Origin of the sequence: Sulfuritalea sp. (genome assembly GCF_031426875.1) — a bacterium.
Classification (GTDB): domain Bacteria; phylum Pseudomonadota; class Gammaproteobacteria; order Burkholderiales; family Rhodocyclaceae; genus Sulfuritalea.
In genome coordinates this window covers 1-57,028 of the sequence record NZ_JASJPC010000029.1, presented here as the reverse complement: position 1 = coordinate 57,028, position 57,028 = coordinate 1, and the positions used below count along the sequence as shown (strand labels likewise).

The following is a 57,028-nucleotide window of genomic DNA, read 5'->3' as shown; positions in this document are numbered from 1 at the left end:
TCGTCGAGCACGACGAGATTGACGGCGGGATCGCGCAGGTAAGCGGCGGCGACTTCCCAGGCGGCGCGGGCGGCGGCGGCGTCCGTCGCGGCATCCTGCGTCTCCCAGGTGAAGCCCTCGCCCATCACATGCCAGTCGATGCCAGGCAGGCGGCCGAGCACCGCCTCCTCGCCGGTGTCTTTGCGCGCCTTGACGAACTGGACGACGGCGACGCGCATGCCGTGGCCCAGCGCGCGCGCGACGACGCCGAAGGCCGCCGAGGACTTGCCTTTGCCGTTGCCGGTGTTGACCAGCAACACACCGCGCTCGGTCGCGGCGGCGGCTATCTTGCCATCCACCACGTCCTTCTTGCGCTGCATGCGTACAGCATGGCGCTCGTTGCGTGCGTTGTCGGGGACACTCATGCTTCGGCTTCTTCGACCTCGTCCGCGTCCGCTGCCGCGCGCGGCGGCTCGTCGAGCACGGACTGGATGTAGTCCTCGGGCAGCCGGTATTCGCGGGCGAGTTCGGCGGCGCTCTTGCCGCTGGCCTGTATCGTGGCGATCCAGCCGTTGAGGCCGGTGGACAGCGAGCGACCGGCCTGTTCGCCCGCCTTGGTGCTGGCGCCGCCGCCATCGACCTCGTACTTGTTGGCATAGCCGCGCGGCGTGACCATGAGGCCGTGCTTGACGAAGGTGTTGGAGTTGCCGATCAGCACCGTGGTCAGCATGCCGATATCGCATTCGCCCATTTTCTCCAGCGTGGTGAATTCGATGCGCTGCTTCTTGCGGTAGGCCGACTTGACGATGGCCACCGGCGTGTCGGGGCGGCGATGGCGCAGGAACAGGCGCTGCGCCTCGACGATCTGCCGCGTGCGGCGGCCGCTCTTGGGGTTGTAGAGGGCGACGACGAAGTCGGACGATGCGGTCGCGTCGAGGCGGCGCGCGATCACCGGCCACGGCGTCAGCAGGTCGGACAGCGAAATGGCGCAGAAGTCGTGGGTCAGCGGCGCGCCAACCAGTGCGGCGCAGGTGTTGAGCGCCGAGGCGCCGGGAATGATTTCGACCTCGATGTCCGAGTCCGGCGTCCACCCGGCCTGGAACAGCACCTCGAAGGTCGGCCCGGCCATGCCGTAGACGCCGGCGTCGCCCGACGACACCAGCGCCACCTTCTTGCCCTGGCGGGCGCGGTCGAGCGCCTCGATGGCGCGGTCGAGCTCCTCGGTCATCGATTTCTTGATGACCTCCTTGCCTTCCACCAGGTCGGCGACGAGGCGGATGTAGGTGACATAGCCGATGATGGTGTCGGCCTCGGCGATGGCGGCGCGGGCGCGGTAGGTCAGGTGCTCGTTGCTGCCCGGGCCGAGGCCGACGAGCATGATCTTGCCTTTTTTGGTTTGGGTCTCTGGGGGCGTCATTGGGGGAACCTCGCTATTGAAACGGTGGCGTTGCGTCCGTCGGGGCCGCGCAACTTGTGTTTTTCGATAATGAGCTGGGTCTTGTCGACGCCGGCGGCGAGCAGCGCGGCGGCTTCGGAAACCGAGGGCGTACCGGTGTGCTTGCGCACGGTCTCCGAAGGATTGGGCACCTCGACCGCGGCCAGTCCCACCGCCGGATAGAAGCGGATCTGCCAGCCGCGCACTTGCGCGAAGCTGAGCAGCCCGGCCTCGTCGGCCTTGAGGTCGATGCTGGCGACGGCGACGACATCGGCATGGCGCGCGCCGCAGGCGGCCAGCGCCTCGGCGACGGCCTGGGCGATGGTCTCGGCCGGCGTGCCGCGATCGCAGCCCAGACCCAAGGCAATCCTCATGCGGGTTTGCCCGGACGATAGACGATGCGTTTGCCGGCAAGCGGCGCGACCAATGCGGACGGCATTGCGCGCTCGCTGATCCACAGCACGGCGCCGAATTTTTCGAGGGCGACGTCTTCGAGACGGGAGAAGCGTTGCAGGTTCGCCGGCAGCGGACCGCTGCGGCCGTTGGCGTGATGGGTCCACCAGTCCTCGCTGCCGGCCTCCTGCACCAGGGCCACCGGTTCGTCGTTCACCACGGCGGCGCTGGCGCGCACCACTTCGTCGTGCGTGGCCTCGAAGGTCCAGCCGAGTTCGCGGCCGAGCAGGTCGACCGCCAGCGTCTGGCGCGCGTCCGATGCAGTGGTCAGCACCGGCGTCGCGCCGAGCGCGGTGGCAAGATGCCCGGCCAGTTCGTTGGCGCCGCCGAGGTGGCCGGAGAGCACGGGGATGGCGAACTTGCCGGCCTCGTCGACCACCACCACGGCGGGGTCGGTTTCCTTGCTGCGCAGATGCGGCGCGATCAGGCGCACCACGGCGCCGAGCGAAACGATGGCGACGATGCCATCGAAAGCCGCGAACAAGGCGGGCACCTGGTCGCCGACCTTGCCGACATAGGTGCGGGCGGCGCCGGGTGCGGCGATTTCGGCCTCGGCCTGGAATTTTTCGGGCGCGAAGAGCTGGGCGCCGGGCAGCGCGGCAACGACCTTGCCGGCCAGCGCGATGCCGTGGCGGGTGATGGAAACGACGGCGATTTTCATGCGGGTGTGTGCTCCTGTTCCCTGGCGTCCTTGCGTTTGCGGCAGCCGCGCCGCAACTCGCCGCGCACCCGCTTGGGGTTCTGCACCAGCATCAGCGACAGGTAGTTGACCTTCTCGCCCTTGAGACTGGCCACGTCGCGTACCACGCGCTCGCCGGGTGCGCCGACCTTTTCGATGAAGCAGCTGGTGGCCAGCAGCCCGCGCTGTTCGAGCAGTTCGATGACTTCGTCGACCAGCGGCTTAACTTTCAGCAGCACCAGGGTGTCGAACTCGTCGAGCAGCTGATCGATGATGTCCACGCCGTAGGCGGCGGGAATCACGGCCAGGGTCTCGTCCTCTTCGGCCAGGGTGGTGCCGCTCGCGGCGGCGGCGGCGGCGAAGGAGCTGACGCCCGGTATGGTTTCCACCGCCACCTCGGGCGCCAGTTCGCGCACGACGCGGGCGAGGTGGCCGAAGGTGGCGAAGGTCGAGGCATCGCCTTCGACCAGGAAGACGAGGTCGCGCCCCTCGGCCAGCAGCTCGACGGTGCGCGTCGCAGCGCGTGCCCAGGCCCTGGTCAGGATTTCGGCGTCGCGCGTCATCGGGAACACCAGCGCCTCGGCATCCGGCGGCACGGCGATGCCGCCACGCTCGACGATGGACAGCGCGTAGGAACTCTCCTCGGCCTTTTTCACCGGGTAGAGCCAGCGCGCGCCGGATTGCAGCGCCGCCCAGGCGCGGCGGGTAATGAGTTCGGGGTCGCCGGGGCCGAGCGAGGCGCCGATCAGTTTGCCGTAGCGTTTTGTCATGACGATTCCAGATGAGTGGTGACTATCCACACGGGATTTTGAGCGGCCAGCCGGTGCATGTCGAGGATGGGCTGGCTGCGGCTGGCTTGCAGTTGCACCACATCCCACGTCGCACCGGCAGCGGCGAGCGCGGCGATGGCGGTGGCGAGGTTTTCGATGGTGACGAAGTTCATCACCAGCCTACCCTGCGGCTTGAGACGGCCGAGGATCAGGCGAATCAGCTCGTCCAGCTCGCCGCCGGAGCCGCCGATGAACACCGCATCGGGGTCCGGCCAGGTATCGAGATGGGCGGGTGCCTTGCCTTCGACCAGGGTGTAATTCGTGATGCGGAAACGGGCCGCGTTGGCGCGGGCATTCGCCGCATCGCCTGCGTTCTTTTCGATGGCCCAGACATGGCCCAGCGGCGCCAGCCGCGCCGCTTCGAGGCCGACCGAGCCGGCGCCGGCGCCGATGTCCCAGACGACGGCATTCGCCGCCAGCCGCAGCTTGGCCAGCGACACGGCGCGCGCCTCCTGCTTGGTGATCAGTCCCTTCTCCGGCGTGCGCTGGATGTATTCGAGGTCTTCGAGGCCAAAGGCCGGCTGACGTGCGTCGGGCGCGCGTTCGATCAGCACCACGTTGGGATCGGGAAACTCCATTGTCGCGGCAGCGGCGGGCGTGAGGTCGGGGAACAAGGCTTCGTCGGGCAGCAGCAGGCGGCTGGCCACCGACAGCCGCACGCCATCGCCGTAGCCGGCGGTGAGGAGCGCACGCGCCAGCCGCGCCGGGTTGTTGTCGGGGCCGGTGAACAGCGCTACCTGCGGGTGCCGGGCAATGGCGCGCATCGCCTGGTACAGGCCGTGGTCGGGGGTGGCGCCGACGGCCCATTCGCCGGCATCGGCGCTATGGCAGGAAACGATTTTTACATCCTGCCAGGGCTTCCTGAAGCGGGCGAAGGCCAGTTGCAATGTCGTCGGCGCGGGCAGGATTTCGATCTTCCCGGCACCGAGCTTGCCGGCGAGAAAGCCGGCGATGCCGTGGCACAGCGGGTCGCCGGTGGCGATCATGGCGACGCGCTGGCCGGCCCCCATCGCCGCCTCGATCCACGCCGGCGTCTGCGTCAGCGCGCCCTTCATGTCCTTCAACGTGGTGCTTGCCGGTACGTGCTCTCGAATCAGTTCCAGCGTGCGACCGGCGCCGAAGATCAAGTCGGCTCTGGCGAGACGGCGGCGCGCGGCGGCGGACAGGCCATCCCAGCCGTCGTCGAGGATGCCGATCAGGGCACAAGTATTCAACTTTTCAGCGGGCTTCATCTTCTTCGACGCGGACAATGAATTGGCCTTCGAAATCGCAGACGAGGACGGCGAGGCGGTAGTCGCCGGGATAGCAGGACTTGAGGCTGCGGATGGCTTTCTTCGCCAGCGCGCGATGGTAATCGACGGTGAGGCCGAGTTCGGCCAGATGCTCGGCGGCGAAGCGCGCGGTTTCGGCGGCGCGGATTTTTTCCACCAGGTCGGGCGGGGCGCCGACTTCCCGCGCCGATTCGGCGAGGATGTCGCGGTCCACTTCGGCCTTCCAGGCGTGGGTGACGGCCAGACCCTGGCTCATCTTGGTCAGCTTGCCGACCATGGCGCCGACGGTAATCTCTTTCATGTTCGTACGGATGGCGGACAGGAAGGCGGCCTTGACGAAATCGCCCATCTGCACGAAGCAGGATTCGTCGAGTTCGGGCAACTGGCGCATGGCGAATTTTTCGGTGCGCCCGCCGGTGGTGAGCACCACGCGGGTCTGGCCCTGGTTGGCGGCGACGTCGATCGCCTGCACCACGCTGGCGCGGAAGGCCGCCGTGGAATAGGGCCGCACGATGCCGGTGGTGCCGAGAATGCTGATGCCGCCGAGGATGCCCAGCCGGGCATTGAGCGTCTTCTTCGCCATTTCCTCGCCGCCCGGCACGGAGATGACGACTTCGAGGCCGTCGTGGTCGAGCAGCTCGCCGGCTGCCGCCTGCACGTTCTCGCGGATGTTGCGGTTGGGCACGGGATTGATCGCCGGTCCGCCGACTTCGAGGCCGAGGCCGGGCTTGGTCACCGTGCCGACGCCGGCGCCGCCGAGCAGCGCGATCTCGCCGACGCGGTGCGGCAGCAGGCGCACGTCGGCGGTCATGTGCGCGCCGTGGGTGGCGTCCGGGTCGTCGCCGGCATCCTTGACGATGACGGCGTGGGCGATGCGCGCTTCGCCTTCGCCGTCGATGCGTCCGTCCTGCACGACGAAGGTGACGTCCTTGCCCATCGGCAGCCGGCACACCACGCTTTGCGGCACCTCGCCGCCAACCAGCCCCAGCGTCGCCGCGCGCGCCGCCGCCGCCGAGCAGGCGCCGGTGGTGAAACCGGTGCGGTTGCCGCGGTTGCGCCTGGCGTCGCCCTTGCGAATCTTGGGCGTGTCAGAGGAATCCTCGGATTCACTCATGTTGCCGCAGGGCCGCCCCAAGGCAACATGCGCCCCCGTGGGGGGGCAGCGAACGACGTGAGCGTGGGGGGCTAATCATGCGCGATTCTGTTCGGTCTCGGCCAGCGACAGCAAGGCATGAATCGCGGCGACGACCAGGGTCGAGCCGCCCTTGCGGCCGCGTATCGCGATCCAGGGCGTGTCGGAGAGCGTCATCAGCAACTCCTTCGACTCGGCCGCCGACACGAATCCCACCGGCATGCCGACGACCAGCGCCGGGCGCACGCCTTCCTCGCGGATCAGGCGCACCAGTTCGATCAGCGCCGTCGGCGCGTTGCCGATGCCGACGATGGCGCCGTCGAGCCTGCCTTCGCGCCTGGCCTTGCGCATCGCCTGCACGGCGCGGGTGCTGTTCTCCGCCTTGGCCTGCTCGATCACGTCGGCGTCGGAAATGTAATGGTGCGTGGTCATGCCGAAATGCCTGAGGCGCGGCTTTGACAAGCCGACGCAGATCATCTCGACATCGGCAACGACGGGCGTGCCGCCCTTCTGCACGGCGGCCAGGCCGGCGGCCATCGCCCGCGGATGAAAGGCGGTGAGGCCGTTGAACTCGAAATCGGCATTGGCGTGGATCATGCGCCGCACCAGCGGCCACTGCTCGGCGGTGTAGGCGTGCGGGCCGGCCTCGGCATCGATGATGGCAAACGAGTCGTGCTCGATGGCACGGCCGGCGGCGGTGATCTGTTCGGTGACGGTATTGGCAGTCATGGCTTCAGGCGGGAACGTGGGGGTGGATGCTATCGTGGTGGTGGTGTTCGTGCTCGTGACCATGCGCTGCCCCGGTGGCCGTATGGCTGTGATCGTGCAGGTGTTCGGCCTCGGCGGCTGCGCGGTACTTGCAGCCGTCGCATTCGAGCAGGCCGCCTTCGGGCAGTTCGTGGCCGGCGACCTTGGCGTCGAGCAAGTCGAAGATGCCCTTGTCGAAGCCGAAATGGGTGCCCAGGGCAAAGGCGATGCCCGGATACTGCACTTTCAGGCGCTCGACCTGGGACTTGATGCGCTCCATCAGCACGCCGGTGAACAGATAGACCGGCACGATGCAGACCTGCGTCATGCCCAGCCGGGACTGGCGCTGCACCACGGTTTCCAGCCGCGGCCAGGTGATGCTGGTGAAAGCGAGGTCGACCAGTTCGTGCTCGTTGTCCTCGAATATCCAGCGCGCCATTTTTGCCAGTTCGCCGTTGGCGCCGGCATCCGACGAGCCACGGCCGAGCAGGATCACGCCGGTGGTGCGCGGGTCGGGCATGTCCAGCGCCTTCATCAGGCGGTCGAGCTGGCCTTGCAGCACGGCGAGGATTTCGCGCCCCATGCCGAGGTGGCGGGTGACGAGGAATTCGACCTTGGGATGGCTCAGGCGCGCGGCGTTCAGCGCGGCCGGCAGTTCCATCTTGACGTGGCCGGCGGCGTTGAGGATGAAGGGTATGACCAGCACGCGCCTGGCGTTCTTGGCGGCGCGGTCCATGCCTTCAGTGAGCAGCACGTCGGCGTGCTCGATGAAGCAGACTTCGATGCGCCAGTCGGGATGGCGCTGGCGCCAGTCGGCGGCGAAACGCTGGATCTCCTTGTTGCCTTCCTGGTTGCGCGAGCCGTGGCCGACCAGCAGGAGCGTGGTTGAGTTATCCATGGGCGGCCTTGCGAAAGCGGTGGGTGAAGGTGGGGTCGTAAAGTTTCGAACGGGCGAGGTCGGGCCAATCGGCGGCGCCCAGCGTCGGGCTGGCGATGATCATGGCCTGGCTGCCGATCTTCTCGGCCTGGCATTTCTTCTTGATGTCGGCGAGAGTGCCGCGAATGATCTTTTCCGCGCCGGGCCAGCTCGCCTTCTGCACCACAAGGATGGGCGCATTCTCGTCCCAGCCGGCGGCGCGCAATGCTTGCTGGACTTCATGCAGCAGTGTGATGGAAAGGAAAATGCACAGAGTGGTCTTGTGGGCCGCCAGCGACTCCAGATCCTCCCCCGGCGGCATCGGCGTACGCCCGGCGACGCGGGTCAGGATCACCGTCTGCGTCACTTCGGGCAGGGTCAGCGTCTCCGCCGCCGCTGCTGCTGCCGCCATGGCCGACGACACGCCCGGCACGACTTGCCACTCGACGCCGGCGGCCGTCAGCGGCCGGGTCATTTCGATCAGCGCGCCATACAGGCCGGGGTCGCCGGTCTGCAGGCGGACGACGGTGGCATGGCGGCCGCACTGCTCGATTAGCCACGCGGTCATTTCCTCCAGCGTCATGTCCTTGGAGTCTCGAATCGCGCAGCCCGGCGGCGCGAAGCGCGTCGCCGCCCGATCGACCAGCGAGCCGGCATACAGGATGGCGCCGGCGCGGGCGAGCAGATCGCGGCCCTTGACCGTGATCAGGTCCGGATCGCCCGGTCCCGCGCCGACGAACCAGACCCGGCCAGGCACGCCGGCAAACTCAAGCTGCAACGGAGTTGTACAAGCGTTTGTCGACAGCGGCGGAACGCTTGAGGGCGTGCAGGGACTTGGCTCCCGCCAGCACGGCCAGATCGATCAGCGGTTCGGCGATGATGACGAGCAGGTAGGCGCCGCCAAAAGAAGCGACATTCGCCAGGTTCTCGGCGCCGAACCCTTGTCCATAGAACGCCCAGAACGCCACCCAGGCGATGACGCCGCCCTGATAGGCCGCCGAGAGCTTCAGCGTCTGGCCGTAGGAAAGGTCGACGTAGGCGGTGTGCGCGGGAATGATCTTTTTCGCCAGCACGCCCATGACGAAGATCGGCGCCAGCAAGGTGGTCAGGTTGATCGCGTACTGAGGCAGGTCGGCGGGGGCGAAGAACAGGCCCTGAACCAGCAGGCCGCCGGCCAGGCCGATGGCCGCCGGCGCCAGGCCGAAAAACAAAAAGAGCGTGGTGCCCAGGATCAGGTGCACTTCCGAGACGCCGACCGGGTAGTGAAAGAACACCTCGAAGAAACAGAAGACCATCAGCGCGGCCAGGACGCTGCGCGCCAGCAGGGTGCCAAGCCCGTTCTCGCGAACAAAATCGGCGGCCGCCTTGACGGTTGCCCCGGCAGCAACCGCGGCCGTGCCATAACTGAGAATCATTTTTGCGCCGTCGACGACGCCCGCTTCGATATGCATGTTTGAACTCCTTGACCATATAACAACGAATCGCTGGACCCGTGAAGCTCAAGGATTTCTGGCGGAACAATGAGGCGTTCGCCAGCCTTCGCCCGCACCCCGGGGTTCAACGCCAAATGTTTGGGCCGGTCTTCTGGCTTGCCGTCGATCTTCCCCGCGCCTTCCCGTATCGAACAATACAGTGGCAGTAGCGGAGTCGTCAGGCTTACAGCAGCGGGGGCTGCGCCGGAATGACTGGTTGCCCAGCTTCACCGGCTTCCCGTTTCACCCGCCCCAAGTCAATAGGGCAAGGCACCCAAAACGCCGCCATCTTATGCCAAAACTTTCCCGTCGTGTTGCGCCGCCGGGGAAAGGTTGGCGGCACCTTCGTGCACACAGTTGCGGTACGAATGTATCATCGGCACTTCCGCTACGCTACGGCCCGGGGATCGGACAAATGCGTACGGCATCGTGGATGGCTGCTATGGAGGAACGTCGCGCGCTCACTGTCGGCTATCGAGCGAAATCTCCAGTGTCGGGTCATGGCCGAACTGAGACAACCTCCTGAGGCAGTTCCAGGCGCGCAATGCTCACACGGATTGTCAGAATCGGAAGAACGCCTTAGCGGATGTGACTTTGCCGGCGTTGAGCTTGAGGTCGCAGGTATGGCGGGACATGTTCGGGTCCGTGGTTACACGAAGCAATCCCTCCCGCTCAACGATCTCCAACCCGCTCCTGGCGGCAAGTTCCTTTGCCTCCGACATTGACTTGCCGATCAATTCCTGACTGCAGAAATCCTTAACGGCCTGGCCGCCAAATCGCACATAGGCAATGACAGCGATATAACTTCCAAGGCAGACAAGCGTTGCAAGCAACAACACCGCCCACAAGACCTTCTTTTTGCTGCGGCTGCCACCGGTGGCGGATTGCCCAGTTTTGTTGAGTGACGGATCGGATTCCGGCAACCCAGTCATGCGCAATCCATCCAGTCTGCGGCGAGTTGCAATGCCGCTTGCAGGGATTGTTGCGCGGCCGTGCTGAGGCCTTCGCCGAGTTCGAAGCGTTCGCCGCGGATTGCCAGCAGCCAGCAGGGCGGCGGCTCGCCGCCGTCGATGTCGGCGTAGACCTTGAGCACCGCCTGCGGGCTCATGGCGTGGGTGGTGAAGCTGGCGTCGCGCGCCGCCTTGATGCGGACCAGCGAGCAGGGCGCCAGCGCATCGACGCTGGCATCGACGAACAGTACACGGCGGCGGCCTTGCAGGTCGAGCGCGTGTTCCATCTGCAACTGGAAATCGGTCAGGCATTCGACCTCGCCCCATTCCGGTTGGCGCGCCGCGAGGGCGGTGAAATGCTCGACGAACAGCGGGCCCAGCGCGTCGTCGCCGCGGCTGGGATTGCCCCAGCCGAAGATCAGCGTCGGCGCAGTCAAGGCAGTTCGCGAGTCTCGCGCGTCAGGCCGCGGTGATCGCGCGTTGCCGCGTCGATCACCGTGCCGTCAGCGCCAACTATGGCGACTTCGAGCGGCATCTGCCCCAGCGCGTGGGTGGCGCAGGATAGGCAGGGGTCGAAGGCGCGGATCGCGATCTCGATGTGGTTGAGCAGGCCTTCGGTGATCTCGACGCCGTCGAGGTATTGCTTGGCCACTTCGCGCACCGCGGTGTTCATCGCCTGGTTGTTGTGCGTGGTGGAGACGATCAGGTTGGCGCGGATCACCAGGTCGTTCTCATCGACACGGTAGTGGTGGATCAGCGTGCCGCGCGGCGCCTCGATGACGCCGACGCCGCGTTCCTGGCGGGAGCCGGTCGCCATCAAATCGTGGCCCGTGATGTCGTCGTCGTGCAGCAGGTCCTTGATGTTTTCCGCCGCGTGCAGCATTTCGATCATGCGCGCCCAGTGGTAGCCCAGCGTCGCCCCGGTGACGCTGCCGCCGTCGTAGGCCATGAATTCCTGACGCTCCATGTCGGCCAGCGGGGTCGGGATGCTGTCGCATTGCGTGACGCGGGTCAGCGGCCCGACGCGGTAGGAGCCGTCTTCCGGACCGAGCGACTTGAAGAAGGGGAACTTCATGTAGGACCAGGGCTTGACGTCCTCGGCGATGACGTCCCAGTAGCGGCCGTAGTCGAAATGGTCGAACAGGGTCTTGCCCTCGACGTCGCGCGCGCGCAAGGCCCCGTGATACAGGTCCATGGCGCCGTCGGAGCGCACCAGGCACATGCCGGCCGAGCGGAAGCGGCCGAAGGCGTTGTATTCGGCCAGGTTCTGCTCGAACAACTGGCGGATCATGCCGACTGCATCACGGCTCCAGGCCACCATCTGGTAGATGTCCTTGAGCAGCGCGGCACGTTCCTCGGGCGAGAGCGATTTGTTCACGCCGCCGGGAACCGAGCCGGTGCCATGCACGCGCTTGCCGGCCGTCATGCGGATCACTTCCTGGCCGAACTTCCTGAGCAGCACGCCCTTCCTGGCGATTTCGGGATGCGCGGCGACGACGCCGACGATGTTGCGCTGGGCCAGGTCCGAGCCGAAGCCGAACAGCAGATCGGGCGAGGCGAGATGGAAGAAGTGCAGGGCGTGCGATTGCAGGATCTGGCCGTAGTGCATCAGGCGGCGCACCTTCTCGGCGGTCGGCGTCAACTGCTTGACGCCGAGCATCATGTCCAGCGCCTTCGATGCGGCGAGGTGGTGCGAGACCGGGCAGATGCCGCACAGGCGCTGCACCATGACCGGCACTTCCCAGTAGGGGCGGCCCTGGATGAACTTCTCGAAGCCGCGGAATTCGACGATGTGCAGGCGCACCTGGTGCACCTTGTTGTCGTCGTCGAGCAGGATCGTGACCTTGCCGTGGCCCTCGACCCGCGACACGGGATCGATGGCGACGCGGCGGAGTTTTTCGGGGGATAGTGCGGTTTCGAGTTCAGACATGGAATTTACCTCTAAGACTGTAGGAGCGAGCTTGCTCGCGAAAATGGCGTATCGCGAGCAAGCTCGCTCCTACGGGGAATCCACTATCTCGTGGTCAATTAAGGCTCAGTCATAGTGCAGCAGGCCGTGGCCGAGGGTCGGCGTGCGGCCGGCGAGCAGGTCGGTCAGCAGTTTCCAGATCGCGTCGGCCGGCGGCGGGCAGCCGGGCAGGAAGTAATCCACCTTCACGACCTCGTGGATCGGATGCACCTTGTTCAGCGGCAGCGGCAGTTCCGGATCGTTGGGGATGCCGCCGTGGGACGTCAGGTATTCGGTCTGGTACACCTCTTCGAGCACGTCGCGCAGGTCGAGATGATTGCGCTGCGCCGGCAGGCCGCCGTTGATCGCGCAGGCGCCGACGGCAACCAGGATCTTGCAGTGGCTGCGGAACTCGCGCAGCACGTGCACGTTCTCGGCGTTGCACAGGCCGCCTTCGATCAGGCCCAGATCGCAGGGGCCGCAGTGCTTGATGTCGGTCAGCGGCGAGCGGTCGAATTCGACCAGTTCGAGCAGCTTGAGGATGCGCTCGTCGATGTCGAGCAGCGACATGTGACAGCCGAAGCAGCCGGCCAGGCTGGTGGTGGCGACGCGGAGCTTTTTTACCGGAGCGGTGTTCATGGGCGCATTCATGGTGCCTTCTCCTTGACCTGCGCGCTGATCGGCGACTTGTCGTAGCGGCGTTCGCCGATTGGCACGGCGAAACCCTTGCGCTTCTCCAGGATCACGCCGACCGGGCAGATGCTGGCGGCGCGGTCGGTCAGCGCGAAATCGGTGTCGGCGAGCTTGCCGGATTCGCTGTTGATGTGGATGCGGCGGCCGAGGATGCCGCGCCCGCCCATGGCGAAGACGTGCTTGCCATCGACCTCGCGCGAGGCCGTGACGCAGAGGCTGCACATGATGCAGCGGTTGAAGTCGAGCAGCACGTCGGGATGCGAGGCATCGACCGGGCGGTCGGGATAGAACATGTCGAAGTGCGGCGACATCATCTTCAGTTCGTAGGCCGTGGCCTGCAGCGCGCAGTTGCCGCTTTTCTCGCAGGAAGGGCAGAAGTGGTTGCCTTCGACGAAGAACATCTGCAGCATCGTGCGGCGCTTGTCGTCGAGTTCGACCGTGCGGTTCTCGACTTCCATGCCGGGCTGGGCTTCCAGGGTGCAGGCCGAACCGAAGCGCCCATTGACCTTGACCGTGCATAACTTGCAGGAGCCGTGCGCCGCGAAATCCGGGTGCCAGCACAGATGGGGGATGTAGACGCCATGCTGGGTGGCCGCCTGCATCACGGTTTGTCCCTGGCGGAAGGGAATTTCTTCGCCGTCGAGCTGGAAGATGTTCATGCTTCGCCCCCATTCTGCAAATGCGCGGCGGCATCGTCGCGGCCGGTCATCTGGCGCGCCTGCGACAGGGCGGCGTCGAGATCGAAGGCCGGTTCGTAGTCGAGCGACTTGAGCCGGCGCTCGTAGGCGGGGCGGAACTTGTTCAGCGTGTCGAACACCGGGTTGCAGGCGGAATTGCCCAGTCCGCAGTGGCTGGCGCCCTGCATCAGGCGGTGCAGCTTGAACAGTTCGTCGATGTCATAGGGCGAGCCGTGGCTTTTCGCGATCTTGTCCATCATGTTCTTGACCAGCGTGGTGCCGACCCGGCAGGGGGTGCAGAAGCCGCAGGATTCGTGGGCGAAGAAGTGGGCGAAGTTGCGCGCCACTTCGAACATGTCGCGCGTCTCGTCGAAGATCATGAAGGCGCCGGCGGTGGGCAGGTCCTCGAAGGCGATCCTGCGGCCGAATTCGTCTTCGGCGACGCAGATACCCGACGGCCCTGAGATCTGCACCGCTTGCGAATCGGTGGCGCCGCAGTCGTCCAGCACCTGGCGCACGCTGACGCCGTAGGGATATTCGTAGATGCCGGGCCGTTCGCAATCGCCGCTGACCGAGAGCAGTTTGGTGCCGGTGGATTTTTCGGTGCCGTGCTGCGCATACCAGGCGCCGCCATGCGCGGCGATCAGGCAGGAGGCGGCCAGGGTCTCGACGTTATTCACCGTGGTCGGCTGGTCGAGATAACCATGGGTGACGGGGAAGGGTGGGCGAATGCGCGGCCGGCCCGGCTTGCCTTCCAGCGATTCGATCAGGGCCGATTCCTCGCCGCAGATGTAGGCGCCGGCGCCGAGGTGGATCTCGATGTCGAATTCGAAGTCGCTGCCGAGGATGTTCTTGCCCAGGAGGCCGGCCGCTCGCCGTGCCGCCAGCGCCAACTCCAGCGGCTCCAGCAGGTAGCGGTACTCGCCGCGCAGATAGAGCAGACCCTTTTTTGCGCCGACCACCAGGCCGGCGATGCTCATGCCCTCGAACACCAGGTCGGCGTAGGAGGTGAGCAGCACGCGGTCCTTGAAGGTGCCGGGCTCGCCTTCGTCGGCATTGCAGACTACGTAGTGCGCCGGATAGGCGCCGTTGCCGGGCGCGTTGCGGCAGGCTTCCCATTTGAGGCCGGTCGCAAAGCCGGCGCCGCCGCGGCCGCGCAGGCGCGCATCCTTGATCTCGGCCAGGGTCTGTTCCGCGCCGCGTTCCAGCGCGGCAGACAGCGCCTGGCCGGGAACGAGATCGTGCGCCAGCAGGATGTCGCGGCGGCGAATGTTGTCCTCGACCGCGAACCAGTCGGCCGGCCATTCGGCGACGGGAACTTCGCTGCGGATCAGGCCGACCATTTCGCCCAGGCGCGTCTGGCTCATGCCGGTGACGGCGCGGTAATTCACCAGCAGCGCAGGACCCTGGTCACCCATGCCGGTGCAGGAGGTGGTGTTCACGCTGACCAGGCCGTCTTCCGAGACGCGGCCGGGTTCCAGCCAGAGCTTCTTGCACATCGCGTCGATCAGCTCGCCGTTGCCCAGCATGCGGTCGGTGATGTTGTCCGACCAGAGCACGCAGTATTTCCCGCGCGGCCGGGTGTGGAAGAAGCTGTAGAAGGAGGCGGTGCCGCTGACCTCTGCGCGCGGCCAGCCGATCGCGGCGGCGATATGGGTCAGTGTGGCGGGGGCGAGCCAGCCCAGCTGTTCCTGGGTCTCGCGCAGGATCTGCACGAGCCGCGTACCGTCGCGGCGATGGCGTTCGAGGGCAGCGTCGATGGTGTCGGTGTCGGACATGGAAGAACCTCGGAGGAGATGCTGGGCGCATTGTTACTGCGATGCAGCATAGTTCAATTGTGTTACGGCAGCTTAACCTGCGTCAACTAAGGTCACGGCCACCCGTCGGCCACCCGTCGGCCACCCGTCGGCCCTTTGCGGCGAACTGCGCGAAGTAAAGGAATAGCAGAGTTTCGTCGGCGCGGCAGCTTTTTCAATGCTGCTCTGCTAGGATTTCGCCTCAAACGCCTCGGCCCGCCAAACCCCAGCCATGACTGACGACAGCCCCTTTGCCGCACTGGGCAACACCCGAGACACCGGCGAGGTGGAGGCGCAGGTGGGCGAGATCATCCTGGCCTTTGCGCCCGGACACGACTTGCAGCGCGTTGCCGATGCCTTCGCCCTGCTCGATCGGGCTTTCGACGGCGAGTTGCCGGGCTACCAGAAACTCAAGACCCTGTATCACAACCGTACCCATACCAACGAGGTGGTGCTGTGCACCGCACGCATGCTGCATGGCCTGCATCTGGCCGGCCAGGGACTCGATGCCGACCATATCGACGCCGCGCTGATCGGTGCCCTGATGCACGATGTCGGCTATCTGATGAGCGATGACGAGGCCAGCGGCACCGGCGCCCAATTCACCGATAGCCATGTCCTGCGCGGCGTTGAATTCACACGAACGCACCTGGTCTGGCTGCCTCCCGAGTTGCTGGAAGCCACGACGCGGGTGATCCTGCTCACCGACCACCGCAAGCACCCGGGCTGGGTCAAGTTCGACAACCTGCAGCAGCAGCGCGCCGCCTACGCCACGGCCACGGCCGACCTGATCGGCCAGATGGCCAATCGCGAATACCTCGAGCGCGTGCTGCTGCTCTATTTCGAATTCGAGGAGGCGCAGATGGGCGGCTTCGCCGACATCCACGACCTGCTGGAAAAGACCACAGCCTTCTATCGCATGACCAAGGGTCGGCTCGACCAGGATCTGATGGGGCTTTCGACCCACCTGGCCCAGCATTTCGGCCGGCAGACCGGAGCCCAGCGGAACTTCTACCAGGAATCGATAGAGCGCAATCTCGCCTACCTGGAGCAGGTCGTGAAGACCGAGCGCAAGCAGCGGCTGGACCGGCTCAAGCGCGGCGGTGTCGTCGAGAAGCTGCGCGGCATGAAGGACCGGAACTGAGAGGCGCTGAGATGGAACGCATCACGATTTCGCTCGATGCCGAGCTGGCCGCCGAATTCGACCGGCTGATTGCCGAACGCGGCTATCGCAACCGCTCCGAAGCGGTGCGCGATCTGCTGCGCGCGCAGCTTGAGGAGGCGCGGCAGAAGCGTGGCGAGACGACCAATTGCGTCGCCAACCTGTCCTACGTGTACAACCATCACGAGCGCGACCTGGCCGAGCGCTTGACCAGCTTGCAGCATGGACAACACGATCTGACCCTGGCCACCCTGCATGCCCATCTCGATCACGATAACTGCCTCGAAAGCGTGCTCCTGCGCGGGCCCACGGCCGCGGTACGCAGCTTTGCCGATGCGCTGATCGCCGAGCGCGGCGTGCGTCACGGCCAGCTCAACCTGATCGACGTCGAGGTCGATGCCGGGCGTGCCCACGGCCACGGCTACCGGCCCGCAGGCAGCGGCCATGGCCATGTGCACCTGAAGCCTAAAACCTAATGCAGTGCCTGGGGAACGGCTTTCCATCGTGGGGCTGACTCATCGTGGGGCGGACAGTAGGGCGGACTTCAGTCCGCCGATCCACCGCTGGCCGGCTAAAGCCGGCCCTACACCGCCAATCCACCGCTGGCCGGCTAAAGCCGGCCCTACAGGGGGTGTCCGCTAGCATGGTCGAACCCGATCATCTGGTTTTCGCCGCGCATGACCTCGATGGCGGCGCCGCCTGGCTGGAGCAGCACCTGGGCGTGGCTCTTTCGGCCGGCGGCCGGCACGCACGCATGGGCACGCACAATCGCCTGCTGGGTCTGGGCGATAACTTCTACCTCGAACTGATCGCCATCGACCCGACCGCGCCGCCGCCGGGACGGCCGCGCTGGTTCGCGCTCGACCGCTTGCCGGCGCAGGACCGTCCGCGCCTGATCCACTGGGCGGCGCGCAGCAATGACATTTCGCGCGATGCCGCCGCCAGTAGCGAAGACCTGGGCGAGATCCTGTCCATGGAGCGCGGCGACTACCGCTGGCACATCAGCGTGCCGGCCGACGGGCACCTGCCGGGCGACGGTCTGGTGCCGACGCTGATCCAGTGGGACGTGCCGTTTCATCCGGCGCAGCGTCTGCCCGATGCCGGCTGCCGCCTGATGAAGCTGGAAGGCTTCCATCCGCAGCCGCAGCGGATCAGGACGGCGCTGGCCAGCGTCGGCCTCGGTTCACGCCTGGACGTGCATGCTTGCGCCGCCGCAGAACCGGCGCAACTGGTGGCCTACTTGCGCACTGATCGAGGTCTGGTCGAACTCGACTGAAGCCGCCTCAGTTCGCCGTGCCCGCGCTCAGCCGCGTGTCGCGCGCCAGCCAGTTGCCGACCAGGAAACTGGCGCCGAGCAGGACGATGACTGCCGCGCCCACCAGCACTTCCTTGCCTTCGTACCATTGCGAAACGTCGGCGCGCAGCCAGCGCGCCAAGCCGAAACCGGCCACGGCAAAACTGATCGCGGCAACCATCAGGCCCATGACGCGCGAGGCGATGCGCGCACGGTGATCGGCGCGGCGCAGCAGGCGGGCGATCCAGAGCCCATTGGCGCCGTCCGCCAGCAGCATGCCGGCGGTGAAGGCCAGGCCCAGCATCAGGGTATGGGCGATGCCGCCATGCTGGGTGGCGGTGACGGCAAACAGCGCGGCCTGGCTCAGGGTATCGAAGGACAGCGCGAACAGCGCACCGACCGCGGCGATCGCCAGCGGATGCGAAGTGGCCTGCAGGCGGCGCAGCAGGCCGGCCTTGATGCCTACGGTGACCACCATCGCGTCGGCCGGCGCGGTCAGCACGGCGCGCAGGTTGAGCGTGCCGAGCAAGCAGAGGAAGCCGATCGAAATCCAGGTGCCGAGGTCTTCCATCCACGCCGGTACCTGCCAGGCGCTGGATGCCAGGCCGACGCCGAGCGCGATCAGCATGACCACGGCACCATGGCCGAGGGAAAACAGCGAACCGCACCAGCGCGCGCGCGCCGGGGCAAAACGCAGGTTATGGCGCGTCAGGCCGTCGATCGCGGCGAGGTGGTCGGCGTCGAGTCCGTGCTTGGCGCCGAGGATGAAAACCAGGGCGAGCAGGGCGATCCATTCGTTGAGGCTTTCCATCGGCGCTGACCTTTCCTTGGGGCGATATGAAGTTTAGTGAAAACTTCATACAAAATCCATGCCCGCCCGGTGGCGCGCTGAAAAGTGCTTGTGATCAACTGCCTGCGGAAATCTCGCGCTCGCGCGGTGGTTAGCGGCTATGCGCCGATCGCTCCCGGCTATCCGGTTCGGCCTTCATTGGGCGACTCCGCGCAGCACCCGGATGTGCCCGATGAGAGGCGCAAACAGCGGTTCGAGGTGGCGCCGCATCAGCGGTCCGATCGCGCTGGTGCGGGTCAGGATGGGCATCGCGGCCTCATTCGAGATGCGCGACAGGGCGGCCATGGCCTCGATTTCGCGACCCAGTTCTGCGGACAGGTCGGCCGGGATTTCGAGCTCGCGCAGCGGCGCGAAATAGTTGCCGAGGATGTCGAGCAGTAGATACACAGTCTCGTGCGTCGGCGGCTTGTCGAGGACCAGTTCGGCGGCTGCGAGGAAGCTCTGACCGCTCGACGCACGGCAGCGCACCAACTGCCGTGCCCAGGGATCCCCGGCCGCCGCGCGTGCCTGCAGTTGTGCCGGAATGGAGAGTTCCGCGCCGGCCGGCAGGGCATCGGGCCGATGCTCCAGAAAGCCGATGAAATAGTGCGGCCGGCGCCTGGCCTTGGCCCACAGTTGTTCGCTGGCCGCGGCGTCGAGCAGGCCGGCACCGATCACGGCGCGGATCGAGTTCATCGCCAGGACCGGGTCTTCCTCGAAGGGCAGATGCTCGATCAGGAAGCCCGCCAGCACCGGGCCCATCGCACCCGCGCGCACGGCGGCATGGCCAAGCATGTAGCGCGCTACCTCCATGGTCGGCAAGGCCCACCAGGCGCGGCGCGCCAGTTCGTCGCTGAGCGTCGGCGCCAGCGCCACGGCGGTCACCGCCTCGGGTTCGCCGAGCTTGAGCAGGGCGGCCAGATTCTTCGGGCTGGCGTGGCCCATGCGCGTCCAGCGCCGCAGATGCACCGGGTAGCCGCCGGGCGAATCGAGCGCATGGCCGCCGAGCAGTTCGCGCACGCGCATCACGTAAAGGTCGGCGCGGCAGTTGCGATGCAGGCTGATTTTCGCCTCGCCTTTGGGTGTCAGCGCGTGCAGGGTCATCGCGCCCTCGTCGATGCGCACGGCATGGAGTTCGCCGGCCAGCAGCACGTTGAGGCGCAGCGCGTCCTCGGGGGCCAGGTCTGCGGTTTTCAATTGAGCTGGATCCTCCGACCCCAGGGCACCGGCGCCTTGCCCTTGATCAGCCACAGCACCGGGTAGTAGGGCGCCAGCTTGGGGAACTCGGCTTCGCCGTCGGTGAAATACAGCAGTGCGTCGGGATGTGCGCCCTCGCGCTCCAGCCACTCGAACACCGGGGCGAAGGCGGTGCCGCCGCCGCCCGCGAACTTGCGCGGCAGGCGCAGTTCCTGCCAGGGCTCGCAGACCCAGGGTGCGTCGGGCGCCAGCGCCGCGTCGCAGGCCAGCAGCGTGATGCGCACCGGCAGCGTGCCCTTGATCGCGTTGAGTTCGCCGACGAACTGCGCCAGGTCGGTATCGCTGATCGAGCCCGAAGTGTCGAGCGCGACGAAAATGTCGCCGGCATGGCTGCGCAGGCTCGGCCAGAGCACATCGCTGGAAGACTCCCCGCTGCGCCGCGACGGCCGCAGCCAGCTGTAGTCGTCGCGCGCGGCCTGCGACAGGTATTGCGCCAGCGCGGCGCGCCACGACACCTGCGGCGCCAGCGCGGATTCGGCGAGCCGCGCCAGGTTGCCCGAAAGCTTGCCGGCTTCACGGGCGCGCTGTGCCGCCCCGGCCAGGTGGCGCTGCCACTGCTGCTGCAACTGCTCCTTTTCCCTGGCAGTGAGCGGCGGCGGGATGTCGTGAGGCGCGTCCACCGTATCGCCAGCGGCAACTCTTGGCGGCGTCTCACCATCTCCATCGGCGGGCGTGGCGGCCGCGCTGCCGGTGCCGCTGTCTTCATCGCCGTTCTGGTCCTCGTCCAGGCCGCCCCGGCCTCCCTCGTCGCCGTCCCAGACATGGTCGTCGAGGGTTTCCTGGTCGAGGCTGTCGTCGAGGCAGGGGTAGATCTCCTCGGCGGCCATGCCGCGATACACGGAGAGCACCTGCGAGCCCAGCGGCGGCTTGAGGCCTTCGTCGATCAACAGCGGGTTGATGGCGAAATCGCAGGCCAGGTCCCAGGTGCGCTGGACGCGGTGGCCGCGCCGGGCGAAATGGCCGAGCGCGCAATGCAAGGCCTCATGGGCCAGGGCGAACTGCAGTTCGGCGCTGCTCAGCGAGCCTATCCATTGCGGGTTGAAGTACAGCTTGCGCGCGTCGGTGGCCGTGGTGCGGCACCAGGGGCCGGCCGCGACCAGCGGCAGGCGCAGCACCAGTGCGCCGAGAAAGGGTTTGTCGAGGATCAGTTTCGCTCGCGCCGACGCAAGCTTGGCCGCGGCGCCGGCGGCCGGCGTGGCCGCCACCTCACTCATAGAGCATGACGTCGGCCACCGCGTTGGCCCAGCCGGCGAACTGCGGCACCGCGAAGAGTTTCGAGCCGATGCCGCGATGCATGTCGGACACCAGCATCACACCCATTTCCCGCAGCGGCATGCGCTGCGCATAGTCGAGGATGTTGCCCCAGACCTGCGGCGCCTGCGGCGTGCCCTTGGCGCGCAGGGCGCGGCCCGCCAGCGCGGCGGCCACCGCATATTGCAGGTCGATTTCGGCCGGCACCGCGGCGTCGCGGCCCTCGACGATGGCGTCGAGGTCCGGCAGGCGGTCGAGGCTCTCGATCCAGGCCGCGCATTCGACTCCGGCGGCATGGCCGACGCAGGCCGCCAGCGCGCCGGCGAGCATTTCCGGATGGTCGCCGAACTTCTTCAGCGCGCGATGGGCGAACTCCCAGGAACGCGGACTGGGGAAGGCCATTTCGCCGGCCAGGGTGCGCGCCGGATCGAAATTGAAAATCAGCTCGGGCTTGAAGCGCAGGAAGCCGACCAGCCGCTCGTCGATGCCGTTGGCGTAGGCCCAGAGGGCCCAGTCGTCGAGGTTGACCTCGACCTCGAAGTGCGAGAAGCGGTTGGCCAACGGCGCCGGCATGGCGTAAGTGACGCCGCGGTCGCCCTGGCGGTTGCCGGCGGCGAAGATCGCCCAGCCGTCGGGAATGCGATAGTCGCCGAGGCGCCGGTCGAGGATCAACTGATAGGCGGCCGCAGCCACGGCGGGCGGCGCCGAGGTGATCTCGTCGAGGAACAGCACGCCGCGTGGGCCGTGGCGCTCGGCATTGGGCAGCAGGGCCGGCACCGCCCACTCGACCGTGTCGCCGACGCGGAAGGGGATGCCGCGCAGGTCCGAGGGCTCCATCTGCGACAGGCGGATGTCGATCACCGGGGCCGCATTGCGCGCGGCGACCTGGGCCACGATCTGCGACTTGCCGACGCCGGGCGGGCCCCAGAGCATGACCGGCGTGTGGTGGCCATCGGCGGTGCTGAGGAATTCGCGTTCGAGGACGAAAGTGAGTTGGGCGGGGCGCATGGGCATGGTCGGGTGTCGGTTGGCGGTCGGGAAGGCCGGCGCTACAGCCAGGAAGAATGCTGCCGCAGGCGATATCTAATTTGTCGGATAGCCTAAACGAAATTCCTGCCGATCCATCAAAAACATATTTTTATCAATGAGTTGAAAAAAGTAATCAGGGATTGACGGATAGCCGTAGCGACGCGGTCCGCAGGCCTTGCAACACCCGTCGTCAGATATCGCCGCTGTTATTGAAATACTTAGGACGCGCGGTATGTGCTAAGGTCGCCGCCCCTCGACCATGACTGCCTTGCATGCCCGCCAAGCCCATTTCCGCTGACTTACCGCAAGGCGAACTGCTCGACCGCTTCGACAGCGGAACCCTGCAACGCGGCGCTGCCTACGCAGCGGAAGGGCGTGTGCGCGTCAAGCGCGTCGAGCACGCAACGGACGAAATCCACGTCGAGGCCGAGGTTCAGGGCACCCGCAAGCGTCCCTACGAAGTCGACCTGTGGCTGGAAACCGATCCGGGCGGCGCGATTGTCGATGTCGACAATTCCTGCATGTGCCCCATGCAGGAGAACTGCAAGCATGTCGTGGCGGTGTTGCAGATACTGCAGCAGAGCGCGGATCTTGGCGGCCTGTTCGGCCACGGCGGCGCGGTCCAGGGGCAACAGGGCGACTACCCGGAACCCAGCGCTGCGACGCTCGACTGGCTGGGTTCCCTCGATAAGCCGGAGATGCCCAGGCCGACGCCGCTGCGCTCCCAGCCGCGGGTGGTCTATCTGCTGCAGCCGGGCACCGCGCCCAGTCTTTCCCTGGGCAAGAGCCGGCCGCTGAAGAAAGGCGGCTTCGGCAAACCGGCGATCTACCGGCCGCAGCCCTACGATCTGGGCGCTGCGCGCAGCCATCGCGATTTCATCCTCGACGAGGATATCCCGCCCTTGCGCCTGTTCCTGGCGCTGCAGGCCGGCGGCGGCTACTTCTACAACGAAGCCGTGGACCTCAGCGGCGAGACCGGTGCCCTGCTGTTGCGGCTGGCCTTGCGCACGGGACGCCTGTATCTCGATGGCCTGGTTGAACTGCCGCTTGCCACCGGCGCGCCGCGGCCCCTGGGTTTGTTGTGGACCCACAACTCGGCCGGCCTGCAGCAACTGAGCTTCGATCTGCCGCCGGAATTGCAGATGATCCCGACCTCGCCGCCGTTCTATCTGGACACGGCAGGCCGCATGGTCGGCGAATTGCAGTCGGAGCTGTCCGATCATTTATTGCAGCAGCTGCTGCAGGCGCCGCCGCTGAACGAAGCCGACGCGCCCATGGTGCGTCAGCGACTGGCGCAATTGGCGCGCGAGCGTCAGGTGCCGCTGCCGCTGCCCGATGCACCGGAGGCCGTCGCCGCTGGCAAGCCGAGCGCGCGCCTGGTGCTGACCCAGGGCCGCTTCCGCCATCTCGCCATGAACCGCCTGCACGACGACCTGGCGCTGGCCGTGCTGCACTTCGACTATCCGCAGGGCTTGAGCGTGATCGGCGTGGAACGGCCTTCGCCCTTCATGCGGCAGCGCGTGGACGGCCAGTGGCAGACGCTGCAGCGCGACCTGGAAGCGGAAGGCGAAGTCTGGCGTCTGCTGCAATCCATCGGGCTGGAAAGCTGGCAGCGCAGCCTGGGAAATTACCAGCGCCTGGAGGGGACCGAGGATGGCCTGATGCCGCTGCGCAACGACGCCGTCGGCTGGCTGTCCTTCCTCAACGAGGGCGTGCCGGCGCTGGAACGCCGGGAAATCCCGGTGGAGTTTGCCGACGACTTCCCGTATTGCATCGCCCAGGCGGAAGACTGGTTCGTCGCGGTCGAGGAATCTGTCGGCAGCGACTGGTTCGATCTCGATCTCGGTGTCCGCGTTGCCGGTGAGCGCGTGAGCCTGGTGCCGCCGCTGCTGCGCCTGCTGCGCGAGCAGCCGGACCTGCTCGGCGTGGTGCGCGGTCTCGAGGACAGCCAGACCTTCCCCGTCGCGCTCGACGCGCGACGCATCCTGCCGGTGCCGGCCGGCCGGCTCAAGGCCTGGCTCTTGCCGCTGCTGGAATTTCTCGACGAAGACCGGCCGCGCCTGTCGCGCCACAACGCCGCCGCCCTGGCCGGCCTCGACGAACTGCCGACGCAATGGATAGGCGGCGAGGAATTGCGCGACCTGGGCCGCCGCCTGCGCGATTTTTCCGGCATGACGCGCTACGAGCCGGCGCCCGGATTCACCGCGACATTGCGCCCTTATCAGCAGATCGGCCTCGACTGGCTGCAGTTCCTGCGCGAATACGGCCTGGCCGGCATCCTGGCCGACGACATGGGCCTGGGCAAGACGGTGCAGACCCTCGCCCACCTGCATCTGGAAAAAACCTCGGGCCGCGCCGACCGCCCCAGCCTGGTGGTCGCCACCACCAGCCTGATGGCCAACTGGCGCGACGAGGCCGCGCAGTTCACGCCCGATCTGAAAGTACTGATCCTGCATGGCAAGGACCGCGCCGAACGCTTCGGCGAGATCGGCCAGGCCGACCTGGTGCTGACCACTTATCCGTTGCTGGTGCGCGACCGCGAAACCCTGCTGGCGCAGGACTGGCATTTGCTGGTGATGGACGAGGCGCAGTTCATCAAGAATCCCAAGGCGCAGGCGCACCAGGTGGCGCGCAGCCTGCAGGCGCGCCATCGCCTGTCGCTGACCGGCACGCCGCTGGAAAACCACCTGGGCGAACTCTGGGCGCAATTCGACTTCCTGATGCCGGGCCTGCTGGGCAACGCCAAGCGTTTTACCCAGGTGTTCCGCACCCCGATCGAAAAGCTCGGCGAGGAGGAGATGCGCACGCGCCTGGGCGAGCGGGTGCGGCCCTTCCTGCTGCGGCGGACCAAGGAACAGGTGCTGAAGGACCTGCCGCCGCGAACCGAGATGGTGCGCTGGGTGGAGATCGAGGGCGGCCAGCGCGACCTCTACGAATCGCTGCGGGTGGCCTTCGACCGCAAGCTGCGCCTGGTGCTGACCGAACAGGGCGTCGGCCGCAGCCAGATCATGATCTTCGACGCGCTGTTGAAACTGCGGCAGATCTGCTGCGATCCGCGCCTGGTCAAGCTGCCGGCCGCCGAAGCGCTGGTGAAAAAAGGCCACGCCCATTCGGCCAAGCTGGCGACCCTCATGGAAATGCTCGATGAATTGCTCGACGAGGGCCGCAAGGTGCTGCTGTTCTCGCAATTCACTTCGATGCTGGGGCTGATCGAACTCGAGCTCGAAAAGCGCGGCATCCAATACGCCCGGCTCACCGGCCAGACCCGCGACCGCGAAACCCCGATCAAGGATTTTCAGGAAGGCCGCGTACCGCTGTTCCTGATCAGCCTCAAGGCCGGCGGCACCGGCCTCAACCTGACCGCCGCCGACACCGTGATCCACTACGATCCCTGGTGGAACCCGGCGGTCGAGGAGCAGGCCACGGCGCGCGCGCATCGCATCGGCCAGGACAAGCCGGTATTCGTCTACAAGCTGATGACCCAGGGTACCGTGGAAGAAAAGATCCTCGCCCTGCAGAATCGCAAGCGCGGTCTCGCCGACCAGTTGCTGAAGAAGGGCGGCGATAGCGGCGAAGGCGGCGGCCATCTGATCACCGCCAGCGACCTCGACGTGCTGTTCCAGCCGCTGGCCTGAGCCGCGGCATCCGGCCCGCGGTAAGATTGCCGGCGCCGGACCGGGCGGCCCGTCTTCGCGGGACAGCGCTCGCTGCTGCCGGAGAACCCGCTCGCTGTCCATGCGAGGCCGGAAAACAGGAAGGATGCGGAGATCGCCGCTGCCATGACAGAGAGATTTCGCGTGATCGAGGATGGCAAACCGGAAGCAAGCCGTGCCGCGCGCTTGCGCGTGGCGCTGTTGGTCCTGGGTCTGGGGCTGGGCCAGGTTGCGCTGGCCCAACTGGCGCCGGACAGCGGCGCCGGAAATTCACCGGCAGCGACGACCTCGGCGACCGCGGCGACCGCAGCGACCGCGCCGGCGAATGCGGACAGTTCGGCCGCGGCTGCCGACATCGAGTCGGCGCTGATGCGCCTGGAGGAGAAATATGCGATCCAGGAAAAGGAAGCCAGGGAACTCCAGGAAAAGCTGCTCGAACTGGAGAAGTCCAATCTCGAACTCACCGCCGGCAACCGGCGCTTGACGCAGCAGCTCGCGACTGCGCGCGAGGCCGGAAAACGGTTTTCGGCTGAACTGGCACGCCGGGTCTACCGGAATGTTTCGCGACATGTCGCTGGAATGGCAGGTACGTCGATTCCCTATGTGGGCACCGGCGTTTCCGTCGGCATGACGGGGCTCGATGTCAAGGAGGGCTGCGCGACGCTCGGCGCATTGAACGAATTGAACCGCGCCATGAAGCTGGAGACGGTCAGCGAATCCAAAGTCTGCACGCTGGCGGTGCCCACGCAGGACGAGGTGATGGCTCAGGTTCTCAGGAACTGGCGGACAGCCTATGCAGTGGCTGCGGCTTGGGCCAACCAGGACGAATCCACGCTGCCGGCCGAGCCGCCGACGGTTCCGCAGGCCCGTGCCAACGAGCTCTGGATGGCCGTGTTCGGCGCCATTCCGCAAGCCGTGAATCCAGCACCCCAACGACCCGGCCCCATCCAGCCGATCGCACCGACGCCGCCAACGCCGCCGACACCACCGTCGATCAAGTGACCCGCGCCCGGCCTCGGGCGCTCAGAGCTTGTGAAGAAATCGTAGCGAGCGGGCCGTAGCGGGGTGCGGCCGGAGCGCAGCTACCGGAACATATGTTGTTATATGTGAGGATAGCGAGCACCGCCCAAGCCCCGATCCGGCACGCGCAGTAGATTTATTCACAAGCTCTCAGACGAAGGCGTCGCCTTCGCCGCCACCACCAAGCTGGATCTGCCCTTCCTCGGCCAGGCGGCGCGCGACCTTGAGGATTTCCTTTTGCTCGTTTTCGACTTCGGAAAGACGCACGGGGCCTTTGGATTCGAGGTCTTCCCGCAGCATTTCGGCGGCACGCTGCGACATGTTCTTGAAAATCTTCTCGCGCAGTTCCGGCGACGATCCCTTGAGGGCGATGATCAGCGCATCCGACTGAACCTCGCGCAGCAGCAGTTGGATGCCGCGATCGTCGACATCGAGCAGGTTCTCGAAGATGAACATTTCGTCGAGGATCTTCTGCGCCAGGTCCGCATCGTATTCGCGGACGTTGTCGATGATGGCCGTCTCGTTGGTCTGGCCGACGAAGTTGAGGATTTCCGCGGCGTGCCGAATGCCGCCCATGGCGGTCTTCTTGATGTTGCCCGAGGCGCTGGAGAGGATCCGCGTCAGGGCTTCATTGAGCTCGCGCAAGGCGGTGGGCTGCACCCCGTCCAGCGTGGCGATGCGCAACAGGACATCGTTGCGCAAGCGGTCGGTGAAATGCTTGAGGATGTCGCCGGCATGGTCGTACTCGAGGTGCACCAGGATCGTGGCGATGATCTGCGGGTGCTCGTTGCGAATCAGTTCGGCGACGCTGGCGGCATCCAGCCATTTCAGGCCTTCGATGCCGGCGGTGTCGTTGCCCGACATGATACGGTTGATCAGCGCGCCGGCCCGATCGTCGCCCAGGGCCTTGGTCAGCATCTCCTTGATGGTTTCATTGTCGACGGCGACCGGCGATCCCTTGGCGGTCTGCTGGGTAAACTCGTCGATCACCGACTCGACGCGGTCGCGGGCCACCTGCTTGAGCGCCGCCATGGCGTGACCGATTTTCTGGACTTCCTTGGGCCCGAGGTTGCGCAGGATCTCGGCCGCCTCGTCCTTGCCCAGCGACAACAGCAGGATGGCACTTTTTTCGATGCCTTCGCTTTCAGCTCCCACCGCGGCCAACCCATTCCTTGATCATCGCGGCGACCGCCTTGGGATCCTGCTTGGCCATTTCGCGCGCCGCGGCCAATTTGGTTTCGTAGGAGTAGGCCGCGGCGCTTGGCGCGCGCTCGGCGCCCGCTGCGGCCGAGCGTGCGGCGGCACGCGAGGCCGCTTCGGACAATTGCAGCAGCATCGGCTTGAGCATGCGGGTCCACACCCAGAACACCCCGATAATGACGAGCAGGTACTTGCCGATCTCCTTCAGTGTGGCAATCAGTTCGGCATTGGCCCACAGCGGCGGTTCGGGCACGACCTCTTTTTCGATCACGGTGAATGGCGCATTGGCGACGTTGAGGGTGTCGCCGCGTTCCTGGTTGTAGCCCATGGCTTCGCGCGCAAGATCGTTGATCTGCTTCAGGTCGGCCTCGGACAGAGGCAGCGGTTTGGCCGGCGCCCGGCTGGCGGCCTGTGGCGTGGCGGCAGCCGCGGTCCGATAATTGACCACCACGGCCACCGACAGGCGGCGGATGGCGCCGGGTGCGACCTTGGTATGGCGCACGGTCTTGTCGACTTCGTAGTTTGTCGTCGCGCTCTTGCTGAAATTCTGCGTGCCGGACGCGCCGGACGCGAGACCTGCGGACTCGCCGGTCAGGGACTGCGGTGCGGTCGCCGGGGCCGGCGGCTGGTTGCTGAGGGCGCCTGGAATCCCGGCCGCCGCCGGGGAGCCGCTGCCCGATTCGGCCGTCAGTTGACTGCGTATGGCGGTGCCGGGCTGCGGGTTGGGGCGGAAGGTTTCGGCAACCTGGTCGGTTTGGGAGAAATCGACGTCGGCCGCCACCTGGGCGCGGACATTGTTGTCGCCGACGATGGGCGAGAGGATCGTCTCGATGCGTTTCACATAGGCCGCCTCGATGTCGCGCACATACTTGATCTGCGACGCGTCGAGCCCGGCGTCGCGCAGGGGATCCTTCTGCTGCGACAGCAGGTTGCCGTCCTGGTCGATTACGCTGACATGGCCCGGCGTCAGTTGCGGCACGCTCGATGCGACGAGATTGACGATGCCGGCGACCTGGGCGGCTTCGAGGCGGCGGCCGGGAACCAGGCTGACCAGCACCGAGGCAGAGGTTTTCTGATCGTCGCGCAGGAAGGCTGACTGCTTGGGGATGGCCAGATGCACGCGGGCGCCCTTGACCGCCGCGAGCGACTGTACCGAGCGTGCCAGTTCGCCTTCGAGTCCGCGCTGGTAATTGACCTGTTCGGCAAACTGGCTGATGCCCATTTTCTGGTTTTCGAGCAGTTCGAAGCCGACCAGTCCGCCCTTGGGCAGGCCCTGTGCGGCCAGGCGCAGGCGGGTGTCATGGACCACGGCCTGCGGCACGAGGATGGTGTGTCCGCCTTCGCTGAAGCGGTAGGGAACGTTCTGCTGCTGCAGGGCGGCGACGATGTTGCCGCCGTCCTTTTCGTCGGCGATCGAGAAAAGCACGGCATAGGAAGGCTCCTTGGCCCACAGCAGACCGCCGATCAGAACCGCCAGGAACAGGGCGAAGCCAAGCATGGCAACCAGCTTCTGGCCGGCGCCGAGGCGTGCGAAGGCCTCCACCGAAAGCGGGAAGCCTGTTGCTGCAGTTGCGGTTTCTGCCATTGTGTCCTGTACTGTCCTGTATTCAGCGTGGTTTCCGCGGTCGGTCTACCCGCGTGCAGAGTATGGATTGGCACAGCAAGACTGATTCCCGAAAGAAGCGGCAATTTTTACCGGTATATCGGATACCCGTTTCCTTGTTTGCAAACCTTGATTCTGCCATCATCGCAGAACATGGTACTTCCCTCAGACACTGCCAAGCCTCCAGGCGTTCCGGCCTCGGCCGCCCAGGTTGCGCCCGAAGAGGCCTTGCGCCTGACCGAGGCCTTTCGCATGTTCAGCCAGGCTTCCGAGGAGCTGAGCGGGGCCTACAGCGAACTGCAGGTTCAGGTGGCGCGGCTTACCGAGCAACTGGCGGCCGCCAACGGCGCCCTGCGCCAGCAGTACCAGGAAAAGGCCGCGCTGACGGAACGCCTCAGCCTGCTGCTCGATGCGCTGCCGGCCGGCGTTGTGGTGCTGGACGATGTCGGCAACGTGGTGCAGACCAATCCCGCCGCCAGCGACTTTCTCGGTGGCGTGGACGTCGATGCCGGCTGGGCGGCGATTTATGCGGAGGCGCTGACGCCCGGCGACACCCCCGGCGAATTCATAGCCGGCGAACGGCGTCTCGCGGTCGACGTCACGCCGCTCGATTCGGCCGGCGGCCGCATTGTGCTGCTGCACGACATCACCGAGGCGCAACAGCTGAAAACCCAGGCTGCACGCACCCAGCGCCTGGCCGCGATGGGCGAAATGGCAGCGCAGCTGGCGCACCAGTTGCGCACGCCGCTGACAGCCGCCCTGCTGTATGCCGGGAACCTCGAAAGCGCCGAAATACCGGCGCACAGCCGGGCCTCGATTGCCGGCAAGACCGTGGCGCAGCTCAAGCACATCGAGCACCTGATCCAGGACATGCTGCTGTTTGCCCGCGGCGAGGTGCTGGGCCGCGAACGCTTCGCCGTGAGCGATCTGCTGGCCGAGCTGGCGCGCAATTTCGAGCCGCTGGCCCTGTCCGCCAGAGCCGGATTCGTCGTCGCGGATCACAGCGACGGAGGCTTGCTCACCGGCACGCGCAAGTCGCTGGTCAGCGCCCTGACCAGCCTGCTGGAAAATGCCCTGCAGGCGGTCGACGGCCGGCCGGCCGGCCGTATCGAACTGTCGGCCCGCTGCGAGGAGGAAACGCTGCAACTGGCCGTGACCGACAACGGCCCCGGCATGGACGCGGCGACCGCGGCGCGCCTGTTCGAGCCATTCTTCACCACCCGCAGCAACGGCACCGGCCTCGGTCTGGCGATTGCGCGCGGGGTGGTGCGTGCCCATGGCGGCGGCATCGATGTCGTCTCCAACCCCGGGGCCGGTGCCCGCTTCATCGTCAGCCTGCCATGTCCGAAAAACTGAGCATCCTTGTCGTCGAGGACGACGATGCCCTGCGCGACGCGCTGCAGATCACCCTGGAGGCGGCGGGCCACGCGGTGACCGGCACCGATGGCGGCGCCGCGGCGCTGGCGGCGCTGCGCGGCAAAAGCTTCAACATGGTGGTTTCGGACCTGCGCATGAGGCCGATGGACGGCCTGGTCCTGCTCGGCGAAATCCGCAACCGCCATCCCGGCTTGCCGGTGCTCTTGATGACCGCATTCGGCGATGTGGACAAGGCCGTCGCGGCGATGCGCGGCGGCGCTTGCGACTTCATGCTCAAGCCCTTCGAACCGAAGGCCCTGATCGACCAGATCGCCCGCTATGCGACACCGCCCGCGCCGGCGGCAGGCGTGGTCGCCGTCGATGCCAAGACACGCGCCACGCTGCTCCTGGCCGCGCGCGTGGCGCGCACCGACGCGACCGTGCTGCTGACCGGCGAATCGGGCGTCGGCAAGGAGGTTTTCGCGCGCTACATCCACGACCAGTCGGCGCGCGCCAAGGGCCCCTTCGTCGCCATCAATTGCGCGGCGATCCCTGACAACCTGCTCGAAGCCACGCTGTTCGGCTACGAAAAAGGCGCGTTCACCGGGGCGCAAACGGCCCAGGCCGGCAAGTTCGAGCAGGCCAACGGCGGCACCCTGCTGCTCGACGAGATTTCCGAAATGCCGCTCGGCCTGCAAGCCAAGCTGCTGCGCGTGCTGCAGGAACGCGAGGTCGAGCGGGTCGGCGGCAAGAAGCCGGTGGCGCTCGACATCCGCGTGCTGGCGACCTCAAACCGCGACATGGCCGGCGAAGTGCGGACCGGGCGTTTTCGCGAAGACCTGTTCTATCGCCTGAACGTGTTCCCGCTCGAAATCCCGCCCCTGCGCGAGCGTCCCGGCGACATCGTGCCCCTGGCGCGTCTGGCGCTGGCGAAAATGGCCGCCGCGGCGGGGAGGGCGGCAACATTTGCCGCTGCGGCCGAGGAGCGGCTGGCCGCCTACGCCTGGCCGGGCAACGTGCGCGAACTGGAGAACGTCGTGCAGCGTGCGCTGATTCTCGAACCCGGCGAATCGATCAGGGCGGAAAATCTGCCGCTCGATCGCCTGGCTGCCGTGGCAAGCGTGACAGCCGGGGCGGGCGATCCGGCGGCCGAGCCGGTCCCGGCCGCCGTGTCGCCAGCGCCAACTCTTGTCCCGGGCTCGGGCGACGGCGGCGCTCCGCCGAACATGAAGGATCTGGAACGGCAGCACATCCAGGAAGTATTGGCCCGTGTCGGCGGTTCGCGCAAGAAGGCGGTGGCCATCCTGGGCATCTCGGAACGGACCTTGCGCTACAAGCTGAACCAGTATCGCGCCGAAGGCCTGCTGGCGGGGAGCGAGGACGAATGAGGCGACAAGCCATGTTGGCACGCCATTTGCTGCTTCTCAACTGAACAAACTTATCAGGGTTACCCCGGCCATGGCCATCGACACGCGACAAATCGACCAGATGCTTTCCGAGCTGCGCTCGGCGGCCTCCTTGGCGGGCGGGAAACCCGCAGGCAGCGAGCCTACTGCCGGCGGCCCCGACTTTGCCCAGGTACTCAAGAGCACCATCGACGACGTCAGCGCCGCCCAGGTCGATGCGCGCAAGCTGGCCGAGGATTTCTCCAGCGGCCAGAGCGACGTCAACCTGCAGGATGTGATGATCAACCTGCAAAAAGCCAGCCTGTCCTTCCAGCAAATGGTCCAGGTGCGCAACCGGCTGGTGTCGGCTTATCACGACATCATGAACATGCAGGTCTGAGTCAGCGTCCCCGGCAGGCGCCTTGGTTGGCCGCCTGCGCCTCAAGTCTCCCGCCTGGATGCCGTAAATCGGGCTAGGCCGAAAAGAAAAAAGGGAAATCATGTCTGTAATGCGCGTGGCGTGCACCGTCGGGCTGCTGGCCCTGCCCGTCGTCGGGCTGGGCGCGAGCGCCGGCGGCAACTGGCAGGGCATTCTTGCCGGTCGCAGCGAAACCATAGAAATCGACCGCACGCGCATCGAACCCGCTTCCGGCGGCGCCACGGCCTGGAGCCGAGTCAAGCTGGATCGCCCGGTTAATGATCCCGGGGGCGTCTATGACACGATTCACGCCCAGAATCTCTACGATTGCGCGGCCCGCCGCTTTACCACGCTGCGCAGGGTTTATTTCAGCGGCGACAGCCTGGTGCGCGAAGACGTCGTGGCGCGTCGACGGGCCAACGCGGTGGTTATCGGCAGCATCGACGAGCGCTTGTTCAATGTCGCCTGCAGCGCCAGGCTTGCCGGTGCAGCAGGCGCGCAGGAAGCGGTGTCCGCCCCGGCGGCGGTGGAAACGGCGAAAGTCACGCCGGTCGAACGTCCGGCCGCGATGCATGCCGACATGCGCAGCGCGGCGGCCGAGGCCGGTGCGCGGCGGCTGACGCCGGTCGCCGATACGGTGCCGGTGCCGGCAGCGGACAAGCCGAAACTGATCGTCCTGCCGCCCATCGACAAGGCCGCGGCGGCCGAGGCGGCGGTAAAGGCCGGGGTTGCCGGCGGGCCGAAGCCTGCGGCCGCAAAGCCTGCAGTGGCGGCAGCGCCGGCGATTCCGCGCGACCTGGATTCGGCTTCTGCCAGGCGGCAGCGCGAACTGCATTACGCCACATCCGGTCCGCGCAAGGCTGCGCAACAAAAAACGGCGGCAGAGGTGGCGCCTGCCGTCCCGGCTGCGCCCAGGCGTATCGAATGGGCCTACGAGGGTGAGGGCGGACCGTCCCACTGGGCACGCTTGCGCAGCGACTACGCCGCCTGCGGCAGCGGCAAGCGCCAGTCGCCGATCGACATTCGCGACGGCATCGCGGTCAATCTCGAAAGCATCAAGTTCGATTACCGGCTGGCGCAGTTCCGCATCATCGATATCGGCCGCGCCGTGCAGGTCAAGCTGGCGCCCGGTCAGGGCCTGACCGTGATGGGCAAACGCTATGAATTGCAGCAACTGCAATTCCATAGGCCGGCAGAGGAAAGAATCAATGGCCGCAGTTATGACATGTCGGCGCATCTGGTGCATCGGAGCGAGGATGGGCAAGTCGCCATCGTCGCGGTGTTGCTCGAAAAAGGCGCCGAGCACCCGCTGATCCAGACCTTATGGAACAACCTGCCGCTGGAGCCGGGTGTCGAGTTTGCGTCCGAGGACGCCATCGACGTGAACAGCCTGTTGCCGGAGAATCGCGCCTACTGGACCTATATGGGTTCCCTGACGACGCCGCCCTGCACCGAGGGCGTGTTGTGGATGGTGCTGAAGCAGCCGGCGCAGATCGGCGCGGAACAGGTGGCAATCTTTTCGCGGGTGTTCCGCAGCAATGCCCGTCCGCTACAGGCAGCCAACGGCCGGCTGATCAAGGAATCGCGCTGAGCCGAGAGCCAGGGAAAGTTGGCGCTGGCGACACGGCGGCCGCACGTCGCGGCGCTGCCTGCGCGTACCCCAAAAACCCGGTTCAATCCGCAGATGAAGCAGATTAGGCAGAGAACAGTGGCCGGTGTCCACCGCTCACCCGGCAGGTGCTACGGCCTGGCCAAGTAACGCCCAGATCCATCTGCGTTAATCGACGAAATCTGCGGATCAAATGCTTTTTGCAGGCTCAGACCTCGCCCAGGCCGCCGCACTTGGCGGCGCTGACCGTATCCGGTATCGCTGCGTTGATCGCTTCAACCAGTGCACGCATCTGGGCGATCAATGCGCAGCAGCGGATTTCTATCTGATGGCTCGGCGCATTCTCGCGCAGTGCCGCATGCAGCGAGGCCGCGGCCGCGGTTGCCGCAGTCGCGCCGATGGTGCCGGTGGAGCCTTTGAGGGTATGGGCCAGCCGGTGGAGTGCGGCCAGATCACGGGCAACAAGGGCTTCGGCAAGCGCCTTGGTATCGTTCGCATGGGTCTGGGCGAACAGGCTTAGCATCTGCCGGTGTTTGGGGACGCTGCCGCGCAGCAGCGTCAGGCCATGCTCGATATTGAGACCGGCAACCTGCGCCAGCCGCTGCCGCCAGGCGTCTATTTCGGCAGGAGCGATCCGGGTCCGCGGCGCCGGGCTCGGCGCCATGTCCCTGGTCGGCGCCGGCGTCAGTCCCGCGCTCGGCATCCATTTCAGCAGCGCCGCGTAGAGGTCGTCGGGATTCACCGGCTTGGTCACGAAGTCGTTCATTCCCGCCTCGGCGCAGGCGCGCCGGTCTTCCTCGAAGACGTTGGCGGTGATCGCCAGGATCGGAGTGTCGGCGCGGTTGGGCAGGGAGCGGATGGCGCGGGTTGCCTCGATGCCGTCCATGTGCGGCATCTGCATGTCCATCAGGATCAGGTCAAAGGGAATGGCGCGGGCCTTTTCCAGGGCATCGAGGCCGTCCACGGCAATATCCACGGCCAGTCCGGCACCGTGCAGCAGTTCCATCGCGACTTCCCGGTTGATGGCGTTGTCTTCGGCCAGGAGCACGCGCGCGCCGCCGTGGCGACGGCGCAGTTCCGTCGCGACGTCCTCCATGGCGACTTCGCTGGCGACGGGCATTACGCCCGTGCCACGCTGCAGTCGAGCCGTGAACCAGAAGGTGCTGCCGCCCCCTGGCGTGCTTTCGGCGCCGACTTCCCCCCCCATCAGCTCGGCCAGCCTCCGGGTGATGGCCAAGCCCAGGCCGGTACCGCCATACTTGCGCGTGGTCGAGGCATCGCCCTGCTCGAAGGCGTGGAACAGGTTGGCGATCTTGTCGGTGGCGACGCCGATCCCGGTATCCGTCACTTCGAAGCGCAACAGAAGATTGTCGCCAGCCTCGTGCAGCAGCCGGGCGCGCAGCGTGATGCCCCCGCTTTCGGTGAACTTGATGGCGTTGATGGCATAGTTGAGCAGTCCCTGGCGCAGGCGCGTGGTGTCGCCGCGCAGCCAGACCGGCGCCCCGGCGACGTCGAGGGTGATGCTGAGTCCCTTGCCGCGGGCGCGGTCGGAAATCAGCGAAGAGACATGATCGAGGATGGATGAGAGCGGGAAGTTCGCCTGCTCCAGGGTCAGCTTGCCGGCTTCGATCTTCGAGATGTCGAGGATGTCGTTGATGACGGCGAGGAGGTGATTCGCCGTCGCGTCGATCTTGGCCAGCCTGTCGGCCTGCTCGGCCGTGGGGGTGCTGCGGCGCAGGAGATGGGTGAGGCCGATGATCGCGTTCATCGGCGTGCGAATCTCGTGGCTCATGTTGGCGAGGAACACGCTCTTGGCGAGGTTTGCGGCTTCCGCCTGGCGCATGGTGGTAGCCAGTTCGCTGGTGCGTTCGCGGACGCGCGCTTCGAGCCGGTCATTCAGGTCGCGGAGCGCGAGTTCGGCACGCTTGACCTCGGTAACGTCGCGCACCGTTCCGATGACTCCGATGATTTCGCCACGGGTATTGCGCAGCGGGGCCGTCAGGGCCGATGCCCAGCCCGCGCGGCCGGTACGCTTGACGGCGAAGGGAAACTCGATAGCTTCGGGGGTTTCGCCGGTCAGCGCGCGTTCGACCCGCAGCATGACGCCGCTTTCCGCCATGAAAGGCACGATCTCCCAGGGATCGTGGCCGATCACGTTTTGCGCCGACATTCCTGTGAGCTGTTCCATGTAGGGGTTCCATACCCGGTAACGCAGGTCGGGGCCATACACGATGATTCCTTCGCTGGCGCTGGCGATGATTTCCCGGTTCATCTGGTTCGATTCGAGCAAGGCGAGTTCCGTGTACTTGCGCTCGGTAATATCCTGAATCAGGCCGCGCATTTTCAGCGGCCGGCCCGCTTCGTCGAACTCGACGCCGCCGAGGCCGCGGACCCAACGTTGGGCGCCGTCGCTGTGGCGCAGGATGCGGAACTCCCGGTCAAAAGACTGGTTGCGGCCGAGGACATCTTCCTTCAGGTAATCCAATACCGCGAGGCGGTCATCCGGATGGATCAGCGCCGCCCATCCGGCCATCGACCGCTCATAGGAATCGTCGATGCCGAAAATGCGGTCGAACACCTCCGAACTGGTCCAGCGCGCGGTGTCGGCATCGATGGAGTAGCTGCCGAGTCCGGTGATGGTCTGCGACTCCCTGAGCAGATGCTCGCTTTCCCGCAGTTCGTCTTCTCGCTGGGCGACGATTCCGAGCAGCTGGTTGAAGCTGCGGAACAAGTCGCCTATTTCATCCTGGCGGGTGACGGTCAGCGGCTCCGGGCGGCTGTTGGCCGTGGACATAGCGACCAGGCTGCGGGCTGCGGCAATCACCGGTGCCAGTTGGCGCCTGATCATCCACCAGGTCAGCCCGCCGGCCAGCAGGGTCAGAAAGATCGTCGCGATCAGCATGCGCTGCTGCAAGGCGCGGATCGGGGCAAAGGCTTCCGCGGTTGGCAGCGAGACCGCCAGGTACCAGCCAGCGACGGAGACGGACTTGGCGGAGATCAGCACTTCCTCGCCCAGCGGATTGAAGAACACTTCCGAACCTTCGAAGCCGTCAAAAAAACGGTCCATGATCGGGTTGATGCCGGGGGCGGGGAGTATTTCGAGGTTGCGCTGTTCGTCAGTGGCGGTGACGATCAAACGATGCTGCGGGGCAACCAGCAAATAGCCACCGGTCTTGCCGTAGCGGCCTCCGGTTATGTTGTTGAGGAAATTCAATTCGCCGAAATTGATCACGCCGACCAGGGCGCCGATCACCGTGCCGGCCGCATCGTGTATCGGCGCCGCCAGGCCGACGGCAGGCCCGGGGGACTTGCTGCCCGCGAACGGCCGGCCGACGCTGGTGACCCCCTCCTTGAGAGCGGCGGCCACGCTATCGAATTCGGCGGTGTCGGCCTGGAGACGCTCCGCACCGTTCGGCACGGCGGCGATCAGCGTGCCGTCCGGCCGGTAGACGCCGACACCGCCGTTGAACAGGCTTGCCAGATAGGGGCGCCGTTCCAGCAATGCCTGGACCGCGGCAGGGCCCTGCGCTATGGTCGGCACGGCGAGTGGCGCGAATTCGGTCAGCGTGCCCAGCCGGTTTGCCAATTCCTGGTCGATCGTCTTGCCGATGAATGACGCGGCGGAGAACTGCTGCTCGCCGAGCAGTCTTTCTATATCCTCGCGCAGGGTGCGGCTGGCATAGAACGCCAGCGACCAGATGCCGAACAGGAAAATCACCAGGGTAAACAGGGTCACCCGCGCCTTGAGCGACCATTTTTCCGGGAAATGCCAATTCATGCGCTTCTCCACCCCTTTGAGTCTGTTCAGCGAACGCCACCGGGGCGATTGCGGCTATCGCACAGCAGGGAAATACTGCAGCCAATTGGCCTGCGTCCGTGTGCACACCGTGTGTGCGCAACTTTAGCATCTTCTCCTCGCCGTCCGCAGTCGCATGTACTGCCGCATGTGCCCCCACTGGGTTCGAGGAATCTCGGTTAAAGTTGGCGGCTGTCGTGGCGGCAGAGCCACGTTGGACAAGGGCAACAGTCGCAATCGGATAGAGGGTTCAGGCGTGGGAATTGGAAAGTTGATGGACGGGAATGCAGCCAACTGGCGCGGTCTTGGCGCAGTGCGCAGCCTGCAAGCTGCCAGGCGACAGGCAATTCTGTGTTCGGCGGCATTGCTCGGCGCCTGCGGCGACAGCCAACTGGCTTTCGTCACCGAAGGCGATCCGGGGCAATCGCTGTCCGTGATTCGTGAGCAGACCTATCTTGCCGGGCCCTGGCAGACGACCTTGATAGTCGCCGGCACTCCACGGTGCCAGCGGCGCTATCCGCTGCCGGGAAAGACCACCAGCCAGTTCACCATGGATGTCCATCGGCCGCAGCCCGGCGTGTTCATACTCAAGGCCGACAACATCTGGTACGTCACCGAGCTGCAGGAGTGCGGCTTTCAGGCCTACAAGACGCCACCGCCGGCACCGGGCGCGCTCGCTGGCCGGTTTGAAGTCGGTGAAGGCGAGCTCCGCTATGTCCCGACGACGCCCGCGCGTTCCGCAACGGGCGGCGCCTCCCGGTCGCGTGGGGGCAGCAGGTGACCCCTGCGATGACCGGATTCGTGCCGACCCGAAGCCAGCCTTGCCGTCGCGCACCGCAGCTTCCAGGTCCGGCATGCTGAAACGCATCGGCGTCGAGAATCTGCGCATCGGCATGCACATCCACGAATTGTGCGGGTCGTGGATGGATCACCCGTTCTGGCGCACGCGCTTCGTTCTCGACGATGCCGAGGACATGCGCCGCCTGCGCGAAAGCGGCATTACCGAAGTCTGGATCGATACCGCCTTGGGACTCGACGTGCTGCAGGCGGAGCCGCGCGCGGAAGTCCGCACCGAAGCCCAGGTTGCGGCCGAGGTGGATCAGGCCTTGGCGCAGGCGGACCTGCAAGGCGCGACGCGCGGACCGGTGGCCACCATCGAAGAGCTTGCGCGCGCCGTGAGGATCTGTGCCCGCGGCAAGAGTGCCGTGGTTTCGATGTTTAACGAAGCGCGCATGGGCAAGGCCATATCGTCCACGGCTGCCGACGCGCTGGTCGATGAAATTTCGAACTCCGTGATGCGCAATCCCGGCGCGCTGATCAGTCTGGCGCGGCTGAAAACCGCCGACGATTACACCTACCTGCATTCGGTGGCGGTATCTGCGCTGATGGTGGCGCTGGCCAGGCAACTGGGGCTGGATGCGGCGACCACCCGCGAACTCGGCAAGGCGGGACTGCTGCACGACCTGGGCAAGGCCAAGACGCCGATCGAGATCCTCAACAAGCCGGGCAAATTGACCGACGAGGAATTTGCCGTCATCAAGCGTCACCCCGAACAGGGGCACGAGATTCTGGTGGCCGGCGCGGCAAGCGGCGAAATTCCGCTCGACGTGGTGCTCCACCACCACGAAAAGATGGACGGCGCAGGCTATCCGCGGCGCTTCAAGGGCGACGAAATCAGCCTCTATGCAAGAATGGGGGCGGTCTGCGACGTCTATGATGCGATCACCTCGAACCGGCCCTACAAGGACGGCTGGGACCCGGCCGATGCGATTCGCAAAATGGCCGAATGGTGCGGCGGCCACTTCGACAGTCGCGTGTTCCAGGCTTTCGTCAAGTGCATCGGCATCTACCCGATCGGCTCGCTGGTGCGTCTGGCGTCCGGGCGGCTGGGTGTCGTCGTCGAGCAGTCGGGCGGTTCATTGTTGACGCCCTGCGTCAAGGTATTCTTCTCGACCCGTTCGCAGTCGCACATCCCGCCCGAGGTGATCGACCTTTCGCTTCCCGCCGCAAAGGACAAGATCGTCAGCCGCGAGGATGCGAGCCGCTGGGGACTGAAAAATATCGAGCGGTTCTGGGTGCCCTGAGTGAGGCGGCCCCCCACGTCACAGCCGGACCGGACAAGCATGACCGGGATCGACCCGGTGCTGGGCGGTGCGGCAGCGAGCGATGGGGTAGCGCCCGGCGACCGACATCCCTTGGCGCCGGCGCTGCTCGCCCAGGTGCTGGGCGCGCTGATCGCGGGCGGCCTGGCGCTGCTGGCGGCCCCCGCATTGTTCGGGCAGCCGCTGCTTCTCGCCACGCTGCAGGGCGTGCTGGCGCTGCTCATCGCCTGGCGCCGGGGGGCGCCGATCTGGTGGCTGCCGATACATTTGTGTTTCCTGCCGCTGGCCGTCATGGCTCGCGGCATGGCCTTGCCCGGCTGGGTCTGGGGCGGCGGATTCGTGCTGTTGCTACTGGTTTTCTGGCGCACCGACAAGAGTCGCGTGCCTCTGTATCTGACCAATCGCCGGAGCCGGGATGCCCTGCAGCTGCAACTGCCCGCCGGTCCTTGCCGGGTGATCGATCTGGGCTGCGGCGATGGCGCCGTGCTGCGCCAACTGGCAGCCGCCCGTCCGGACTGCCGCTTTGTCGGCTTCGAGCATGCGCCGCTGACATGGGCCTGGGCCTGGCTGCGGGCGCGCGGCCAGCGCAATCTCAGCATCCGTTGCGGCGACTTCTGGACCCATTCGCTGGCCGGCTATGACCTGGTCTATGCGTTTCTTTCGCCGGCGGCGATGCCGGCGCTGGGTATCAAGGCGCGCACCGAGATGTCCCCGTGCGCCCGCCTGGTCAGCAATAGTTTCGCCATCCCGGGACAGGTTGCGCTGGACGTGATCGACGTGCCTGACGCGCGCAAGACGCGCTTTTACACCTATGATTGCGGCCGGTCGCAATGAGCGACACGAGCGATCGGTGCCATGGCCGCAAGGATTCCGGCCCAACGCTCCATCGTCCGGCAATATTGTGGCGGCACGGATATTGCGGAATGAGTATTGCGACCAGGTGCCGCACTGATGAGACAAAGGTAAACCATGGCTGATTCTGCTCCGCTTTCCGAGACCGAACTTGCGCGAGAAACCCTGCGTCGGCTCGCATCGAAAAAGATTCCTGCAACGCCGGACAACTATCGGGCGGTTTATTTCGAGATATCGGGCGCGCCGGCACCGGCGTCCTTCCCCGAACGCGAACTGAAGGGCCTGCTTGCCGGCTTGCCACGCAGCGGTCCGGAGCAATTGCGCTTCGTGCGCCAGTTCGAGGCCGGGGTTGCCAAGGGTAGCTGGGATGGCGTCGGCAGCGCCTTGACCGAATTCCTGGTCAAGTCGGGCAGCGAGTCGCACAATTGGCCGGGCCTGATCCGGGAGCTGCTGCTGCAACTGGAAACCCACCATGCCGGTCTCACTGCCGCCAAAAAAAAGGAGGCGCTGGACCGCGTGCTGTCCGGTTCCGGTAGTCCCGAGCTACAGCTTGGTCGGCTACATGCCTTGATTCGTTCCTGGTCGCAAAATGCGTTCATCGACAGGGCCGACACGGCCGCGCCCATGGTTGATGCGGTTCCTGCGCCAACGCCATCGGCCGCGGCGCCGATACCGGAGCGGAGCGCGTCGAGCCCGTCGTCGGGCTGGCAATTGGGGACCAACGAGCTGCGGGAAATCATCGTCCAACTGCTCGACAACACGCTCTCGATCGTGTTGCGCGACAGCCCCGATCTCGCCGCGGAGGCGGCCGAAATATCGCGCTCGGTACACGCCGCGCAAACTGCCGAAGCCCTGAGCGGAATCTCCGAACGCCTGAAAAAGCTCAGCTACCGGGCGCTGTTCGTCGCCGAGGACCAGTCCGAACTGAGCGCCGCGCTGATGCACCTGGTCCAGCTGATCATCGACAACATCAGCGAGCTGGTGGTCGAGGACCAGTGGTTGACCGGGCAGATCAAGGTGGTGCGCGATCTGATCCAGCAACCGCTCAGTCTGCGCAGAATCGACGACGTCGAGCGCCGCATGAAAGATGTCATCGTCAAGCAGAGTTCGCTGAAGAAGAACTTGCACGAAGCCAACGATCGTCTCAAGTTCATGCTGGCGACCTTCGTCGATCGCCTCGCCGATTTTTCCGAGACGACCGGCGATTACCACAGCAAGATCGAGGGCTACTCGGAAAAGATCAGCAAGGCCGGCAATATCGCCGAACTCACCGAGGTGCTCGACGAGGTGATGCGCGCGACCCGGGTGGTCCAGCTCAATGCGGCGCGCTCGCGCGACGAACTGAGCACGATGCGCAGCAGGGTAAGCGACGCCGAGGAAGTGGTGGCGCGGCTGCAGACCGAATTGTCGAGTGCCAGCGAACTGGTGCGGCTCGATCAATTGACCGGCGCGCTCAACCGCAAGGGCCTCGACGACGCGCTCGAAAAGGAGATCGCCCGGCTCAAGCGGCAGAGCGGAACATTGAGCATCGCGCTGCTCGATATCGACAATTTCAAGAAACTCAACGATACCCTGGGGCATGCCGTGGGCGACGCGGCCCTGGTGCATTTGTCGAAAGTCGTGCGCGAAACGGTGCGGCCCCAGGACCTGCTGGCCAGGTATGGCGGCGAGGAGTTCGTGGTGCTGTTGCCGAACACCTCCGTCGAGGACGGCGTGTCGGTGATGACGCGGGTGCAGCGCGAACTGACGCGCGAGTTCTTCCTCAACAACAATGAAAAGGTGCTGATCACTTTCAGCTGCGGCGTGGCCGAAATCCGCAATGCGGAAGATCCCTACGAGGCGCTCAAGCGTGCCGACGGGGCCATGTACCTGGCCAAGCGCGTCGGCAAGAACCGCGTCGTCCCGGCCTGAGATCCCGCCGCCTGGTAGTTTTCCGGCGACGGGCGCGGCCGCGGCAAGCGAATTCCGTCAGCTTTGCCATCCCGGCTGACGCCAGCCGAACTGCTGGGAACGCCGGCCGCAATCAGCGAGCATGCGATCAACTCGGCTATTGATCGTCGCTTTCGCCGGGCACTGCTTGCGTTAGCCTGCCTGGCATGATTCGACAATTCCGCAGGGCATGAAGCAGTCCCTGGTTCCCCTGCCATCCGCGGCGCTGCTGGGATTTTTCCGCGGCGCGCTGGATAGCGCACTGGTCGAGCGCGGCGCGGCGCAAGGGCTCGAATTGCTGGGGCGTCCGGAGGAATTCTGGGCTCAGCTTGCGCCCCTCGAATTGCGCCGCATGGCAGCCGGCGGCAATGCCGGTGCCCGGGCCGAACTGGCCTGGCGCCATGTCAACGGTGATCGCGAGCAGAAGGATCCGGCGGCGGCGGCGCACTGGGCACTGCAAAGCGCGGAGGCGGATTGCCCGTCGGGACTTGCCGTGCTGGCCTGGCTGCTGCATCACGGCTGGGGGTTGCCGCGCGATGACGTCGAGGCGCAGCGCCTGTTCACCCGTGCCGCGGAAAGCGAGGTGATCCTGGCCCTGTATTGGCTCGGGCGCATGCATTATTTCGGCATAGGCGTCGGCGTCGGCGCCACGCCTGACTTCGCACGCGCCGAGCACTGGCTGCGGCGTGCCGCCGGACATGGGCATGCGGCGTCGCGCGACCTGCTGGCGCGCTGCCATTTCTTCGGCCGCGGCGTGGCGCAGAATCGCGAGGAGGCGTTGCGCCTGTGGCATGCGGCGGCCGCAGACGGCATCGCCAGCGCGAGCTTCTGCCTCGGCATGTGCCTGTATGTCGGCGAGGGCATTGCCGCCGATCCCGCCGCCGCGGTGGTGCATTTTCGGGCAGCCGCCGACCAGGGCGTGGCGGGAGCGATGTTTCTGCTCGGGCAATCGGCCTGCTTCGGCATCGGCATTGCCCGCAATCCGGATTCCGCGTTGGAATGGTACGGCCGAGCCGCGGAGCGGGGCAGCCGCGAAGCCGAGTTCGAACTGGGCGAGTGTCATGCCTACGGCATCGGTGCGGCCGGTCGCGACCTTGGTGCGGCACTGCGCTGGTGGCGGGCTGCGGCGCAGCACGGGCACGTCCGGGCGCATCTCAAGATTGCTCACGCCTATCGCTGGGGCGACGGCATCGCGGAGGACAAGGCCACGGCATTGACTTGGTATCGCGCGGCCGCGGATCTGGGCGACGCTGCGGCTTGGGTCTGGCTCGGCGAATGCCACGAGCGCGGCGAAGGTACGGCGGTCGATCCCGTGACGGCGCGCCGCGCCTATCGCCAGGCGGCGGCCTGCGGCGACGCGCATGGCATGGCCGAACACGGGCGTTGCCTGTTGCTGGGGATCGGCGGCGAGATCGAAGCCGACCGCGGCGAGGCTTTGTTGCTGGCGGCGATGCAGGGAGGATGGCCGCAGGCCAGGGGCGAACTGGTGCGCTATTGGTATGGACGCGGGCGCGAACTGCTGGAGTCGGCCACCGCCGCGACGGATCCGACCCTGGCCGTTGCCGTAAGCTGCTTGCGCCGGGCCGCGACACGCGGACACCGGCGCGCCGCCTTCATGCTGGCCGAGTGTCTGCGCCACGGTACTGGGGTGGCGGCCGATGCCGCCGCGGCGGTGGACTGGTACCGCCGGGCCGCAGCGCTGCCCGATGCAAAACTGATCCTTGGCGACCTGTTGTATTTCGGCCAGGGCGTGGCGCGCAGGCCGGTCGAGGCATTTCACTGGTACCAGCAGGCGGCGGTGCAGCATGAGGATGCCTATGCCATGTACAGCTGCGGCTACTGCCTGCTGCACGGCGAGGGCGTCGAGCGCGATGCGCAGCGCGGGGTGTCCTGGTTGCGGCGTGCCGCCTTGCAGGACGAGGCGGGAGCCTGTTTCGAGCTTGGGCTCGCCTATCAGCGTGGCGAGGGTGTCAGGCGCAGTTCACGCCAGGCGGTGAAATGGCTGCGCAGTGCGGCGGGACTGGGTCATGCCGAGGCTCGGGCACTGTTGCTGCAACTGGGGGGCGCCGGATAGCGGAAGCGCTGTGCGGTGCTTCGCGATCGATCCAGCGGCAAGCTGCCGGCGATCAGGCGGCACCGGCGCCGCAACTGCGCTTCAGCTCGGCGATCGATGCGTCGAGCTGGGCGGCCATTTCGCCGAGCAGATCGCGCCCCTGGCGTTGCGCCTGGCGGTTGGCGATAAAGAGCTCGTACAGGCGCGAGCCGAACAGGCGGTGCAGCTCGCGTTCGATCTCGCCCAGCCGCACGCGCAGGCATGCCACCTGTTGGCCGAGGAGGGCAACATGGCGGACGCTGCCCGCGGCCGATGGGTCCGGCGCGGTCGCCGCGTTGCCCTCGGCCCAGAGGGCGGCGACTTCGTGCAGCGCGCCGACGTCGCCGTGGCGATAGGCCCGGTTGGCCTCGCTCATCAGTCGCGTGCGCCACGCCCGGTCGGCCTCGTCGCCGGCGCGGTCAGGGTGAATCTGCTGCGCGATCTGGCGGAACAGGCGCTTGATGTCGTTGCCGGGGCGGAACACGGGAGCTTCTTCGGCCGCCGCTTCGGCAAATCGATCGGTTTCGCGCGCCGACTGTTCGGCCTGCTGTTGCCATTGCCGGGCTGCGGCGCCGATGCCGATGTCTTGGGGCGCACGTGCGGCTTCCTCGGCGGCGAGCCGCGCCTGCAGCGCGTCGCGTTGCGCCATGCGCTGGCCGACCCGTTCGTAGTAGTAGCGCATGAATTCCGCCACTTCGGCCTGGACCGTCGCCAGTTCGAGTTCCAGGTCGCCGATGTCGCGCGTAAGTTGTTCGCGTTCGAGGATCAGCCGCGCGGTTTCATCGTTTGCCGCGAGCGCGTGGCCGCCGCGCGCCTCGGCGCATTGGCCGACGCGCAGCATGCGACCGCTGGGCGCGACCAGTTCCGCCGGGGCATGGCAGCGATAGAGCAGGGTGATGTCGGCCGCCTGCTGCTGCAGGCTGCGGAAGGCGCCGAGCGGCAGGATGCGAACCGGAAACAGCTTGGCGACCGGGACGGGACAATCGCTGCGATCATTCTGCGCGGCCCATGCCCGGGCCTGCTGCCACAGTTCGGCGTGGTCGGCGATATGCTGGCGCTGGCGCACCCACGCCGCACCCTGGGTGGCTTCCGTGTCGCGTGCCAGGCGGCTGCCGAGCAGCGACAGCGTGGCACGCAGCGCAATGCGGGCAGCGAAGTCCGCGGCCGGCAGGACCAGGCAGAGGGGGCGCAGGGCAATGTCGAGTGCGTTGGAAAGTTCCGGCAGCGGATCGTCGTCGGGTACCAGAATCAGCAGCGTGCGCCCCGCCTGCAAGGCCACGGTCGCAAACGCGGCAAGCGTCGCGATCGGCTGCCGTGGCAACTCCTCGTCGCGCAGGACGGCCACCAACGATGACGCCGCCAGCCCTGCCAGCCATCGTTCCGCAATCCGGGCCGGATCGTCGCGGTCCAGGTCGCAGGCTGTCGAAGCAGCGGGCATCGCAAAAGCGCTGTCGCCGGATCAGGCCAGCTGCCGCCGCATGCGGCGCGGTTCTGCATCGCGGCTGCCATAGGCTGTCACAGGCGGCTCAGGCGACCTGGGCGATGGCCTGCATGAAGGCCGAACGCGGTACCCCGCGCGCCTCGCCGGTCATCTGGAACAATTCCTTCATGTCCAGGATCAGCACGATCTTGCCATTCGAGAGGGTGGTGACGCCGGCGACTCCCTTGGGCCGGAAGTCGTCGAGCGACTTGATCACCGCATCCTCGCGCCCCATGAAACCGTCGATGGCGAGAATGAACGCGTGCTCGGCGGTCTGCATCAGCACACCGTAGGTGGGCACCTGCTCGGAAGGCCAGCCGAGCAGGGAATTCAGCGGATACATGGGCAGCACCGTGCCGCGCACCACCATGGTGGCGCAGCCGCCGACTTCCTGTACCGCCGACGGCTGGATCGGCATGATCTCGCGCACCATCGACAGCGGTACGGCGAAAGGCTGTTCGCCCAGTTGTACCAGCAATACCGGCAATATCGCCAGTGTCAGCGGCAGCGAGATGACGAAGGTCGAGCCGCGGCCGGGCGTCGATTTGATGTCGATGCGGCCCTTGAGTTTCTGGATGTTGGTCTTGACCACGTCCATGCCGACGCCGCGTCCCGAGACATCCGAGACGGCGTCCTTGGTCGAGAAGCCCGGCAGCAGGATCAGGTTGAAGCTCTGCCGTTCGTCCAGGGTGTTGGCTTCCTCGTCGGTGATCAGGCCTTTTTCCAGCGCTTTGGCGCGCAGGCGTTCGGCATGCATGCCGCGTCCGTCGTCGGCGATCATGATGACGATGTGATCGCCCTCCTGACGTGCCTCAAGCCGTACCTGGGATTTTTCCGGCTTGCCGGCAGCCCGGCGTTCTTCGGGCGACTCGACGCCGTGATCGACCGCGTTGCGGATCAGGTGGATGATCGGGTCGGATAGATCCTCGATCATCGTCTTGTCGATTTCCGTCTCCTCGCCCACCAGTTCCAGTTCGACATCCTTGCCCAGGTTGCGGGCCAGATCGCGGGCGATGCGGGGATATTTCTGGAACAGGCGGCCGATGGGTTGCATGCGGGTTTTCATCACCGCGTTCTGCATGTCGGATACCAGCAGGTCGAGCTGGCTCACCGCCTGGTCCAGTGCGTGCAGCGTCTCCGAGTCGGATTGGCCGTTGATGATCTGCGAGCGCAAGGCATTCAGGCGATTCTTGGTCAGGCCGATTTCGCCCGAAAGATTCAGTACCTGATCGAGCCGCGCCGTATCGACGCGGATCGAACTGTCGCGGGTCTTTTCGTTTTCGCGGCGCCCGGAGGGAGCGCTCGAACCGGGCCGGTCGGTGCTGCGGCGACCCAGCGCGGCGTGAATGATTTGCTCGGGGGTCTCGCCGCTGACGTCGTGGGACAGCGGGGTGGGCGACGCGCTGGCCGGGCTATTGGCTTCCGCCGCGGTCCCTATGGCTCCTGCAGGCTTGGTGAGGGCGGTGAACAGGGAATCCCAGTCCGGGCCTGACGCGCCGCCCGCGGGTGCTGCCGGCGGCGCTTTGGCGGGGGCGGGCGGCGGCGCAGCGCTGGGCGCGCCCGTACTCAGTTTGCCGGCCAGGGCCGCCTGCAACCGGGCCAGCAGCATGGCGTCGGCGGCAGTAGGTTGTAGGCCGCGCTCCAGCATGTCGAACATGTCGCGTACCGATCCCGTGGCGGCCAGGATCACGTCCATGATTTCGCCATTGAGGCGCAATTCGTTGTTGCGCAGGCGATCGAAGAGATTCTCCGTCAGATGGCACAGCGTTACCAGTTCGACCGCATTGAGAAATCCGGCACCGCCCTTGATGGTGTGAAAGCCGCGGAATATTTCGTTGAGCAGGTGGTGGTCACCCGGGTTCCGCTCAAGGTCCACCAATTTGTTATCAACCCCGGCCAGCAGGTCTCCGGCCTCGACCAGAAAATCCTGCAGCAGCCCTTCCATTCCCTGAAAATTGCTCATTTGCGACTCCTCGACGACAGCCGATTCAGAAACCCAGACTTTCAAGTAGATCATCGACCTGCGATTGGTTGCTGACGATGTCGGCGCGTCCCGCGCCGCCGATCGCCGGGCCGTTGAGCAGGCCTTCCGGCGTTTCGGCCTTGCGCTCCTGGGGCATGGCCTCCAGCAGCAGGCTCAGCAACTGGGCTTCCAGGTCCTGCACCAGCGTCACGACTTTCTTGATGACCTGGCCGGTCAGGTCCTGAAAGTCCTGGGCCATCATAATTTCCAGCAACTGATCGTTGGTCAGCTTGAGCCGTTCGGGCGCCTCGGCGAAATAGCCGTGGGTGTCTACGGCCAGCGCCTTGAATTCATCGACCGACAATTGGTTGGCGAACATGCGTTGCCAGCGTTGGCCAAGCAGCTTGGAGGCGTCGATCAGTGCGTCCTGCACCGGCCGCGCAATGTCGGTTGCATTGAGTACGCGCGAGGCCGCCTGTTCTGTCATCTGCGCGATATAGGCGAGGCGTTCGCGGGCATCGGGTATCTTCTGCGCCGAGTCCTGCAGCAGCTTGTCCATGCCCAGCCCGTGCAGGCTGTCATGCAGTTGGCGGGCGAGATGGCCGAGCCTGTTGAATACCGCATCGCGCGAGTCCGTCGCAAGAGTTGGTGCTGGCGCCACGGCGGCCGGCGGCTGGTCGGGCCAGGCGACGCTGTCGAACAGCGTCTGCAATTCGTCGGAGTCGTTGGCCGCCTGTGCCGGCTGCGGCGCCGGTGCGTTGCCTGGCGCGGTGAGCGGCGCGCCGGCCGCAATGCTGTCGAACAGCGCCTGCAGGTCGGCGGAATCGCCGCTTGCGTCATGTGTGATTGAATTTGCCATCGTGCCGATCCCCGGTTGATTTTTTGAACTGCCTCAGGCGGCCCATCCCAGTTTTTCGAATATCTTTTCGAGTTTTTCGCCCAGCGTCGCCGCAGTGAACGGCTTGACGATATAGCCGGAGGCGCCGGCCTGTGCGGCGAGGATGATGTTTTCGCGCTTGGCCTCGGCGGTGATCATCAACACCGGCAGGTGTTTCAGCGCCGGATCGGCACGTATCGACTGCAGCAGGACCAGGCCGTCCATGTTGGGCATGTTCCAGTCGGTGACGACGAAATCGAATCCGCCGCTCTTGAGCTTGTGCAGGGCGACCGCGCCGTCCTCGGCTTCGTCGGCAGTGGTGAAGCCGAGTTCCTTCAACAGGTTGCGCACGATACGGCGCATGGTCGAGAAATCGTCGACCACCAGAAACTTCAGCTTGGCTTTTTCAATCGTCATAACAGGCTTTCTCCTCAGTGCGTTGCGTGCTTCTGTAGCTGCGAGCGCAATGTGTGCGACAGGGCTTCCGCATCGAATTTGGCCACGTAGGCGTCGACACCGACGCTCTTGCCCATGGCATGGTTGGCTTCGGACGACAGCGACGAGTGCATGACGACCGGAATTCCGTCAAAGCGCCTGTCCGATTTTATGTTGCGCGTCAGGACGTAGCCGTCCATCTCCGGCATTTCGGCATCCACCAGAATCAGGTCCAGTTCGTCGCGCACCTCGTGTCCTGCCTGCTGGGCGTGCGCCGCCATGCCCGACAGGCGAGTCCAGGCTTCCATGCCGTTGTGCGCATACTTGTGCTTGACGGCGAGCTTGTCGAGAACTTCGGCGATCTTCCTGCGCGCGACCACCGAGTCATCGACGAAAAACACGTTCAGGCCTTCGCCGCCTTCCATCGGATCGATCTGGCCGACCACGCTGTCGCCGAAGGTGTTGGACATGATCTGTTCGACGTCGAGGATCGACACCAGGCGACCGTCCGGCAGCTCGGTGATCGCCGAGATGTAGGCGTGGGCGCTGCCGGTGGCGGCGTCGGGTGCGCGCACCTTTTCCCAATCGACGCGGATGATGCGATCGACGTCATGCACCAGGAAGCCGAGGTTGCGCTTGCTGTACTCCGCCACCATCATCGATGCCCCGCGCCCGGGTGGGGCATCCTTGAGCTGCATGACCGTGGCCAGCGAAAGCACCGGGATGACGTTGCCGCGCAGGCTGATCAATCCCTCGACGCCGTGCGGCATGTTCGGCGTGCGGGTGATGTCGGGCGTATCGCCGACTTCGCGCACCTTGAACACGTTGATGCCGAACAGCTCATGGGTGCCGAGCGAGAACAGCAGGATCTCCATCCGGTTGGAACCGGCCAGCTTGGTGCGGGCGTCGACGCTGTCGAGCAGGGACAGCGCAGGCGCCACGGTGGTCCGCGCCAGGGAAACCAGGGCCGAACCCGATTCGGACGGTGGCGGGGCATCCTTGCCCAGCAGCAGGCGGGTGAGGGACTCGGAGAGGCGGTGCGGTTCGAATTTCGGAACGTACTCGTCCACGCCGACCGCAAGGCCGAGGTGCCGGTTGGAGATCGACGACAGCGACGAGTGCATCAGCACCGGGACGCCGTTGAAACGCGGATCCGACTTGATGTTGCGGGTCAGCAGGTAGCCGTCCATCTCGGGCATTTCGATGTCGGTCAGGATCACTTGCAGCAGATCCTTGACCGGCCGGCCGGATCGTTCGGCGTGATCGGCGATGCGGCGCAGCTCGTCCCAGGCAGCCCTGCCGTTAACCGCGCTGATGCCTTGCACGCCCATGGCATCGAGGGTGCGCTGGATCTGCCCGCGCGCGATCGAGGAGTCGTCGGCGTACAACACCGTCAGGCCCTCGCGTTCAAGCACGGAAATGTTCTCGAACAGCATGCTGTCGTCGGGCTTCACCGTCTCCGCCAGAATCCGCTCGACGTCGAGCAGCATGACCAGACGGCTATCCGGCAGTTCGGTGACGGCGGTCACCAGGCCACCCAGTTCGCTGGTCAGCATTTCCGGCGGCACGCGCATCTGGGCCCAGTCGAGGCGCAGGATGGTATCCACCGATTCGACCAGGAAACCCTGGGTGTGGCCGTTGTACTCGGTAACGATCATGATCTCGCGCGGCGTCTCGGCCGAGATGCCGACATAGTCGCTGAGGTCGACCACGGGAACCAGCGCGCCGCGCAGGCTGACCATGCCCCTGACGGCGGGCGACATCTCCGGGGCGCTGGTGATCGACGGCGTGCGTATGACTTCGCGCACCTTGAAGACATTGATGCCGAAGGTCTCGTGCCGCCCGCTGCGGGCGTCCGGGCCGAGCGAAAACAGCAGGATTTCCAGCTTGTTGGTTCCTGCCAGGCGCGTGCGCGCATCGATGCTTTTCAGGAGATCAGACATGTTCGAACCTTTCAGTGGTGCGGATACAGGACTGGCTATTCAAGTCATTCATGGGCAGGCCGTCGGCGGGGCGGTATTTTCTCATTCCGTGCGGTAACCCACGCGTACGCCGCCCCAATGCCGGCCCTGAACATACACCGGGGCCGACATGTCATGCATTATCTCGCCAGTATCGCGGCGGTAGGTCTGCAACAGGAAGGGTAGTTCGTGGTCGCCGCAGCGCTTGCCGACCGGATCGTCGAAGATGCGCTTGGTGCGATTGCCGATCATATCGACTTTGTCGTCGCCGGTAAGCGGCTGGCAGAAGCGCGTATTGTGCGTCGGCACGTAACCGCGCCGGTCGCAGGCAATCGCGTAGGTCAGTTCCTTCATCTGTTGCAGCGGCGGTTCCTGCAGCGCGGGCAGCAGCCGGTCGCAGAAGGCGTCGCTCTTGGTATGAAATTTCTGCGGGCGGGTATTCGGTATCGGTTCGTAGTTGGCGTTGAACAGATCGTCAAGCGAGATCTGGCCGCGCCTGACGGCTTCCTCGAAGGCCTGGCCGACGGCCTTGGCCATGCCTTGCACCAAGGTCGGCATGCGCTCGTGAAGTCTCATCGCGACTTCGCCCGCGGTGCCGAGCTTGAAAATCTTTCCCGCCTCCTGCAGATTGGCCGCCAGATAGGTGAGCTGCGTCGACTCGGTGAGGTTGCTCCGCGCATTGCCGGCATTGCGCTCGGCCAGCTCGATGATGCGGTTGACGTTGCCGGCGATGGCCTCTGCCTGGCGGCTTTGCTCGTTCATGGCGCTGGCGATGGCGGAAACGTTGTCCAGGGTGTCCTGTGCTCCGTGATTGATCGATTCGAGCGCTTCGGCGGCTTTTTGCGCCAGTTGCGCGCCGTTCTTGGCCTGCAGCGAGCCGGCCTTGATGGTGGTGATTGCGCTGTTGGTTTCGGACTGGATCGCGGCGATCACGCTGCTGATTTCGCCGGTTGCCGCAGTGGTTCGCTCGGCAAGCTTTCGCACCTCGTCGGCCACCACCGCAAAGCCGCGCCCCTGCTCACCGGCCCGGGCTGCCTCGATCGCCGCATTCAGCGCCAGCAGGTTGGTCTGGTCGGCAATCTCATGGATCACCTTGACGATGCCGGATATCTCGCTGGAGCGTTCGCCCAGGGCTGCGATGACCTTGGCAGATTGTTCGACCGATTGCGCAATGCGCCCGATTTCGCTCGACGCGTCGAGCACGATCGCCGCGCCGCGGGACGAGTCGGCACGCGCCAGTTGCGCAATGCGGGCCGCATCCTCGGCGCGAGCCGCCGCCTGATTGACTCCCTGCACCACGTCGGCCACGCCTGCCGCGGCTTCCCGGGCCACCTCGATCTGCTGCTCGGAGCCTTCGGCAATTTCCCGTGCCTCGACATTCAGACGGGTCGCCGCCTGTGCCACCTGGGTCGAGGCGAACAGTATGCGGGTGATGATGCCCTGCAGCGTTGCCATCAAACCGTTGTAGGCGCCGGCCGTGGGCGTGATCACCGAATTCGGTGGAACATCGATGCGACGCGCCAGATCGCCGTCGTTGCGGGTCTGGGCAATCACCTGCCGCAGGTGGTCGATAGGTCCGGAGAGGTCGCGCTGGAAGTAGATCGCAGGCAGGACCGCCACCGTCAGGCCGAGGGCGGCCAGAATCAGGACGACATCCATCCCGAGCTTGCCATCGGCATAGGTGACGACGCCGGCGCCGCCGGCGGCAATCAGCAAACCGGCCGCGATATGGATCAGCGGAATACGGGTTTTCGCACTAAACATTTGATGTGTCCTCGTGGCTGCTGCATTGTCGAGTGGTCGAAAGATTCATCGGGTACATGTCGGTCGGTTCAGGTACGCAAGGCATTGGTCAGGGAGTCTACTTCCATTGCGGATTCTTCAAGGATGCTGCTCAGGGTTCGGTCGCCGAGCATGACGTCGATACTGGCTACGGTGCCTTCACTACCTGTGCCGGCAAGTTGGGAAAGCGGCGATTCCAGCGGGGCCAACTGGTCGGCCAGGAGCAGGGTGTCGGCCAGGGATTGCGGTGGCAGCGCCAGGTAGCCCTGCCACATCCCCTCGATCCCCCCCAGTACCGCGTCGGGGGCTCCAAGATGCTTCAATACCGCCCGTCCGACCAGCGCCGCGCCGCCGTTGTCCCAAGCCAGCAGGCTGCCATGCTCCGCCTCCAACAGGCCGGGATAGTTCCCGGCGCGGGCGATCAGGTAGAAGCCGCCCACTTCATGGATTATGCCGGCAAAAAACGCCATGTCCGGATCGACGTGGGTAAAGCGGCGCGCGATGACCTGGGCCAGCGCCGCAACGTGCGCCGTATGCTCCCATAAACGCACGGCCATCCGGCGATACTCGGGAGTGCCGGCCATGTCTTCCATCTGGCGCACCACCACGGCAGCGGCCAGCACACGCAAGGTGTTGAATCCGATCCGCGCCACTGCGCTTTTGACGTCAGCAATGCTTCGCCCCGCGCGGTTATAGATCACCGAGTTGGCTACGGCCACGACGCGCGCCGCCAGCAGCGGATCGGCCTGGACCAGCCTGGCGAGTTGATCGACGGAACAGTCCGGGTCGTCGAGAGTCCGCTGCAGTTTCAGGGCGATTTCGGTCGTGGTCGGGAAGATCATTTCGTCCCGGCTCGCCGCGTCGGCGATCTGCTCCAATATCGCCGGCACGTCCATGCCCGACCTTTGTGTCGGGGCCTGGTGAAGCAACTGGGATCGATGCTGGTCTGGATTCATGGCGGGAGTCAGAACAGTTCGATCTTTTTTTCGGTACCCGGGCGTAGCGGGCGGGCCAGCGATTGCTCGTAATCCCGCTCGGCCTTGACCACTTCATGCACGCCGGGCTGGCTGATCGGCAGACGGCGACAGAAAGCGTCCCCGCCATCGGGCGTGAACAGCACCTTGCGCGACCAGGCGCCACCGAAATCCTGCGCCGCAAGGGGGATCCCCTCTCTTTCCAGCCATTCCTTGGCGAATTCCGAGTTGCGTTGGCCGATGGCCATCAGGATCGAGGTGACGATGGTGCCGCCGCCAAAGGCCTTGGCGATGATGCGCTGCTTGGCTGCACCCTTGTTCAGCATGGTATTGAGCAGCACTTCCATCGAATAGTCGCCGGCCATTATCACATCGATGTCATCGCTGACCGAGGTGGTGCGGCTGGGCAGGAGGAAATGGTTCATGCCGGCCAGCCGCAGTTTTGGATCGTAGAGGCAGACCGCGACGCAGGAACCCAGCAACGTGGCGATCGGCCGTTCGGTCTCGACCGCCCAGCCGCCCGGGTTGATGCTTCGGGCGCAACGTTCGAGGTCCTTCGGATCATGGTGGGTGGGCGGCATGGTCGGGTTTTTCGCGTCGCGATCCGGTATCAGCCGTAGGCGATGATTTCGGCGGAAATGCGGTCGAGCGGCACGATCCGATCCACACCGCCGTGGCGGATGGCCTCCCGCGGCATGCCGAACACGACGCAGCTCGATTCATCCTCGGCGATCGTCAGCGCCCCGGCATCGTGCATTTCCTTCATGCCGCGCGCGCCATCGTCGCCCATGCCGGTCATGATCACTCCGAGCGCGTTGCGTCCGGCGACTTGCGCGACGGAACGGAACAGCACATCGACCGAGGGTTTGTGGCGATTCACCGGTGGGCCGTCCGCCACTTCGATGTAGTAGCGGGCGCCACTGCGCCGCAGCATCATATGGCGGCCGCCGGGTGCGATCAGAGCCCGACCGGGGGCGACGCGGTCGCCATTCTGTGCCTCGCGTACTTCGAGTGCGCAGAGGCTGTTGAGGCGCTCGGCGAACATCGCGGTGAATCTTTCCGGCATATGCTGGACAATGAGTATGCCGCTGCCGACGTTCGGCAATTTGCTCAGCACGGCTTCCAGTGCCTGGGTGCCGCCGGTCGAGGTGCCGATGGCGACCACCCGGTCGGTGGTGGTGGTCATGGCGCGCGCGCTTGCCGCCTGAGCGGTCCGCACCGCATCGGCGGCGAATCCCGGGGAAACCGCGGACGGCCGCGCCGTGCCGCCGCCGAGGTGGCTCAGGTTGGCGCGCGCCGCGGCGCGCACTGCGGCAACGAGATCGTTGCCGGCGTCCTGGAGGAACTGCTTTACCCCCAGCTTCGGCTTGGCAATGATTGCCAGAGCGCCCGCGGCGAGTGCCTCGATGGTTGCGCCGGCCCGCTGCTCGGCGAGCGACGAACAGACTATGGTCGGCGTCGGGCGCTCGCTCATGATCTTGCGCAGGAAGGTCAGCCCGTCCATGCGCGGCATTTCGATGTCGATCACCAGCACGTCGGGCCACTGCAGCTTCATCTTGTCCAGCGCATACAGCGGATCGGCAGCAACGCCGATCACTTCGATATCCGACTCGCGTTCGAGGGTTTCTCGATTGACTTGGCGCACCACGGCCGAATCGTCGACGATCATGACCTTGATCTTGTTGGCCATACGGCTAGGACGGCAACCGGTAGATGGTGGGTTGGACGGCGTGCAGGGTGTCGCTCAGGCCATGCAGGCTTTCCGCATGGCCGACGATGAAATAGCCGCCGGGATGAAGTTGTTCGACCAGGCGGGCCACCACCTGGCGTTTGGTCTCCGCATCGAAATAGATCATCACGTTGCGCAGGAAGATCACATGAAACTTGCCTAGCGCGGGGAGCGCCCGGTTCAGATTCACCTGCAGAAAGCGCGTGTGACGCTTTATCTCCGGGGCGATCATGAATCCGCCTTCCTGGCTGCGTACGCCCTTCAGGCAATATTTGCGCAAATAGCTCTCGGGCAGACCGCGAGTGCGGTCCAGCAAGTAGTGGCCTCGCTCCGCAGTACCCAGAACAGTCGTGGAAATATCCGAGCCGGTGACGCTCCAGGGTGCATCGAGTCCGAAATTTTCGGCCAGGACGAAGGCTATGGTGTAGATCTCCTCACCCGTGGATGATGCGGCGCTCCACACCTTGAACGGGCTGGACGGCGGGTGGTCGGCGGCAATGGTCTTGGCCAGGAATTGAAAGTGCGCTTCCTCGCGGAAAAAATAGGTCTCATTGGTGGTGAGCAGATCGACCATGGTCTGCAACTCCTCCGCTGCGTTACCGCTGGCGACGAGCCGGTAATATTCGGCGAAGGAAGAGAGCTTCAATTCCCTCAAACGCCGACCGAGGCGGCCCACCAGCAGCACCTTTTTCGTATCCGCCAGGCTGATCCCGGCGATCTTGTAGATCAGCTTCTGAAACTGCGCGAACTCCGCATTGCTGATGTCTGAATTGTCGTTGGCAGCCATGAGGGTCGATCGAAGCGTCAGGTCACTGAAGTTTTTGACAGTTTCGCCACCCACTACTGGCGCAAACGCAGCTAAAATCCGGCTTCAATAAATTATCGAAGCCGAATCCTTTCGACTATGTTCTCAAAGGGGCCGCGACTTGTGCATCCGGAAATTACGCTACAAACTGCGGTCACTGCTGTCCGGCTAAATCGCGAACAGATTCAATTGGTTGTTGATGATACT

Annotated in this window: 48 protein-coding genes, 1 pseudogene and 1 riboswitch (1 of these 50 cut by a window edge); of the genes and pseudogenes, 14 read left to right on the top strand and 35 right to left on the bottom strand. The window is 65.7% G+C overall.

From position 1 onward, the window contains the following. From cobO to RMO95_RS14000, 17 genes are all read right to left on the bottom strand, one after another. Positions 1–404, bottom strand: partial view of a cob(I)yrinic acid a,c-diamide adenosyltransferase gene (cobO, locus tag RMO95_RS14080; RefSeq protein ID WP_310451271.1) — the 5' portion only. It extends 208 nt beyond the left edge of the window; the window shows 404 of its 612 coding nt (coding positions 1–404); its start codon is at positions 402–404; the stop codon falls past the left edge of the window. Next, on the bottom strand, positions 401–1,396 hold the full coding sequence (gene cobJ / locus RMO95_RS14075; protein WP_310451270.1) for a precorrin-3B C(17)-methyltransferase: 996 nt from the start codon (positions 1,394–1,396) through the stop codon (positions 401–403). The genes cobO and cobJ overlap by 4 nt, the downstream gene beginning before the upstream one ends. After that, on the bottom strand, positions 1,393–1,788 hold the full coding sequence (locus tag RMO95_RS14070) for a cobalamin biosynthesis protein (RefSeq protein ID WP_310451269.1): 396 nt from the start codon (positions 1,786–1,788) through the stop codon (positions 1,393–1,395). Before RMO95_RS14070 ends, cobJ begins: the two co-directional genes overlap by 4 nt. Continuing rightward, a complete protein-coding gene (locus RMO95_RS14065; protein ID WP_310451268.1) occupies positions 1,785–2,528 on the bottom strand; it encodes a cobalamin biosynthesis central domain-containing protein in 744 nt (247 codons plus the stop codon). Before RMO95_RS14065 ends, RMO95_RS14070 begins: the two co-directional genes overlap by 4 nt. Beyond that, positions 2,525–3,316 (bottom strand): precorrin-2 C(20)-methyltransferase, encoded by a 792-nt coding sequence (gene cobI / locus RMO95_RS14060; RefSeq protein WP_310451267.1) that lies wholly within the window; start codon positions 3,314–3,316, stop codon positions 2,525–2,527. The genes RMO95_RS14065 and cobI overlap by 4 nt, the downstream gene beginning before the upstream one ends. Continuing rightward, positions 3,313–4,608 carry a precorrin-6y C5,15-methyltransferase (decarboxylating) subunit CbiE gene (gene cbiE, locus RMO95_RS14055; RefSeq protein ID WP_310451266.1) on the bottom strand — a complete coding sequence of 432 codons (1,296 nt, stop codon included), beginning with the start codon at positions 4,606–4,608 and terminating at the stop codon, positions 3,313–3,315. The genes cobI and cbiE overlap by 4 nt, the downstream gene beginning before the upstream one ends. Continuing rightward, positions 4,595–5,761, bottom strand: coding sequence for a cobalt-precorrin-5B (C(1))-methyltransferase (locus RMO95_RS14050; protein WP_310451265.1), 1,167 nt, complete (start codon positions 5,759–5,761; stop codon positions 4,595–4,597). Before RMO95_RS14050 ends, cbiE begins: the two co-directional genes overlap by 14 nt. 75 nt (positions 5,762–5,836) lie before the next feature. Further along, positions 5,837–6,508, bottom strand: a complete 672-nt coding sequence (locus RMO95_RS14045) for a precorrin-8X methylmutase (RefSeq protein WP_310451264.1) — start codon at positions 6,506–6,508, stop codon at positions 5,837–5,839. 4 nt (positions 6,509–6,512) lie between these two features. Further along, positions 6,513–7,424 carry a sirohydrochlorin chelatase gene (locus tag RMO95_RS14040; protein WP_310451263.1) on the bottom strand — a complete coding sequence of 304 codons (912 nt, stop codon included), beginning with the start codon at positions 7,422–7,424 and terminating at the stop codon, positions 6,513–6,515. Next, on the bottom strand, positions 7,417–8,199 hold the full coding sequence (gene cobM, locus RMO95_RS14035) for a precorrin-4 C(11)-methyltransferase (RefSeq protein ID WP_310451262.1): 783 nt from the start codon (positions 8,197–8,199) through the stop codon (positions 7,417–7,419). Before cobM ends, RMO95_RS14040 begins: the two co-directional genes overlap by 8 nt. 10 nt (positions 8,200–8,209) lie before the next feature. After that, on the bottom strand, positions 8,210–8,893 hold the full coding sequence (locus tag RMO95_RS14030; RefSeq protein WP_310451261.1) for an energy-coupling factor ABC transporter permease: 684 nt from the start codon (positions 8,891–8,893) through the stop codon (positions 8,210–8,212). Positions 8,894–8,998: 105 nt separating this feature from the next. After that, a riboswitch (cobalamin riboswitch) is annotated at positions 8,999–9,207 on the bottom strand. Positions 9,208–9,474: 267 nt separating this feature from the next. Then, complete coding sequence (locus tag RMO95_RS14025) at positions 9,475–9,846, bottom strand: hypothetical protein (protein ID WP_310451260.1); 372 nt, start codon at positions 9,844–9,846, stop codon at positions 9,475–9,477. Beyond that, on the bottom strand, positions 9,843–10,301 hold the full coding sequence (locus tag RMO95_RS14020) for a hydrogenase maturation protease (protein WP_310451259.1): 459 nt from the start codon (positions 10,299–10,301) through the stop codon (positions 9,843–9,845). Before RMO95_RS14020 ends, RMO95_RS14025 begins: the two co-directional genes overlap by 4 nt. Next, entirely contained in the window at positions 10,298–11,794 is a 1,497-nt protein-coding gene (locus RMO95_RS14015; protein WP_310451258.1) for a Ni/Fe hydrogenase subunit alpha, read from the bottom strand. Before RMO95_RS14015 ends, RMO95_RS14020 begins: the two co-directional genes overlap by 4 nt. A 105-nt stretch (positions 11,795–11,899) precedes the next feature. Further along, positions 11,900–12,463 (bottom strand): NADP oxidoreductase, encoded by a 564-nt coding sequence (locus RMO95_RS14010; protein ID WP_310451257.1) that lies wholly within the window; start codon positions 12,461–12,463, stop codon positions 11,900–11,902. After that, positions 12,460–13,164, bottom strand: coding sequence for a 2Fe-2S iron-sulfur cluster-binding protein (locus tag RMO95_RS14005; RefSeq protein WP_310451256.1), 705 nt, complete (start codon positions 13,162–13,164; stop codon positions 12,460–12,462). The genes RMO95_RS14010 and RMO95_RS14005 overlap by 4 nt, the downstream gene beginning before the upstream one ends. After that, positions 13,161–14,960, bottom strand: a complete 1,800-nt coding sequence (locus RMO95_RS14000; RefSeq protein WP_310451255.1) for an NADH-ubiquinone oxidoreductase-F iron-sulfur binding region domain-containing protein — start codon at positions 14,958–14,960, stop codon at positions 13,161–13,163. The genes RMO95_RS14005 and RMO95_RS14000 overlap by 4 nt, the downstream gene beginning before the upstream one ends. Positions 14,961–15,210: 250 nt before the next feature. On the opposite strand from RMO95_RS14000, the gene RMO95_RS13995 reads away from it, so the two are divergent. From RMO95_RS13995 to RMO95_RS13985, 3 genes are all read left to right on the top strand, one after another. Continuing rightward, entirely contained in the window at positions 15,211–16,122 is a 912-nt protein-coding gene (locus RMO95_RS13995; protein ID WP_310451254.1) for a hypothetical protein, read from the top strand. Between the two features lie 11 nt (positions 16,123–16,133). After that, positions 16,134–16,616 (top strand): nickel-responsive transcriptional regulator NikR, encoded by a 483-nt coding sequence (gene nikR / locus RMO95_RS13990; RefSeq protein ID WP_310451253.1) that lies wholly within the window; start codon positions 16,134–16,136, stop codon positions 16,614–16,616. Positions 16,617–16,783: 167 nt separating this feature from the next. Then, positions 16,784–17,416 carry a VOC family protein gene (locus RMO95_RS13985; protein ID WP_310451252.1) on the top strand — a complete coding sequence of 211 codons (633 nt, stop codon included), beginning with the start codon at positions 16,784–16,786 and terminating at the stop codon, positions 17,414–17,416. 7 nt (positions 17,417–17,423) lie between these two features. Here RMO95_RS13985 and RMO95_RS13980 read toward each other — a convergent pair whose 3' ends face one another. From RMO95_RS13980 to RMO95_RS13965, 4 genes are all read right to left on the bottom strand, one after another. Continuing rightward, positions 17,424–18,245: a nickel transporter gene (locus RMO95_RS13980; RefSeq protein ID WP_310451251.1), complete on the bottom strand. Its 822-nt coding sequence runs from the start codon at positions 18,243–18,245 to the stop codon at positions 17,424–17,426. A 174-nt stretch (positions 18,246–18,419) separates the two neighbouring features. Further along, entirely contained in the window at positions 18,420–19,460 is a 1,041-nt protein-coding gene (locus RMO95_RS13975; protein ID WP_310451250.1) for a hypothetical protein, read from the bottom strand. Further along, complete coding sequence (locus RMO95_RS13970) at positions 19,457–20,734, bottom strand: DUF2201 family putative metallopeptidase (protein ID WP_310451249.1); 1,278 nt, start codon at positions 20,732–20,734, stop codon at positions 19,457–19,459. The genes RMO95_RS13975 and RMO95_RS13970 overlap by 4 nt, the downstream gene beginning before the upstream one ends. Beyond that, positions 20,727–21,785: a MoxR family ATPase gene (locus RMO95_RS13965; RefSeq protein WP_310451248.1), complete on the bottom strand. Its 1,059-nt coding sequence runs from the start codon at positions 21,783–21,785 to the stop codon at positions 20,727–20,729. Before RMO95_RS13965 ends, RMO95_RS13970 begins: the two co-directional genes overlap by 8 nt. A 287-nt stretch (positions 21,786–22,072) precedes the next feature. On the opposite strand from RMO95_RS13965, the gene RMO95_RS13960 reads away from it, so the two are divergent. Both RMO95_RS13960 and RMO95_RS13955 read left to right on the top strand, forming a co-directional pair. Continuing rightward, on the top strand, positions 22,073–25,435 hold the full coding sequence (locus RMO95_RS13960; RefSeq protein ID WP_310451247.1) for a DEAD/DEAH box helicase: 3,363 nt from the start codon (positions 22,073–22,075) through the stop codon (positions 25,433–25,435). 144 nt (positions 25,436–25,579) lie between these two features. Then, positions 25,580–26,455, top strand: a complete 876-nt coding sequence (locus RMO95_RS13955) for a hypothetical protein (protein ID WP_310451246.1) — start codon at positions 25,580–25,582, stop codon at positions 26,453–26,455. Positions 26,456–26,623: 168 nt separating this feature from the next. Here RMO95_RS13955 and fliG read toward each other — a convergent pair whose 3' ends face one another. Both fliG and fliF read right to left on the bottom strand, forming a co-directional pair. Continuing rightward, on the bottom strand, positions 26,624–27,628 hold the full coding sequence (gene fliG, locus RMO95_RS13950) for a flagellar motor switch protein FliG (protein WP_310451245.1): 1,005 nt from the start codon (positions 27,626–27,628) through the stop codon (positions 26,624–26,626). After that, positions 27,618–29,258 (bottom strand): flagellar basal-body MS-ring/collar protein FliF, encoded by a 1,641-nt coding sequence (gene fliF / locus RMO95_RS13945; protein WP_310451244.1) that lies wholly within the window; start codon positions 29,256–29,258, stop codon positions 27,618–27,620. The genes fliG and fliF overlap by 11 nt, the downstream gene beginning before the upstream one ends. Positions 29,259–29,429: 171 nt before the next feature. Between fliF and RMO95_RS13940 the strand changes: the two genes are divergently transcribed. From RMO95_RS13940 to RMO95_RS13925, 4 genes are all read left to right on the top strand, one after another. After that, positions 29,430–30,632 carry a sensor histidine kinase gene (locus RMO95_RS13940; RefSeq protein WP_310451243.1) on the top strand — a complete coding sequence of 401 codons (1,203 nt, stop codon included), beginning with the start codon at positions 29,430–29,432 and terminating at the stop codon, positions 30,630–30,632. Beyond that, positions 30,617–32,020 carry a sigma-54 dependent transcriptional regulator gene (locus RMO95_RS13935; protein WP_310451242.1) on the top strand — a complete coding sequence of 468 codons (1,404 nt, stop codon included), beginning with the start codon at positions 30,617–30,619 and terminating at the stop codon, positions 32,018–32,020. Before RMO95_RS13940 ends, RMO95_RS13935 begins: the two co-directional genes overlap by 16 nt. A gap of 70 nt (positions 32,021–32,090) precedes the next feature. Further along, positions 32,091–32,417: a flagellar hook-basal body complex protein FliE gene (gene fliE / locus RMO95_RS13930; protein WP_310451241.1), complete on the top strand. Its 327-nt coding sequence runs from the start codon at positions 32,091–32,093 to the stop codon at positions 32,415–32,417. A 100-nt stretch (positions 32,418–32,517) separates the two neighbouring features. Further along, positions 32,518–34,026, top strand: a complete 1,509-nt coding sequence (locus tag RMO95_RS13925; protein WP_310451240.1) for a carbonic anhydrase family protein — start codon at positions 32,518–32,520, stop codon at positions 34,024–34,026. A gap of 226 nt (positions 34,027–34,252) precedes the next feature. Here RMO95_RS13925 and RMO95_RS13920 read toward each other — a convergent pair whose 3' ends face one another. Next, on the bottom strand, positions 34,253–37,822 hold the full coding sequence (locus tag RMO95_RS13920; RefSeq protein ID WP_310451239.1) for a PAS domain S-box protein: 3,570 nt from the start codon (positions 37,820–37,822) through the stop codon (positions 34,253–34,255). Between the two features lie 292 nt (positions 37,823–38,114). Here RMO95_RS13920 and RMO95_RS13915 point away from each other — a divergent pair, with 292 nt between their 5' ends. The 5 genes from RMO95_RS13915 to RMO95_RS13895 all read left to right on the top strand — a co-directional run bounded on the left by RMO95_RS13915 (position 38,115) and on the right by RMO95_RS13895 (position 44,797). Continuing rightward, the gene (locus RMO95_RS13915; protein ID WP_310451238.1) at positions 38,115–38,621 is read left to right on the top strand and encodes a hypothetical protein; all 507 of its coding nucleotides are present in this window, start codon (positions 38,115–38,117) and stop codon (positions 38,619–38,621) included. 73 nt (positions 38,622–38,694) lie between these two features. Further along, positions 38,695–39,924 carry an HD-GYP domain-containing protein gene (locus tag RMO95_RS13910; RefSeq protein WP_310451237.1) on the top strand — a complete coding sequence of 410 codons (1,230 nt, stop codon included), beginning with the start codon at positions 38,695–38,697 and terminating at the stop codon, positions 39,922–39,924. Between the two features lie 39 nt (positions 39,925–39,963). After that, positions 39,964–40,776 (top strand): class I SAM-dependent methyltransferase, encoded by an 813-nt coding sequence (locus RMO95_RS13905; protein WP_310451236.1) that lies wholly within the window; start codon positions 39,964–39,966, stop codon positions 40,774–40,776. 135 nt (positions 40,777–40,911) lie between these two features. Beyond that, positions 40,912–42,705, top strand: coding sequence for a diguanylate cyclase (locus RMO95_RS13900; RefSeq protein WP_310451235.1), 1,794 nt, complete (start codon positions 40,912–40,914; stop codon positions 42,703–42,705). A 208-nt stretch (positions 42,706–42,913) separates the two neighbouring features. Further along, on the top strand, positions 42,914–44,797 hold the full coding sequence (locus RMO95_RS13895) for a tetratricopeptide repeat protein (RefSeq protein WP_310451234.1): 1,884 nt from the start codon (positions 42,914–42,916) through the stop codon (positions 44,795–44,797). 52 nt (positions 44,798–44,849) lie between these two features. Here RMO95_RS13895 and RMO95_RS13890 read toward each other — a convergent pair whose 3' ends face one another. The 11 genes and pseudogenes from RMO95_RS13890 to RMO95_RS13840 form a co-directional block, all read right to left on the bottom strand. Further along, positions 44,850–46,253 carry a J domain-containing protein gene (locus tag RMO95_RS13890; RefSeq protein WP_310451233.1) on the bottom strand — a complete coding sequence of 468 codons (1,404 nt, stop codon included), beginning with the start codon at positions 46,251–46,253 and terminating at the stop codon, positions 44,850–44,852. Between the two features lie 88 nt (positions 46,254–46,341). Next, positions 46,342–48,258 (bottom strand): chemotaxis protein CheA, encoded by a 1,917-nt coding sequence (locus RMO95_RS13885; protein WP_310451232.1) that lies wholly within the window; start codon positions 48,256–48,258, stop codon positions 46,342–46,344. A gap of 25 nt (positions 48,259–48,283) precedes the next feature. Next, positions 48,284–49,117 (bottom strand): protein phosphatase CheZ, encoded by an 834-nt coding sequence (gene cheZ / locus RMO95_RS13880; protein ID WP_310451231.1) that lies wholly within the window; start codon positions 49,115–49,117, stop codon positions 48,284–48,286. Positions 49,118–49,150: 33 nt separating this feature from the next. Then, positions 49,151–49,552 (bottom strand): chemotaxis response regulator CheY, encoded by a 402-nt coding sequence (gene cheY / locus RMO95_RS13875; protein WP_310451230.1) that lies wholly within the window; start codon positions 49,550–49,552, stop codon positions 49,151–49,153. Between the two features lie 14 nt (positions 49,553–49,566). Beyond that, positions 49,567–50,445: a chemotaxis protein gene (locus RMO95_RS13870; protein WP_310451291.1), complete on the bottom strand. Its 879-nt coding sequence runs from the start codon at positions 50,443–50,445 to the stop codon at positions 49,567–49,569. A gap of 132 nt (positions 50,446–50,577) precedes the next feature. Then, positions 50,578–51,513 (bottom strand): annotated as a pseudogene (locus RMO95_RS13865) (chemotaxis protein); the annotation flags it as partial. Between the two features lie 81 nt (positions 51,514–51,594). Further along, positions 51,595–53,295, bottom strand: coding sequence for a methyl-accepting chemotaxis protein (locus RMO95_RS13860; RefSeq protein WP_310451229.1), 1,701 nt, complete (start codon positions 53,293–53,295; stop codon positions 51,595–51,597). A 68-nt stretch (positions 53,296–53,363) separates the two neighbouring features. Beyond that, positions 53,364–54,269: an HDOD domain-containing protein gene (locus RMO95_RS13855; RefSeq protein ID WP_310451228.1), complete on the bottom strand. Its 906-nt coding sequence runs from the start codon at positions 54,267–54,269 to the stop codon at positions 53,364–53,366. 8 nt (positions 54,270–54,277) lie between these two features. Next, positions 54,278–54,868, bottom strand: a complete 591-nt coding sequence (locus RMO95_RS13850) for a chemotaxis protein CheD (RefSeq protein ID WP_310451227.1) — start codon at positions 54,866–54,868, stop codon at positions 54,278–54,280. 29 nt (positions 54,869–54,897) lie between these two features. Next, the gene (locus RMO95_RS13845; protein ID WP_310451226.1) at positions 54,898–55,977 is read right to left on the bottom strand and encodes a chemotaxis response regulator protein-glutamate methylesterase; all 1,080 of its coding nucleotides are present in this window, start codon (positions 55,975–55,977) and stop codon (positions 54,898–54,900) included. 4 nt (positions 55,978–55,981) lie between these two features. Then, positions 55,982–56,803: a protein-glutamate O-methyltransferase CheR gene (locus RMO95_RS13840; RefSeq protein ID WP_310451225.1), complete on the bottom strand. Its 822-nt coding sequence runs from the start codon at positions 56,801–56,803 to the stop codon at positions 55,982–55,984. Positions 56,804–57,028: the final 225 nt, after the last annotated feature.

Excerpts from the sequence above, each read along its gene's own strand:
- RMO95_RS13900 (WP_310451235.1), top strand. The coding sequence starts at position 40,912 with ATGGCTGATTCTGCTCCGCTTTCCGAGACCGAACTTGCGCGAGAAACC.
- RMO95_RS14040 (WP_310451263.1), bottom strand. The coding sequence starts at position 7,424 with ATGGATAACTCAACCACGCTCCTGCTGGTCGGCCACGGCTCGCGCAAC.
- RMO95_RS13885 (WP_310451232.1), bottom strand. The coding sequence starts at position 48,258 with ATGAGCAATTTTCAGGGAATGGAAGGGCTGCTGCAGGATTTTCTGGTC.
- RMO95_RS13905 (WP_310451236.1), top strand. The coding sequence starts at position 39,964 with ATGACCGGGATCGACCCGGTGCTGGGCGGTGCGGCAGCGAGCGATGGG.
- RMO95_RS14030 (WP_310451261.1), bottom strand. The coding sequence starts at position 8,893 with ATGCATATCGAAGCGGGCGTCGTCGACGGCGCAAAAATGATTCTCAGT.
- cobJ (WP_310451270.1), bottom strand. The coding sequence starts at position 1,396 with ATGACGCCCCCAGAGACCCAAACCAAAAAAGGCAAGATCATGCTCGTC.
- RMO95_RS14070 (WP_310451269.1), bottom strand. The coding sequence starts at position 1,788 with ATGAGGATTGCCTTGGGTCTGGGCTGCGATCGCGGCACGCCGGCCGAG.
- RMO95_RS13985 (WP_310451252.1), top strand. The coding sequence starts at position 16,784 with ATGGTCGAACCCGATCATCTGGTTTTCGCCGCGCATGACCTCGATGGC.
- RMO95_RS13845 (WP_310451226.1), bottom strand. The coding sequence starts at position 55,977 with ATGGCCAACAAGATCAAGGTCATGATCGTCGACGATTCGGCCGTGGTG.
- RMO95_RS14025 (WP_310451260.1), bottom strand. The coding sequence starts at position 9,846 with ATGACTGGGTTGCCGGAATCCGATCCGTCACTCAACAAAACTGGGCAA.
- cheZ (WP_310451231.1), bottom strand. The coding sequence starts at position 49,117 with ATGGCAAATTCAATCACACATGACGCAAGCGGCGATTCCGCCGACCTG.
- RMO95_RS14005 (WP_310451256.1), bottom strand. The coding sequence starts at position 13,164 with ATGAACATCTTCCAGCTCGACGGCGAAGAAATTCCCTTCCGCCAGGGA.
- RMO95_RS14050 (WP_310451265.1), bottom strand. The coding sequence starts at position 5,761 with ATGAGTGAATCCGAGGATTCCTCTGACACGCCCAAGATTCGCAAGGGC.
- RMO95_RS13960 (WP_310451247.1), top strand. The coding sequence starts at position 22,073 with ATGCCCGCCAAGCCCATTTCCGCTGACTTACCGCAAGGCGAACTGCTC.
- RMO95_RS14045 (WP_310451264.1), bottom strand. The coding sequence starts at position 6,508 with ATGACTGCCAATACCGTCACCGAACAGATCACCGCCGCCGGCCGTGCC.
- RMO95_RS14000 (WP_310451255.1), bottom strand. The coding sequence starts at position 14,960 with ATGTCCGACACCGACACCATCGACGCTGCCCTCGAACGCCATCGCCGC.
- RMO95_RS14010 (WP_310451257.1), bottom strand. The coding sequence starts at position 12,463 with ATGAATGCGCCCATGAACACCGCTCCGGTAAAAAAGCTCCGCGTCGCC.
- RMO95_RS13895 (WP_310451234.1), top strand. The coding sequence starts at position 42,914 with ATGAAGCAGTCCCTGGTTCCCCTGCCATCCGCGGCGCTGCTGGGATTT.
- RMO95_RS13965 (WP_310451248.1), bottom strand. The coding sequence starts at position 21,785 with ATGCCCATGCGCCCCGCCCAACTCACTTTCGTCCTCGAACGCGAATTC.
- fliF (WP_310451244.1), bottom strand. The coding sequence starts at position 29,258 with ATGGCAGAAACCGCAACTGCAGCAACAGGCTTCCCGCTTTCGGTGGAG.
- RMO95_RS14015 (WP_310451258.1), bottom strand. The coding sequence starts at position 11,794 with ATGTCTGAACTCGAAACCGCACTATCCCCCGAAAAACTCCGCCGCGTC.
- RMO95_RS13855 (WP_310451228.1), bottom strand. The coding sequence starts at position 54,269 with ATGAATCCAGACCAGCATCGATCCCAGTTGCTTCACCAGGCCCCGACA.
- RMO95_RS13920 (WP_310451239.1), bottom strand. The coding sequence starts at position 37,822 with ATGAATTGGCATTTCCCGGAAAAATGGTCGCTCAAGGCGCGGGTGACC.
- RMO95_RS13870 (WP_310451291.1), bottom strand. The coding sequence starts at position 50,445 with ATGGAGATCCTGCTGTTCTCGCTCGGCACCCATGAGCTGTTCGGCATC.
- RMO95_RS13935 (WP_310451242.1), top strand. The coding sequence starts at position 30,617 with ATGTCCGAAAAACTGAGCATCCTTGTCGTCGAGGACGACGATGCCCTG.
- RMO95_RS13955 (WP_310451246.1), top strand. The coding sequence starts at position 25,580 with ATGACAGAGAGATTTCGCGTGATCGAGGATGGCAAACCGGAAGCAAGC.
- cbiE (WP_310451266.1), bottom strand. The coding sequence starts at position 4,608 with ATGAAGCCCGCTGAAAAGTTGAATACTTGTGCCCTGATCGGCATCCTC.
- RMO95_RS14065 (WP_310451268.1), bottom strand. The coding sequence starts at position 2,528 with ATGAAAATCGCCGTCGTTTCCATCACCCGCCACGGCATCGCGCTGGCC.
- RMO95_RS13915 (WP_310451238.1), top strand. The coding sequence starts at position 38,115 with ATGGACGGGAATGCAGCCAACTGGCGCGGTCTTGGCGCAGTGCGCAGC.
- RMO95_RS13940 (WP_310451243.1), top strand. The coding sequence starts at position 29,430 with ATGGTACTTCCCTCAGACACTGCCAAGCCTCCAGGCGTTCCGGCCTCG.
- RMO95_RS13980 (WP_310451251.1), bottom strand. The coding sequence starts at position 18,245 with ATGGAAAGCCTCAACGAATGGATCGCCCTGCTCGCCCTGGTTTTCATC.
- RMO95_RS13840 (WP_310451225.1), bottom strand. The coding sequence starts at position 56,803 with ATGGCTGCCAACGACAATTCAGACATCAGCAATGCGGAGTTCGCGCAG.
- RMO95_RS13890 (WP_310451233.1), bottom strand. The coding sequence starts at position 46,253 with ATGCCCGCTGCTTCGACAGCCTGCGACCTGGACCGCGACGATCCGGCC.
- RMO95_RS13860 (WP_310451229.1), bottom strand. The coding sequence starts at position 53,295 with ATGTTTAGTGCGAAAACCCGTATTCCGCTGATCCATATCGCGGCCGGT.
- RMO95_RS13925 (WP_310451240.1), top strand. The coding sequence starts at position 32,518 with ATGTCTGTAATGCGCGTGGCGTGCACCGTCGGGCTGCTGGCCCTGCCC.
- cheY (WP_310451230.1), bottom strand. The coding sequence starts at position 49,552 with ATGACGATTGAAAAAGCCAAGCTGAAGTTTCTGGTGGTCGACGATTTC.
- cobI (WP_310451267.1), bottom strand. The coding sequence starts at position 3,316 with ATGACAAAACGCTACGGCAAACTGATCGGCGCCTCGCTCGGCCCCGGC.
- fliE (WP_310451241.1), top strand. The coding sequence starts at position 32,091 with ATGGCCATCGACACGCGACAAATCGACCAGATGCTTTCCGAGCTGCGC.
- nikR (WP_310451253.1), top strand. The coding sequence starts at position 16,134 with ATGGAACGCATCACGATTTCGCTCGATGCCGAGCTGGCCGCCGAATTC.
- RMO95_RS13910 (WP_310451237.1), top strand. The coding sequence starts at position 38,695 with ATGCTGAAACGCATCGGCGTCGAGAATCTGCGCATCGGCATGCACATC.
- RMO95_RS13850 (WP_310451227.1), bottom strand. The coding sequence starts at position 54,868 with ATGCCGCCCACCCACCATGATCCGAAGGACCTCGAACGTTGCGCCCGA.
- RMO95_RS13995 (WP_310451254.1), top strand. The coding sequence starts at position 15,211 with ATGACTGACGACAGCCCCTTTGCCGCACTGGGCAACACCCGAGACACC.
- RMO95_RS13970 (WP_310451249.1), bottom strand. The coding sequence starts at position 20,734 with ATGAGTGAGGTGGCGGCCACGCCGGCCGCCGGCGCCGCGGCCAAGCTT.